The sequence below is a fragment of the Micromonospora sp. NPDC092111 genome (genome assembly GCF_044755745.1).
Classification (GTDB): domain Bacteria; phylum Actinomycetota; class Actinomycetes; order Mycobacteriales; family Micromonosporaceae; genus Micromonospora.
Genome location: NZ_JBIVRQ010000026.1, coordinates 1 through 46,768, shown reverse-complemented (window position 1 = coordinate 46,768; position 46,768 = coordinate 1). Strand labels below are relative to the sequence as shown.

Annotated in this window: 42 protein-coding genes; 14 read left to right on the top strand and 28 right to left on the bottom strand. The window is 74.1% G+C overall.

All coding sequences use genetic code 11. The features are described from left to right. Positions 1–360 precede the first annotated feature (360 nt). From ACIQG9_RS28465 to ftsY, 9 genes are all read right to left on the bottom strand, one after another. Positions 361–1,440: an amidohydrolase family protein gene (locus tag ACIQG9_RS28465; RefSeq protein WP_400408174.1), complete on the bottom strand. Its 1,080-nt coding sequence runs from the start codon at positions 1,438–1,440 to the stop codon at positions 361–363. Between the two features lie 48 nt (positions 1,441–1,488). Then, on the bottom strand, positions 1,489–3,042 hold the full coding sequence (gene ffh, locus ACIQG9_RS28460) for a signal recognition particle protein (RefSeq protein WP_400408172.1): 1,554 nt from the start codon (positions 3,040–3,042) through the stop codon (positions 1,489–1,491). A gap of 136 nt (positions 3,043–3,178) precedes the next feature. Then, positions 3,179–3,832, bottom strand: a complete 654-nt coding sequence (locus ACIQG9_RS28455) for a response regulator (protein ID WP_400408170.1) — start codon at positions 3,830–3,832, stop codon at positions 3,179–3,181. Beyond that, positions 3,829–4,959, bottom strand: coding sequence for a sensor histidine kinase (locus tag ACIQG9_RS28450; protein WP_400408169.1), 1,131 nt, complete (start codon positions 4,957–4,959; stop codon positions 3,829–3,831). The genes ACIQG9_RS28455 and ACIQG9_RS28450 overlap by 4 nt, the downstream gene beginning before the upstream one ends. Positions 4,960–5,040: 81 nt before the next feature. Continuing rightward, positions 5,041–7,398: a [protein-PII] uridylyltransferase gene (locus ACIQG9_RS28445; protein ID WP_400408177.1), complete on the bottom strand. Its 2,358-nt coding sequence runs from the start codon at positions 7,396–7,398 to the stop codon at positions 5,041–5,043. Between the two features lie 73 nt (positions 7,399–7,471). Continuing rightward, on the bottom strand, positions 7,472–7,810 hold the full coding sequence (locus ACIQG9_RS28440) for a P-II family nitrogen regulator (RefSeq protein WP_400408176.1): 339 nt from the start codon (positions 7,808–7,810) through the stop codon (positions 7,472–7,474). A gap of 25 nt (positions 7,811–7,835) precedes the next feature. Next, complete coding sequence (locus ACIQG9_RS28435) at positions 7,836–9,248, bottom strand: ammonium transporter (RefSeq protein WP_400408167.1); 1,413 nt, start codon at positions 9,246–9,248, stop codon at positions 7,836–7,838. Between the two features lie 228 nt (positions 9,249–9,476). Next, on the bottom strand, positions 9,477–10,340 hold the full coding sequence (locus tag ACIQG9_RS28430; RefSeq protein ID WP_400408166.1) for an aminoglycoside phosphotransferase family protein: 864 nt from the start codon (positions 10,338–10,340) through the stop codon (positions 9,477–9,479). 7 nt (positions 10,341–10,347) lie between these two features. Continuing rightward, complete coding sequence (gene ftsY / locus ACIQG9_RS28425) at positions 10,348–11,529, bottom strand: signal recognition particle-docking protein FtsY (RefSeq protein WP_400408164.1); 1,182 nt, start codon at positions 11,527–11,529, stop codon at positions 10,348–10,350. Between the two features lie 147 nt (positions 11,530–11,676). Between ftsY and ACIQG9_RS28420 the strand changes: the two genes are divergently transcribed. The 5 genes from ACIQG9_RS28420 to ACIQG9_RS28400 all read left to right on the top strand — a co-directional run bounded on the left by ACIQG9_RS28420 (position 11,677) and on the right by ACIQG9_RS28400 (position 16,687). Then, positions 11,677–13,389, top strand: a complete 1,713-nt coding sequence (locus ACIQG9_RS28420; protein ID WP_400408162.1) for an alkaline phosphatase D family protein — start codon at positions 11,677–11,679, stop codon at positions 13,387–13,389. A gap of 18 nt (positions 13,390–13,407) precedes the next feature. Further along, positions 13,408–13,848 (top strand): MarR family winged helix-turn-helix transcriptional regulator, encoded by a 441-nt coding sequence (locus ACIQG9_RS28415; RefSeq protein WP_400408160.1) that lies wholly within the window; start codon positions 13,408–13,410, stop codon positions 13,846–13,848. Between the two features lie 130 nt (positions 13,849–13,978). Next, entirely contained in the window at positions 13,979–15,598 is a 1,620-nt protein-coding gene (locus ACIQG9_RS28410; protein ID WP_400408158.1) for an MDR family MFS transporter, read from the top strand. Positions 15,599–15,602: 4 nt separating this feature from the next. Continuing rightward, complete coding sequence (locus ACIQG9_RS28405; RefSeq protein ID WP_400408156.1) at positions 15,603–16,094, top strand: universal stress protein; 492 nt, start codon at positions 15,603–15,605, stop codon at positions 16,092–16,094. 71 nt (positions 16,095–16,165) lie between these two features. Further along, the gene (locus ACIQG9_RS28400; protein WP_400408154.1) at positions 16,166–16,687 is read left to right on the top strand and encodes a DinB family protein; all 522 of its coding nucleotides are present in this window, start codon (positions 16,166–16,168) and stop codon (positions 16,685–16,687) included. A 15-nt stretch (positions 16,688–16,702) separates the two neighbouring features. On the opposite strand, the gene ACIQG9_RS28395 is transcribed toward ACIQG9_RS28400, so the two are convergent. The 3 genes from ACIQG9_RS28395 to ACIQG9_RS28385 all read right to left on the bottom strand — a co-directional run bounded on the left by ACIQG9_RS28395 (position 16,703) and on the right by ACIQG9_RS28385 (position 21,427). Then, positions 16,703–17,320 (bottom strand): HAD family hydrolase, encoded by a 618-nt coding sequence (locus ACIQG9_RS28395; RefSeq protein WP_400408152.1) that lies wholly within the window; start codon positions 17,318–17,320, stop codon positions 16,703–16,705. Further along, positions 17,320–20,928, bottom strand: a complete 3,609-nt coding sequence (smc, locus tag ACIQG9_RS28390) for a chromosome segregation protein SMC (protein ID WP_400408150.1) — start codon at positions 20,926–20,928, stop codon at positions 17,320–17,322. The genes ACIQG9_RS28395 and smc overlap by 1 nt, the downstream gene beginning before the upstream one ends. Before the next feature lie 304 nt (positions 20,929–21,232). Continuing rightward, the gene (locus ACIQG9_RS28385) at positions 21,233–21,427 is read right to left on the bottom strand and encodes a hypothetical protein (protein ID WP_007456482.1); all 195 of its coding nucleotides are present in this window, start codon (positions 21,425–21,427) and stop codon (positions 21,233–21,235) included. 373 nt (positions 21,428–21,800) lie between these two features. Here ACIQG9_RS28385 and ACIQG9_RS28380 point away from each other — a divergent pair, with 373 nt between their 5' ends. Together ACIQG9_RS28380 and ACIQG9_RS28375 are read left to right on the top strand one after the other, a co-directional pair. Next, complete coding sequence (locus ACIQG9_RS28380; RefSeq protein ID WP_400408148.1) at positions 21,801–23,243, top strand: CAP domain-containing protein; 1,443 nt, start codon at positions 21,801–21,803, stop codon at positions 23,241–23,243. A 113-nt stretch (positions 23,244–23,356) separates the two neighbouring features. Then, positions 23,357–24,283 (top strand): endo alpha-1,4 polygalactosaminidase, encoded by a 927-nt coding sequence (locus ACIQG9_RS28375; protein ID WP_400408146.1) that lies wholly within the window; start codon positions 23,357–23,359, stop codon positions 24,281–24,283. Positions 24,284–24,436: 153 nt separating this feature from the next. Here ACIQG9_RS28375 and ACIQG9_RS28370 read toward each other — a convergent pair whose 3' ends face one another. The 9 genes from ACIQG9_RS28370 to rsmD form a co-directional block, all read right to left on the bottom strand. Further along, positions 24,437–26,662: an MMPL family transporter gene (locus ACIQG9_RS28370; protein ID WP_400408144.1), complete on the bottom strand. Its 2,226-nt coding sequence runs from the start codon at positions 26,660–26,662 to the stop codon at positions 24,437–24,439. A gap of 219 nt (positions 26,663–26,881) precedes the next feature. Next, positions 26,882–27,739, bottom strand: a complete 858-nt coding sequence (gene mutM / locus ACIQG9_RS28365; protein WP_400408142.1) for a bifunctional DNA-formamidopyrimidine glycosylase/DNA-(apurinic or apyrimidinic site) lyase — start codon at positions 27,737–27,739, stop codon at positions 26,882–26,884. Further along, positions 27,732–28,556: a ribonuclease III gene (gene rnc / locus ACIQG9_RS28360; protein WP_400408141.1), complete on the bottom strand. Its 825-nt coding sequence runs from the start codon at positions 28,554–28,556 to the stop codon at positions 27,732–27,734. The genes mutM and rnc overlap by 8 nt, the downstream gene beginning before the upstream one ends. Before the next feature lie 73 nt (positions 28,557–28,629). After that, positions 28,630–29,607 carry a phosphate acyltransferase PlsX gene (locus ACIQG9_RS28355; protein ID WP_400408140.1) on the bottom strand — a complete coding sequence of 326 codons (978 nt, stop codon included), beginning with the start codon at positions 29,605–29,607 and terminating at the stop codon, positions 28,630–28,632. Between the two features lie 114 nt (positions 29,608–29,721). After that, on the bottom strand, positions 29,722–29,895 hold the full coding sequence (gene rpmF / locus ACIQG9_RS28350) for a 50S ribosomal protein L32 (RefSeq protein WP_088963525.1): 174 nt from the start codon (positions 29,893–29,895) through the stop codon (positions 29,722–29,724). 5 nt (positions 29,896–29,900) lie between these two features. Then, positions 29,901–30,464 carry a YceD family protein gene (locus ACIQG9_RS28345; protein ID WP_400408139.1) on the bottom strand — a complete coding sequence of 188 codons (564 nt, stop codon included), beginning with the start codon at positions 30,462–30,464 and terminating at the stop codon, positions 29,901–29,903. Positions 30,465–30,574: 110 nt separating this feature from the next. Then, complete coding sequence (locus ACIQG9_RS28340) at positions 30,575–31,072, bottom strand: hypothetical protein (protein ID WP_400408138.1); 498 nt, start codon at positions 31,070–31,072, stop codon at positions 30,575–30,577. Between the two features lie 147 nt (positions 31,073–31,219). Continuing rightward, complete coding sequence (coaD, locus tag ACIQG9_RS28335) at positions 31,220–31,708, bottom strand: pantetheine-phosphate adenylyltransferase (protein WP_400408137.1); 489 nt, start codon at positions 31,706–31,708, stop codon at positions 31,220–31,222. After that, entirely contained in the window at positions 31,705–32,268 is a 564-nt protein-coding gene (gene rsmD, locus ACIQG9_RS28330) for a 16S rRNA (guanine(966)-N(2))-methyltransferase RsmD (RefSeq protein WP_400408136.1), read from the bottom strand. The genes coaD and rsmD overlap by 4 nt, the downstream gene beginning before the upstream one ends. Positions 32,269–32,573: 305 nt before the next feature. On the opposite strand from rsmD, the gene ACIQG9_RS28325 reads away from it, so the two are divergent. Both ACIQG9_RS28325 and ACIQG9_RS28320 read left to right on the top strand, forming a co-directional pair. Beyond that, positions 32,574–33,863, top strand: coding sequence for a cell wall anchor protein (locus ACIQG9_RS28325; RefSeq protein ID WP_400408135.1), 1,290 nt, complete (start codon positions 32,574–32,576; stop codon positions 33,861–33,863). A gap of 705 nt (positions 33,864–34,568) precedes the next feature. After that, positions 34,569–35,516, top strand: a complete 948-nt coding sequence (locus tag ACIQG9_RS28320; protein WP_400408134.1) for an LPXTG cell wall anchor domain-containing protein — start codon at positions 34,569–34,571, stop codon at positions 35,514–35,516. 400 nt (positions 35,517–35,916) lie between these two features. On the opposite strand, the gene recG is transcribed toward ACIQG9_RS28320, so the two are convergent. Both recG and ACIQG9_RS28310 read right to left on the bottom strand, forming a co-directional pair. Further along, positions 35,917–38,190, bottom strand: a complete 2,274-nt coding sequence (gene recG / locus ACIQG9_RS28315) for an ATP-dependent DNA helicase RecG (RefSeq protein WP_400408132.1) — start codon at positions 38,188–38,190, stop codon at positions 35,917–35,919. Further along, complete coding sequence (locus ACIQG9_RS28310; RefSeq protein ID WP_400408131.1) at positions 38,187–39,821, bottom strand: DAK2 domain-containing protein; 1,635 nt, start codon at positions 39,819–39,821, stop codon at positions 38,187–38,189. The genes recG and ACIQG9_RS28310 overlap by 4 nt, the downstream gene beginning before the upstream one ends. Before the next feature lie 215 nt (positions 39,822–40,036). Between ACIQG9_RS28310 and rpmB the strand changes: the two genes are divergently transcribed. Together rpmB and ACIQG9_RS28300 are read left to right on the top strand one after the other, a co-directional pair. Continuing rightward, positions 40,037–40,228 (top strand): 50S ribosomal protein L28, encoded by a 192-nt coding sequence (gene rpmB / locus ACIQG9_RS28305; RefSeq protein WP_088963534.1) that lies wholly within the window; start codon positions 40,037–40,039, stop codon positions 40,226–40,228. Positions 40,229–40,509: 281 nt separating this feature from the next. Then, a complete protein-coding gene (locus tag ACIQG9_RS28300) occupies positions 40,510–41,763 on the top strand; it encodes an ATP-grasp domain-containing protein (protein WP_400408129.1) in 1,254 nt (417 codons plus the stop codon). A gap of 17 nt (positions 41,764–41,780) precedes the next feature. Here the strand turns inward: ACIQG9_RS28300 and ACIQG9_RS28295 are convergent, their stop codons facing one another. Together ACIQG9_RS28295 and ACIQG9_RS28290 are read right to left on the bottom strand one after the other, a co-directional pair. Then, positions 41,781–42,242, bottom strand: coding sequence for a GNAT family N-acetyltransferase (locus ACIQG9_RS28295; RefSeq protein ID WP_400408127.1), 462 nt, complete (start codon positions 42,240–42,242; stop codon positions 41,781–41,783). 23 nt (positions 42,243–42,265) lie between these two features. After that, positions 42,266–43,204, bottom strand: a complete 939-nt coding sequence (locus ACIQG9_RS28290) for a thiamine-phosphate kinase (protein ID WP_400408126.1) — start codon at positions 43,202–43,204, stop codon at positions 42,266–42,268. A 122-nt stretch (positions 43,205–43,326) separates the two neighbouring features. Here ACIQG9_RS28290 and ACIQG9_RS28285 point away from each other — a divergent pair, with 122 nt between their 5' ends. From ACIQG9_RS28285 to ACIQG9_RS28275, 3 genes are read left to right on the top strand one after another with little or no spacing between them, the layout of a single operon-like run. Then, positions 43,327–43,560, top strand: a complete 234-nt coding sequence (locus ACIQG9_RS28285; protein WP_161687828.1) for an Lrp/AsnC ligand binding domain-containing protein — start codon at positions 43,327–43,329, stop codon at positions 43,558–43,560. Then, a complete protein-coding gene (locus tag ACIQG9_RS28280) occupies positions 43,561–44,247 on the top strand; it encodes a DUF3515 family protein (protein ID WP_400408124.1) in 687 nt (228 codons plus the stop codon). A 41-nt stretch (positions 44,248–44,288) separates the two neighbouring features. Further along, on the top strand, positions 44,289–45,086 hold the full coding sequence (locus tag ACIQG9_RS28275) for a hypothetical protein (protein WP_400408123.1): 798 nt from the start codon (positions 44,289–44,291) through the stop codon (positions 45,084–45,086). Between the two features lie 933 nt (positions 45,087–46,019). On the opposite strand, the gene ACIQG9_RS28270 is transcribed toward ACIQG9_RS28275, so the two are convergent. The 3 genes from ACIQG9_RS28270 to ACIQG9_RS28260 all read right to left on the bottom strand — a co-directional run. Further along, entirely contained in the window at positions 46,020–46,226 is a 207-nt protein-coding gene (locus ACIQG9_RS28270; protein WP_400408121.1) for a DUF397 domain-containing protein, read from the bottom strand. A 111-nt stretch (positions 46,227–46,337) separates the two neighbouring features. Further along, the gene (locus tag ACIQG9_RS28265) at positions 46,338–46,529 is read right to left on the bottom strand and encodes a DUF397 domain-containing protein (protein ID WP_400408120.1); all 192 of its coding nucleotides are present in this window, start codon (positions 46,527–46,529) and stop codon (positions 46,338–46,340) included. Beyond that, positions 46,480–46,768 (bottom strand): Scr1 family TA system antitoxin-like transcriptional regulator (locus ACIQG9_RS28260; protein WP_400408118.1); only part of this gene is annotated, 289 nt, incomplete at its 5' end. The genes ACIQG9_RS28265 and ACIQG9_RS28260, both read right to left, overlap by 50 nt.

Sequence of the window (46,768 nt, the reverse complement as noted above, 5' to 3'; positions counted from 1 at the left end):
GCGCCCCGCGCCCCGCGCCCCGCGCCCCGCGCCCCGCGCCCCGCGCCCCGCGCCCCGCGCCCCGCGCCCCGCGCCCCGCGCCAAGATCGTGCTACTTCCAAGAAGTAGTGGCATCCGACACACCGCGAGGCCACTACTTCCACGATCGAGCGCGATCTTGCGACCGACCGACCGGCGAACCCACCGCCGCGCGGGCGGACACCGCGCCGGGCAGGCACCGCGCGGGGCAGGCACCGCGCGGGGCAGGCCACCCCGCCGGGCGGGCCACCCCGCAGACAGGCCCCCGCGCAGCCCAGGCCACCCGCAGACGGGCCCACACGCAGGCAGGCCACCGCGCAGGCAGGCGGCGCGGGCGGGGAGTCAGCGGACGACGCGGCCACGGAGGATGATGCGGGTGGGGGCGCGGACCACCCGGAGGTCGCGTCGGGGGTCCTCGGGGTAGACCACCAGGTCGGCCAGGCCACCCTCGACCAGGCCGGGGAAGCCGAGCCACTGGCGGGCGCGCCAGGAGGCGGCGGCGAGGACGTCCACGGCGGGCATGCCGGCCTGTTCGTGCAGCAGCAGCATCTCCTCGGCGGCCAGCCCGTGGTCGATGCCGCCGCCCGCGTCGGTGCCCACGTAGATCGGCACCCCGGCCTCGTGCGCGGCGCGGACCACCTCGGGGAAGCCGTCGCGCAGGGCGAGCATGTGGTCGGCGTACCCGGGGAACCTCGCGCGGGCCTGGGCGGCGATGCCACCGAAGGTCCGGATGTTGATCATTGTGGGGACCAGTGCGGTGCCCTGCCGGGCCATCAGGTCGATCAGGTCGAGGCTCAGGCCGGTGCCGTGCTCCACCGAGTCGACCCCGGCCCGCACCATGATGTCCACGGCCGACTCGCTGAAGGTGTGTACCGCCGCGCGTGCCCCGACGGCGTGCGCGGCGGCGACGGCGGCGGTCATCGTGTCGGCGTCCCAGGCCGGCGCGAGGTCGCCGACGCCCCGGTCGATCCAGTCGCCGACCAGTTTGACCCAGCCGTTGCCGGCGGCGGCCTGCGCGGCGACCGTGGCGGCGACCTCGGCCGCGTCGACCTCCACGCCGATGTCGCGCAGGTAGCGCTTCGGCGGGGCCACGTGCCGGCCCGCGCGGGCCAGTCGCGGCAGCTCGGCCTCGTCGTCCAACTCCGGGTACGGGTACGGCGAGCCGGCGTCGCGGATGGCGAGCACCCCGGCGTCCCGGTCGGTACGGGCCAGTTCGCGGGCCTGGTCCAGCGAGGTGATCGGGGCGCCGCCCCGGGCGATGCCGAGGTGGCAGTGGGCGTCGACCAGGCCGGGCAGCACGAAGCCGCCGTCGGCCACGGTCTGCGCGCCGGGCACCGGGGCGAAGGTCACCCGGTCACCGTCGAGCCAGAAGTCCCGGACCTCGTCGTCGGGCAGGAGCACACCGCGCACATGCAGAGCCATGTGCACAGTCCTACCGGATCACCACCGGGCGTGGACGGGCAGGTGTGGTCAGCGGGGCCGGTTGTCGCCCTTGCCGAGCTTGTTGAAATCGATCTTGGGGAGCTTGAAGCCCGGCGGCAGCCCCTGACCGCCGGCCAGGTCAGCCGGGTCCATCCCCGGCGGGAGCTGCGGCATGCCGCCCGGGAAGCCGCCCGGCAGCCCGGCGCCCGCACCGCCGCGTGGCCGGTTGCCGCCCTTGGTGCCCTTGCGCTTGTTCTTCGGCGACTTGGTCGCCTTGCGCCGGCCGCCGGGCAGGCCCATCATGCCGCCCATCTGCTTCATCATCTTCTGCGCGTCGGCGAAGCGGTTGAGGAGCTGGTTGACGTCCATGACGGTGACGCCGGAGCCGGTGGCGATACGGGCCCGGCGGGACCCGTTGATGATCTTCGGATTGGTCCGCTCGGCCGGGGTCATCGACCGGATGATCGCGGTGACCCGGTCGAAGTGCTTGTCGTCCAGCTCGCCGAGCTGGTCCTTCATCTGCCCCATGCCGGGCATCATGGCCAGCACGTTGGCGATCGGGCCCATCCGCCGGACCGCGATGAGCTGGTCGAGGAAGTCCTCCAGGGTGAACCGCTCACCGCCCATCAGCTTGGCGGTCATCTTCTCCTTCTGATCGGTGTCGAAGGCCGCCTCGGCCTGCTCGATCAGAGTGAGGACGTCGCCCATGCCGAGGATCCGGCTGGCCATCCGGTCGGGGTGGAAGACGTCGAAGTCCTCCAGCTTCTCGCCGGTGGAGGCGAAGAGGATCGGCTGCCCGGTGACCTCCCGGACCGACAGCGCGGCACCGCCACGGGCGTCGCCGTCGAGCTTGGACAGCACCACACCGGTGATGCCGACCCCGTCGCGGAACGCCTCGGCGGTGCGGACGGCGTCCTGACCCACCATGGCGTCGATGACGAAGATGACCTCGTCCGGGTCGACCGCGTCGCGGATGTCGGCGGCCTGCCGCATCATTTCGGCGTCGATGCCGAGCCGGCCGGCGGTGTCGACGATGACGATGTCCCGGGCGGCCCGCTTCGCGTGCTCGATCGAGGCGCGGGCGACCTGCACCGGGTCGCCGGTGCCGTTGCCGGGCTCCGGGGCGTACACCTCGACGCCGGCGCGCCCGCCGAGCACCTGGAGCTGCCCGACGGCGTTGGGACGCTGGAGGTCGGCGGCGACCAGCAGCGGCTGGTGGCCCTGGGCCTTGAGCCAGCGGGCGAGCTTGCCGGCCAGCGTGGTCTTGCCGGAGCCCTGGAGGCCGGCCAGCATGATCACGGTGGGCGGCTGCTTGGCGAACTGGAGCCGCCGGCCCTCGCCACCGAGGACGTTGACCAGCTCCTCGTTGACGATCTTGACGATCTGCTGGGCCGGGTTGAGCGCCTGGGAGACCTCCGCGCTGCGGGCCCGCTCCTTGACGTTCGCGATGAAGCCCTTGACCACCGGCAGCGCGACGTCCGCCTCCAGCAGCGCCATGCGGATCTCGCGCGCGGTGGCGTCGATGTCGGCGTCGGTGAGCCGTCCCTTGCCGCGGAGCTTGGTGAAGATCCCGGACAGGCGGTCACTCAAGGTGTCAAACACGCGAACATCCCGTTTGTCGTTTTCCGGCGGGCACAACGCGGCCGGGCAGGAGTCCAGCCACCGCTAGGGTAGCCCGCCACCCGCCACCGCGCTCCGGCCCGGCCACCCCGGGGCGAACCCCCGTTCCACGACGAGATCAGGCGACCAGGCCCGACTGGTACGCGAAGACCACGAGCTGGGCCCGGTCCCGCGCGCCCAGCTTCACCATCGCCCGGCTGACGTGGGTACGCGCGGTGGCCGGGCTGACCACCAGCCGGCCGGCGATCTCGGTGTTGCTCAGCCCCTCGCCGACCAGCCCCAGCACCTCCCGCTCCCGCTCGGTGAGCGCGGCGAGCCGGGGATGCGGGCGGGCCACCCGGGCCGGGCGGGCCGCGAACTCCCGGACCACCCGGCGGGTCACCGACGGCGACAGCAGCGCCTCCCCCTCGGCGACGAGCCGGATCGCCCGTAGCAGCTCGGCCGGCGGGGTGTCCTTGGTCAGGAAGCCGCTGGCCCCGTGCCGCAGCGCGTCGAAGACGTACTCGTCCAGCTCGAAGGTGGTCAGCACGACGACCCGGGTGCCGGCCAGCACCGGGTCGGCGACGATCCTGCGGGTCGCCTCGATCCCGTCCACCCCGGGCATCCGGACGTCCATCAGCACCACGTCCGGGCGGACGGCGCGGGCCAGCTCCACCGCCCGCAGCCCGTCGGCGGCCTCCCCCGCCACGGTCAGGTCGTCCTCGCTCTCGACCAGGGCGCGCAGCCCGATCCGGATCAGGTCCTGGTCGTCGGCGAGCAGCACCGAGATCATGTGGCCTCCTCGACCGGCAGCGTGACGGACACCCGGAACCCGCCGCCGTCCCCCGGGCCGGCCCGGAAGGACCCGCCGAGCACGGCCACCCGCTCCCGCATGCCGGCCAGGCCGTGCCCGCCCGGCCCCGGGGGCGGGTGCGGTGCCGGGCCCCGCCCGGTGTCGGTCACCTCGACGGTGACCGCGTCCGGACGGTAGTCGACCCGGACGGTCGCGGCGGCCCGCCCGGCGTGCCGCAGCACGTTGGTCAACGACTCCTGCACCGCCCGGTAGGCGGTGAGGTCGACCGCCACCGGCAGCGTCCGCACCTCGCCGGTGACCTCGACGGCGACCGGCAGCCCGGCGCCGGCCATCCGGTCGCGCAGCGCGGGAAGCTGGTCCAGGCCGGGCACCGGCGTCCGCCCCGCCCCCGCCTCGCCCCGCCGGACGACGGTCAGGGTGACCCGCAGCTCGTCCAGGGCCTCCTTGCTGGTGCGGCTGATCGCGGCCAACGCCGCCCCGGCCTGCTCCGGCCGCTTCGCCAGCAGGTGCAGCGCGATCTCCGCCTGCATGTGGATCGCGGCCAGGCCGTGCCCCACCACGTCGTGCACCTCCCGGGCGACGCGCAGCCGCTCGGCGTCGGCGAGCTGACGGGCCTCGTCGGCGCGGGTGCGGGTGGCGCTCTCGCGGAGCAGCCGGACGGTGGTGCCGACCGCGAAGGGCACCACCACCCAGGCCGCCACCGGCATCACCCCGAGCAGGCCCCACTGCCGGGCCCCGACGAGGCCGCTGAGCAGCAGTAGGGCCAGCGCGCCGCCGCAGGCCGCCGTGGCGGGCCGCGACGGCCGGTAGGCGGCGACCGTGTAGACCGCGACGGAGAGCGCGACCAGGATCGGCCCGTACGGGTAGCCGAGCAGCAGGTAGGCGGTGTTGGCCGAGGTGGTGGCGGCGAGCGTCGCCAGCGGCCACCGGCGACGTACCGCCAGCGCCAGCGCGGCCACCGCCACCAGGGCGTACGTCCCGCCGGTGGCGGTGACGCCGGCGTTGCCCGCGGCGCCCCTGGTGCCGACCAGCCCGAACGCGAGCAGCCCGAGGGCGAGCAGGGCGTCACCCGCCCCGTCGCGCCACTGCCGGTCGCCCGCCTCCATGCCGTCATTCTGCGCCCGTTCCGGCCGGCGGTCGTGCCACCGCAGGCGACGACGTGGCTACGCCCGTCGACGTACGACGGCTCAGACGGCGGCCAGCACCGCCGCCTCCAGCCGGGCCCGTTCGGCGTCGTCGGGCCAGCCGCCGACCAGGTAGAACGCGTCCACCACGTCACCGCCCAGGGTGGAGATGCGGGCCGCCCGGACCTGGGCACCGGCCTCGTCCAGGGCGCAGGTGACCCGGTAGAGCAGCCCGGCCGCGTCGGCGGCGCGCAGCTCCAGCAGGACCGCGTCGGTGGCCGCCTCCCGGTGCCACACCACCCGGGGTGCGGCCCCCTCGCTCCGGGCCGCGAGGGCCCGGCCGCGCAGCCGCTGGGTGACCGAGACGTCGCCGTTGACCGCGCGACGCAGGTCGGCGCTGAGCGCGATCGGGTCGGGGGCGAGCCCGTAGCGGGGCTGGACCCGGCACTCGACCAGGGCCCGGCCGTCGACTGTCGAGGCGTCCGCGGCGAGCACCTCCAGCCGGTGCAGGGCGAGGCAGCCGGCCACGGTGGCGAGCAGGCCACGCCGGTCCGCGGCGGCCACCGAGACGGTGTCCTCGGTCAGGTGGACGACCGGCAGCGGCCCGGCCACCAGCGCCGGATCGGGGGCGGGCGGGGCGGGCAGCGCGCCGGTGTCCAGCGCGGTACGTACCCGGGACACCAACTCGGCGACGAGCCGCCCCTTCCAGTCCGACCAGGCGGCCGGGCCGGTGGCGGCGGCGTCGGCGCGGACCAGGGCGTGCAGCAGGTCCAGTGTGCCGGTGTCGCCGACCTTCTCGGCCACCCCGGCGATGGTCTTCGGGTCGGACAGGTCCCGGCGGGTGGCCACGTCGGGCAGGAGCAGGTGCAGCCGGACCAGCGTGCCGATCAGCGCAGCCTCCGGTGCGGGCAGCCCGATCCGGCCGGCCACCGCCGCGGCCAGCGGGGCGCCGACGATGCTGTGGTCGGCGGCGGGCTCGTGCCGACCGGCCCGGCCGGTGGCGCCCGCGCCGGGCAGCCCCTTGCCGATGTCGTGCAGGAACGCGCCGAGCAGCAGCAGGTCGGGTCGGTCCACCTCGCGGGTGTGCCGGCTCGCCTCGTACGCGGTCTGCACCAGGTGCCGGTCGAGGGTGAACCGGTGCACCGGGTTGTGCTGGGGCAGGCTGCGCAGCCGGGTCCACTCGGGCAGCCAGCCGTCGATCAGGCCGTACCGGTCGCAGGTCTCCCAGGCGGGCACCAGGCCGGGACCGGCGCCGAGCAGGGTGATCAGCGCGGACCGGGCGGCCGGTGGCCAGGGCGCGGGCAGCGGCGGGCAGTAGGCGGCCAGCCACTCGCAGGTGGCCCGGGCGATCGGCAGCCGGGTGGTGGCCGCGGCGGCGGCGATCCGCACCGACAGGCTCGGGTCGGGTCGGGCGCCGATGGCGGTACGGGCCAGCACCAGCTCACCGTCGTGCTCGACGACGTCCCGGGCGACCGGGCGGCGCAGTGGCCGGCCGTCGGCGCCCCGGCGGCGGCCGGAGCGGAGCCGGTCGGCGGCCCGCCAGGCGTCGTCGAGGGCGTGGCTGACGGTCCGGGCGTCGCCGGCCACCCGGCGCAGCAGGGCGTCGCCGTCGCCGTCGTCGGCGGGGCCGCCCGCTCGCGGCGCGGCCTCGGACCGGTCGGAAGGTAGCTGCCGCAGCGGCGCGGCGGCGGATCCGCCGGGCGGGAGCTGCCGCAGGCCGAGCAGGGCGGCGACGCCGTCGCGTTCCTGGGCGACCAGCCGGTCGACCCGGCGGCCCACCTGCTGGTGCAGGGCGTCCCGGGTGTCCAGCAGGCGCAGGTGGGCGGCCCGGACGGCGGGGCGCAGCGCGTCGGTGATCCCGGCGGTGGCGATGGCCCGCAGGATGCCCACGTCGCGCAGCCCGCCGGCCGCCTCCTTGAGGTCGCCTTCGAGCAGGAAGGCCAGCTCACCGTGGGTGTGCCAGCGGGCCTCGGTGATCTCCCGCAGCGCGGGGAGCTGGCGGACGGCGGTACGCCGCCAGTGGTCGGTGGCGGTACGGGTGAGGGTGTCGGCGAGCCCCCGGTCACCGGCGACGAACCGGGCGTCGAGCAGGGCGAGGGCGACCTTGACGTCGTCCTGGGCGACCGACAGCGCCTCGGCGAGGGTACGCACCGAGTGGTCGAGCCGGACCCCGGCGTCCCAGATCGGGTACCACAGCGAGGCGGCCAGTTCGTCCACCCCCGCCACCCCGGCGTGCAGCAGGACGAGATCGAGGTCGCCGTACGGCGCGCACTGCCGACGCCCGAGCCCGCCCACGGCGACCAGCGCGATGCCCTCCCGCCCCGGCAGCAGCGCGGAGAGCCACCCGTCGAACGCCGCCGCCCGCCCCCGCCGAGCCCCCTCGCCGATTCCCCCGGGAACCCCGACGACCTCGTTGATCAAGAGGTTTGCGTCACCGTGGTCGGCGCTGTCCGACGCATTCCTCTTGATCAACGAGGTCATCTGGGCGTTCCTCCTACAGGGCGTCGAGACCACGCTCGCCGGTGCGGACCCGGACGACCTCTTCGACGGCGGTCACCCAGACCTTTCCGTCGCCGATCTTCCCGGTCCGGGCGGCGGCCACGATGGCGTCGACGACCTTGTCGACGTCCATCTCGTCGGTGAGCACCTCGACCCGGATCTTGGGCAGGAACTCGACCGTGTACTCGGCACCCCGGTAGACCTCGGTGTGCCCCTTCTGCCGACCGTACCCCTGGACCTCGCTGACGGTCAGGCCAGCCACGCCGAGGGCGTGCAGGGCCTCCTTCACCGCGTCCAGTTGGTACGGCTTGATGACCGCGGTCACCAGCTTCATGTCCAAGCCCTCCATTCTCCGAACGTTAACCGGCGACCTTCTCGTCCACCGGCGCGGCGGCCGGTTCGGTGGCCTCCGGGGAGGCCGGCTTCGTGCCGCCCGGGGTGATCCCGGCCAGCGCGAACGCCCCACCACCGGCGCCGCCGGTGCTCGGGGACAGGTCGTAGCCGCTCTCCGCGTGCTCGGTGATGTCGATGCCCTCGACCTCGTCCTCGGCCTTGACCCGGAAGCCGATGGTCTTCTCGATGGCGAAGGCGAGCACCCAGGCGACCCCGAACGACCACACGGTGACGATCAGGCCGGCGAGGGCCTGGCGGCCGAGCTGGGTCACCCCGCCACCGTAGAACAGGCCGTCGGAGGCGCCGACCACGTCGCTGATCGCGGCGTTGACCGAGTTGGTGGCGAACAGGCCGAGCCAGAGCGAGCCGATCCAGCCGCCGACGAAGTGCACGCCGACCACGTCGAGCGAGTCGTCGTAGCCGAGCTTGTACTTGAGGCTGATGGCGAGCGCGCAGGCCACCCCGGCGACGATGCCGAGCAGGACCGCCGCCCAGGGGGCGATGAAGCCGCAGGCCGGGGTGATGGCGACCAGACCCGCGACGGCGCCGGACGAGGCACCGACCATGGTCGGCTTCTTGTCCTTGACCCACTCGACCGCGATCCAGCCGAGCACCGCCGCGGCCGTGGCGAGCTGGGTGTTGATGAAGGCGAGGCCGGCGACCGAGTCGACCGTCAGCTCCGAGCCGGCGTTGAACCCGAACCAGCCGAACCAGAGCAGGCCGGCGCCGAGGGCGACCAGCGGGATGCTGTGCGGCTTCATGCCCTCCCGGGGCCAGCCGAGCCGCTTGCCGAGCACCAGGGCGAGGGCGAGGGCCGCCGCCCCGGCGTTGATGTGCACCGCGGTGCCACCGGCGAAGTCGAGCGCGTGGATCTTGCCGCCGATGATGCCGCCGCCCCACACCCAGTGGGCGACCGGGAAGTAGACCAGGGTGGCCCAGCCGAAGGCGAAGAGCAGCCAGCCGGCGAACTTGGCCCGGTCGGAGACGGCGCCGCTGATCAGCGCGACGGTGATCACCGCGAAGACCATCTGGAACGCCATGAAGACGTACAGCGGGACGCCGATGCCGCTGGGGTTGTCCGCCGTGGCCCCCCACAGGTCGGTCTCGGCCAGGAAGGTCTTGGTGCCCAGGTACGCACCGGGGTCGCCCCAGAAACCGTTGACGTCGGTTCCGAAGGCGATGCTGAATCCGTAGAACCACCACAGAACAGAGATGAGCCCGATGGCGGAGAAGCTCATCATCATCATGTTGAGCACGCCCTTGGCCCGGTTGAGGCCGCCGTAGAACAGCGCCAGTCCCGGGGTCATGAGCAGCACGAGAGCGGTCGAAACCAGCAGCCAAACGGTATTGCCGCCGTCGATCGTCGGTGCTTCAGGCACGCTGGCCTCCTAAAGGTGAAGTTCCCTCCTTCGCGGCTTCCGGGGCAGCGTCGCCCGTACGCCGGTTGCGCGGAAGCTTGGTCGGCGGCTGTTTCCTGTACCGACACCGCTCGATTTCCGACGCGTGACGGGTTGTTTCCGGCGTGTGAAGAACGCCGATCTTGAGAATCGGAAATGGAAAGAGTGGCCGATCCTCTCCGAACGGCCACTCTTTCGCCCGATGCGCGCTCAGCGCAGGGCGTGCTCCAGGGCGTGCCGCTCGTAGTCGAGCAGGCGCAGGTCGCGCATCGGACGCCGGAGGTGGCCCTTGTGCACGATCCGGACGAACGCCGGCTCACCCGCGGCGGCCATCCGGCGGATGCCCTCCACGTGGTCGACGATCCGCTTGCGGATGGTCCGGATCAGCCGGTGCCGGTCCCGGGGGATCAGCCCGTACGCGTCGGCGAAGAGCCGCAGCCGGCGGGGCCGGTCCGGACGTCGCCAGCCCAGCGTGATCGAGTCCCGGTCGGCGAAGACCGGCACCCAGGTCCAGGCCGCGTACGCCACGTCGTAGATCCGGGCACCGGGCGAGGCGAGGTCGAAGTCGATCAGCCCGAGGGTGCCGTCCGGCCGCCAGATGACGTTGTGCGGGGCGGCGTCGTGGTGGCAGATCACCTCGGTGTCCGGCGGTGGCGGCCCGAACGAGCGCCAGACCGCGCCGGGCGACGGGGCGAAGCCGTACTGGGCGTCGTGGAACATCCGCAGCATGGTGGCCACGGTCACCAGCGCCTCGTCGGTGACCCAGTGCGGGGCCAGCGGGTACTCCCCGCACTCCCCCTCCAGGTACGACAGCACCTCCCGGTTGCGCTCGTCCATGCCCAGCGCCCGGGGCGCGCCGGTGAACCCGACGTACTCCAGATGGCGCAGGAGGGCGTGCACCGAGGGGGTCCACGGGCCGGCGTTGCGCCGGACGGTGTCGCCGACCCGTACCACGGTGCTCACGTTCCCGCCGTGCAGCGGGATCTCCTGCGAAGTCACGTACGGTCTCCCGAGGCCCGGTGCCGCGTGGCGGGGATCACGCCACCCGACGTACCCGCGATCGTCGTTCGTCACTGCGAGGTTACGCGTCCTTCGCGAGCGGCTCGGTGCCGAGCAGCGCGTCGACGAACTGCGCCGGGTCGAACGGGGCCAGGTCGTCCGCGCCCTCGCCGAGGCCGACCAGCTTGACCGGGATGCCGAGCTTGCGCTGGACGGCGATCACGATGCCGCCCTTGGCCGTCCCGTCGAGCTTGGTCAGCACCACCCCGGTGACGTTGACCACCTCGGTGAAGACCCGGGCCTGCTCCAGCCCGTTCTGGCCGGTGGTGGCGTCGAGGATCAGCAGTGTCTCGTCGATCGGGCCGTGCTTCTCCACCACCCGCTTGACCTTGCCCAGCTCGTCCATCAGGCCGATCTTGTTCTGCAACCGGCCGGCGGTGTCGATGAGCACGGTGTCGGTGCCGGCGTCGATGCCCCGGCGGACCGCGTCGAAGGCGACGCTGGCCGGGTCGGCGCCCTCGGGGCCACGGACCGTCTCGGCGCCCACCCGGCCGCCCCAGGTTTCGAGCTGGTCGGCGGCGGCGGCCCGGAAGGTGTCGGCCGCGCCGAGGGTGACCGAGCGCCCGTCGGCCACCAGCACCCGGGCGATCTTGCCGCAGGTGGTGGTCTTGCCGGCGCCGTTGACGCCGACCACCAGCAGCACCGCCGGCACGCCGTCCTTTCCGGCGGTACGCAGCGACCGGTCCAGGCTCGGGTCGAGGGCGTTGACCAGCTCGGCGGCGAGCAGGTCGCGCAGCTCGCCGGCGGAGCGGGTGCCCAGCACCCGGGTCCGCTCGCGGAGCCGGTCGACGATCTCCCGGGTGGCGTCGACGCCGACGTCGGCGGTGATCAGGCTGTCCTCGATCTCCTCCCAGGCGTCCTCGTCGAGGTGGTCCCGGCTGAGCAGGCCGAGCAGGCCCTTGCCGAAGGCGTTCTGCGAACGGGACAGCCGGGAGCGCAGCCGCACCAGCCGGCCGGCGGTCGGTTCGGGGACCTCCAGCGCGGGGGCCTCGACCACCGGCGGCTCGACCAGGACACCGGTGGACAACTCCGACTCCGGCGCCTCGACGGGCGGCCCGGCGAGGTCCTCCTCGGTCCTGGTGTCGACCTCGGTCTCCGGCAGCGGCGGCTGGGGACGCCGGCGCAGCCGGGGCACCAGCAGGCCGAGGCCGCCGAGGATCAGCACACCGAGCAGGGCCAGTGCGACGAGGAGGTAATCCGTCATGCCGAAATCCTGTCAGATGCCGGCGGCGGCGTCCCACTCACCGCCTCCGCACCGTGGCGAGCTGCGGGTACGCTCGCCGCTGCCAGGGGTGGCTCCCCCGCCCACGGGGTAGCAAAGGTGAATCGTTCTCTCCTCGGAGGTGCCACCATGACGGACCCGCGCCTGCTCATCGGCCCGCTGCTGCGCCGGGTCGTCGGCACGCGGGCCACGGTGTGGGTGGAGACCAGCGGGCCCGCCGTGGTCACCGTCCGCACGGCCGACGGGGCGTCCGGCACCGCGCCGACCTTCGCCGCGTACGACCACCACTACGCGCTGGTGGTGGTCGAGGGGCTCACCCCGGACCACGCCGCCAGCTACGAGGTGCTGGTCGACGACGAGGTCGTCTGGCCGGTGGCGGGCAGCGGCTTCCCGCCCAGCGTGATCCGTACCCGGGCCGACGACGACCGGGACCAGCCGGTGAAGCTGATCTTCGGGTCGTGCCGGGAGACCACCCAGCATGCCACCACCCGGAAGCTGCCCCCGGACGCGCTGGACGCGTACGCCCGGCGGCTGATGGCCACGCCCGACCCGGACGACCTGCCCGACCTGCTGGTGCTGCTCGGCGACCAGGTCTACGCCGACGTCACCTCGCCCACCGTGCGGCGGCTGCTCAAGCGCCGCCGGCGGCGACCGAAGGACGCCCCGGCCGACCAGGTGGTCAGCTTCGACGAGTACACCAAGCTCTACCTGGAGTCGTGGCGCGACCCGGAGATCCGCTGGCTGCTCTCCACCGTGCCGAGCGTGATGATCTTCGACGACCACGAGGTGATCGACGACTGGAACACCTCGAAGGCGTGGCGGGCCGATATGCGCGGGCAGCCCTGGTGGTCCGAGCGGATCCGCAGCGGCCTGGCCTCCTACTGGGTCTACCAGCACCTGGGCAACCTGGCTCCGGCCGAGATCGCCGACGACCCGCTCTACGCCAAGGTGGTCGCCGCCGAGGACGCCACCGACGTGCTGCGCGAGTTCGGCGAGCGGGTCGACAAGGAGGCCGACGAGGCGCACGACACCGAGCGCTGGCGGGCGGTGCAGTACCAGTGGAGCTACGCGCTGGACCTGGGCCGGACCCGGCTGGTGATGCTGGACAACCGGTGCAGCCGGGTGCTCGAACCGGGCAGCCGGGCGATGCTCCCCGCCGGCGAGTGGTCCTGGTTCCTGGACCGGGCGCACGGCGTCTACGACCACCTGGTGGTCGGTGCCTCGCTGCCCTGGCTGTTGCCGCCGGGAATCCACCACGTGGAGGCGTGGAACGAGCGGCTGGCCGACTCCCGCCGGCCGTGGGTGGCCGGGTTCGCCGAGCGGCTGCGCCGGGCGCTGGACCTGGAGCACTGGGCCTCGTTCCGCCGTTCCTTCGACGCCCTCGGCGCGCTCTTCGCCCGGCTGGGCAGCGGCGATCCGGGCAACCCCGGGGACCGGGTCGGGGCCGGGCCGGCGTACCCGGCGCCGGCCTCGATCAGCGTGCTCTCCGGGGACGTGCACCACTCGTACGTGGCCCGGGCCCGGTTCGACGATCCGGGGGTACGCACCCCGGTCCACCAGCTCACCTGTTCGCCGATCCACAACCAGGTGCCGGCGGCGATGCGCCCGCTGATGCGGCTGGGCTGGAATCCGGGACCGGCCGCCGCCACCCGGGCGCTGGCCCGCTCCGCCGGGGTACGCCGTCCCACGGTGCGCTGGAAGAAGCTGGCCGGCCCGTACTTCGGCAACGCGGTGAGCACCCTGCGGCACACCGGCCGGGACGCCGAGGTGTTGATCGAGGGCACCACCAGCGACGGTCACCTGCGCGAGGTGGCCCGTCAGCGACTCTCCTCTGCGGACTGAGGCCGTACCCTCGGTGCCGTGGACGACGATCACCGACCGGAGACGCTGCGCGCGTTGGAGCACGAACTGACCGCGCTGCTGCGCCGTGGCCGGGCACTGTCCATGGAGATCGCCCGCGAGGTGCACCCGAACCTGGAGCCGAACGCGTACGGCCTGCTGCTCTGGGTGCGCCGGTCCGGTCCGATCCGGCTCACCGACCTGGCCACCCTGCTGGGCATCGGCAAGGGCACGTTGAGCCGGCAGATCCAGGGCCTGGAGGTGCTGGGCCTGGTCCGCCGCGATCCGGATCCGGCCGACCGGCGGGCCGCCCAGCTCTGCCTGACCGAGGAGGGCACCCGGCGCTTCGACGCGGCCCGGACGGCCCGGATGGAACAGATGCGGCGTTCGATGGAGAACTGGCCGAAACGGGACGTCGAGGACTTCGCCCGGCTGATGCACCGGTTCAACGAGACGTTCTGAGCACCCCGCGGGAACCGGTCCGGCCCGGGTCGGAATAGAGCCGCGTCACGTCAGGTTGTTGCTTGAGGCAACAAACGCTTACGGTTGCCCGAGGCAACCCTTTCCCGACTCCCACCCGGAGGCAGCCACGATGACCCAGGCGACAGCGCCCACCAGGGCGACCGCCGTCGAGATGACCCACCGGCAGATCCTGGAGGCCCTCTCCGGACTGCTGCTGGGCATGTTCGTCGCGATCCTCTCCTCCACGGTCGTCTCCAACGCGCTGCCGCGGATCATCACCGAGTTGAAGGGCGGCCAGTCCGCCTACACCTGGGTGGTCACCTCGACGCTGCTGGCGACCACCGCGACCACCCCGATCTGGGGCAAGCTCGCCGACCTGACCAGCAAGAAGATCCTGGTCCAACTCTCCCTCACGATCTTCGTGCTGGGCTCGGTGCTGGCCGGCCTGTCCCAGTCCACCGGGCAGCTCATCGCCTGCCGGGTGCTCCAGGGCGTCGGCGCCGGCGGTCTCACCGCCCTGGCCCAGGTGATCATGGCCACGATGATCGCGCCGCGCGAACGCGGTCGCTACAGCGGCTACCTCGGCGCGGTGATGGCCGTCGGCACCATCGGCGGCCCGCTCATCGGCGGCGTGATCGTCGACACCTCCTGGCTCGGCTGGCGCTGGTGCTTCTACGTCGGCGTGCCGTTCGCCATCGCCGCCCTGGTGGTGCTCCAGAAGACCCTGCGACTGCCGGTGGTCACGCGCCCGGCGAAGATCGACTGGTGGGGCGCCACCCTGATCACCGCCGCCGTCTCGCTGCTGCTGATCTGGGTCACCCTGGCCGGCGACAAGTACGACTGGATCTCCTGGCAGTCCGCCGTCATGGTGGCCGGCGCGGTCCTGCTCGGCCTGCTCGCCGTCCGGGTGGAGAACCGGGCCAGCGAGCCGATGATCCCGCCCCGGCTGTTCCGCAACCGCACCATCACCCTCGCCGTGGTCGCCAGCATCGCGGTCGGCGTGGGCATGTTCGGCGCCTCGGTCTTCCTCGGCCAGTACTTCCAGATCAGCCGGGGCGAGAGCCCGACCATGTCCGGCCTGATGACCCTGCCGATGATCCTCGGCCTGCTGGTCTCCTCCACCGTCGTCGGCCGGATCATCACCAACACCGGCCGGTGGAAGCGGTACCTGGTCGCCGGCTCGGCCCTGCTCACCGTCGGCTTCGCGCTGATGGGCACGCTCCGCTACGACACCCCGTACTGGCAGCTCAGCGTCTACATGGCACTGATCGGCGTCGGGGTGGGCATGACCATGCAGAACCTCGTCCTCGCCGTGCAGAACACCGTCGGCGTGCACGAGCTGGGCGCGGCCAGCTCGGTGGTCGCCTTCTTCCGCAGCCTCGGCGGCGCGATCGGCGTCTCCGCGCTCGGCGCGGTCCTCGGCCACCGGGTCAAGGACTACATCGCCGACGGCCTGACCGGGCTGGGCCTCCCGAGCGCCGGCTCGGGCAGCGGCGGCGCCCTGCCCAACGTGCACACCCTGCCGGGGCCGATCCGCACCGTGGTGGAGAGCGCCTACGGACACGGCGCCGGGGACATCTTCCTGGCCGCCGCCCCGTTCGGGCTGATCGCCCTGATCGCGGTCATCTTCATCAAGGAGGTGCCACTGCGCCGGCACAACGGGGACGCCCTGACCGACGCCGTCGAGCAGGAGTCCACCGTCGCGGCCGGCGGCGGGGCGGCGGTGGTCCGTACCGGGACCCGGGACTGACCCGATGGACACCCCGGTCGACCGCGAGGAGTACGGCCCGCGGGCCCGCCCGCTGACGTTCGAGCGGGGCACCGACGGACCCCGGGTCGTGCTGGTCGGCGTCGACGGCACCCGGACCTCGCTGCGCGCCGCCTCGTACGCGGCGGGGTTGGCCCGCCGGCAGGGCGCCGGGCTGGTGGTGGTCTTCGTCAGCTCACCGGCCGCCTACGCCACGCTGATGTCCGGTGTGGTGGCCGGCGCGGTCCAGCAGACCCACGACGAGCTCGCCGCCGAGCTGCGCCGGGAGTGCCGGCGTGGGGCCGAGGAGCTGGGCCTGCCGGTGACGTTCCTGTGCCGGCGCGGCGACGCGTACACCGAACTCCGCGCGGCGGCCGACGAGTGCCGCGCGGACCTGGTCGTGGTGGGGTCGTCCGAGCAGGCCGGGCACCGCCTGGTCGGCTCGGTCGCCAGCCGGCTGGTCCGCACCGGCCGCTGGCCGGTCGTCGTCGTCCCCTGACCGGCCCCACCCGGCCCCTCGTCGCCCGATAACCGCTCGCCGGTGTCGGACCCGACCGCGAGGATGTCCGGATGACGTGGACAGCCCCGGAGATCACCCGGACCCGAGAACTCACCGTCGGCGACGAGCGGGCCATGCTGGAGAGCTGGCTCGACTTCCACCGGCAGACCCTGCTGCGCAAGTGCGCCGGGCTGACCGCCGGGCAGTTGCGCACGCCGAGCGTCGAGCCGTCCGGGCTGACCCTGCTCGGCCTGGTACGTCACCTCGCCGAGGTGGAGGCCTGGTGGTTCCGGGAGAACTTCGCCGGTGAGCAGGTCGACTACCCGTACTTCACCCCGCAGACGCCCGACGCCGACCACGACGTCAGCGCCGCCGACGCCGAGGCCGACTTCGCCACCTGGCACCGGGAGGTCGCGCTGGCCCGCCGGGCCGTGGCCGGTCGCTCCCTCGACGAGACGTTCACCGAGGTCGGGCCGAAGAAGCGCACCTTCAACCTGCGCTGGGTGTACGTCCACCTGATCGAGGAGTACGCCCGGCACAACGGCCACGCCGACCTGATCCGGGAACGCATCGACGGCGTCACCGGCTTGTGACCGTCCCGCCGGGCGTCAGTACGCCAGCGCCGCCCGCAGGTAGCGCAGCCCCTCCGGCCCGCTCCACCGGTACGCGGACAGCCCGGCCACCCGGGCGCCCCGGACAGCCCAGTCCTCGTCGTCGACGAAGAGCACCCGCGCGGGCGGGGTCTCCAGCGCCGAGCAGGCCGCCTGGAAGTACTCCTTCGCCGGCTTGTGCACCCCGACGACCGAGGAGTTGACCACCACGTCCAGCTCGCCGACCAGGCCCAGCGCGGTGAGGTCGGTGTCGAGCAGGTCGGTCGCGTTGGTGCCGAGCCCGACCCGCACCCCACCGGCCCGCGCCTCGCGGACGAACGCCAGCACCTCGGGGTCGACCTCGCCCCGGTAGCGCTGCCACTGCTGCACCGCCGCCCGGGCCCGATCCGGGCCGACCGACTCGGTCAGCGCGTCGGCCACGCTGGACACCCAGTCGGCGTGGCTGATCCGGCCGGTCAGCACCGGCTGGAGCCGCCCCCACTGCATGGCGATCTCGCCGAGCACGCCCTCGGCGAGGCCGTACTCCCGCTCCACCCCGGCGGCCACCGCCGGGTCCCAGCGGCGCAGCACGCCGTCGAAGTCGAGCAGGAGCGCCGTCGCGCGTTCCCGAGCCACTACTGATTCTCCTCGCCGCGGCCAGGCCGCTCGTCGTCGGCCCGGTTGAGCCGTTGGCTGATCACCTGGGTGACCCCGCTGCGCATGGTCACGCCGTAGAGCGCGTCGGCGATCTCCATGGTCCGCTTCTGGTGGGTGATGACGATCAACTGGCTCTTCTCCCGCAGTTGTGCCAGCAGGGTGATCAACCGGCCCAGGTTGACGTCGTCGAGGGCCGCCTCCACCTCGTCCATGATGTAGAACGGGCTGGGGCGGGCCCGGAAGATCGCCACCAGCATCGCCACCGCGGTCAGCGACCGCTCCCCGCCGGAGAGCAGCGACAGCCGCTTGATCTTCTTGCCCGGCGGCCGGGCCTCCACCTCCACGCCGGTGGTGAGCAGGTCCGCCGGATCGGTGAGGATGAGCCGGCCCTCGCCGCCGGGGAAGAGCACGGTGAAGACCTGCTCGAACTCCCGGGCGGTGTCGGCGAACGCGCTGGCGAAGACCTCCAGGATCCGCTCGTCGACGTCCTTGACCACGGTGAGCAGGTCCCGCCGGGTCGCCTTGAGGTCCTCAAGCTGCTCGGAGAGGAACTTGTAGCGCTCCTCCAGCGCGGCGAACTCCTCCAGCGCCAGCGGGTTGACCTTGCCGAGCAGGGCCAGTTCCCGTTCCGCCTTGGCCGCCCGCTTCTCCTGCACCGGCCGCTCGTAACGGACCGGCTCGGGCACCGGCAGGCCGTCGCGTTCGGCCGCCGCGACGTCCACCTGGGTGGGCGGGACGGGCTGGTCCGGGCCGTACTCGGCGACCAGGGTCACCACGTCCAGGCCGAAGTCCTCGGCGGCCTTCGCCTCCAACTGCTCGATGCGCAGCCGCTGCTCGGCGCGGGCCACCTCGTCCCGGTGCACCTGGCCGGTCAGCCGCTCCAGCTCGGCGCCGAGCCGCTTCGCCGCGCCGCGTACCTCCTGGAGTTCGGCCTCCCGGGCGGCGCGCTGGCGGGCCACCGCGTCGCGGTGCTCCTCGGCCGCCGCGATCGACGCGGTGAGCCGGCTCAGCGCCTCCCGCGCGCCGCCGACCACGGCCCGGGCGATCCCCGCGCCCCGGGTCCGGGCCGCCCGCCGGGCGGCGGCCCGCTCGCGGGCGGCCCGCTCGGCACCGGCCTGCCGGGCCAGCGAGTCGGCCCGGCCGGCGATCGAGGAGACCCGCTCCTCGGCGGTACGCACCGCCAGCCGGACCTCCATCTCGTTCTGCCGGGCCCGGGGCACCGTCGCGGCGAGCTGGTCCCGCTCCTCGGTGGAGGGTTCCGCGTCGATCGGGGTGTCCTCGGCCAGCCGCAGCCGCTCTGCCAGCTCGGCGAGGGCGGTCAGGTCCCGTTCCCGGGCCGCCTCGGCGCGGGACCGGCTCTCGCCCAGCCGGTCGGTCTCCGCCTTCGCCGACCGGGCCGCCGCGCCCAGCTCGGCGAGCCGGCGGGCGGCGGCGTTGCGGTGGCTCTCCGCCTCCCGCCTGGCGGCGGCGGCGTGCTGCACGGCCTCCTTGGCGGCGGCCACCTCGGCGCGCGCGTCGACGAGCTGTTCGCGCAGCTCGGCACCGGTCCGCTCGGCGGTGAGCCGGTTCGCCCGCGCCTCCTCGACGGCCGCCTGCACCTCGATGAAGCTGGGTGCCTTGGCCGACCCGCCGGCCGCCGCGTACGCCCCGACCACGTCCCCGTCCGGGGTGACCGCCCGCAGCTCCGGGTTCCCGGCGACCAGCTCGGACGCGGCGGCGAGGTCGTCGACCAGCACCACGTCGCGCAGCGCCCGGTGCACCGCCGGCCGGATCTCGGCGGCGCACTCCACCAGGTCCGGGGCCCACCGGGCGGTGTCCGGCAGCTTGGGGCGCAGCGCCTCGGCGGGACCGGTCATGCCGGGGCCGGCGGGGCTGCCGACCAGCAGGCCGGCCCGGCCGGCGTCGGAGATCTTCAACAGTCGCATCGCCTCGACGGCCTCGTCCACCCCGCTGACCGCGACGGCGTCGGCGAGCCCGCCGAGCGCCGCGGCGAGTGCCGCCTCGTGGCCGCCGGCGACGGTGAGCAGCCCGGCCAGGCTGCCCAGCAGTCCGGGCACCTCGCCGGCGCGGGCGAGCAGGGCACCCGCGCCGTCCTTGCGGCGCAGGCCGATGGCGAGCGCCTCCTCGCGGGCCTTCCAGGTCGCGGCGTCCTTCTCGGCGGCCCGCTCGGCGTCGGCGAGGGTCCGGACGGCGGCCTGCGCCTGCTCCTGGACGGCGACCGCCTCGGCGTGCCGGGCGTCGAGTTCGGCGTTGTCCCGGTCGGCCTCGGTGGACTGTTCGGCCACCGCGTCCAGCTCGGCCTGGGCCTGCTCGGCCCGGCCCAGGGCGTCGGTGTGCGCGGCGGCGAGCCGTTCGATCTCCTCGCCGGCGCTGGTGGTCCGGGCCCGGGCCGAGTTGACCTGCCCGGTCAGCTTGGCCAGCCCCTCCCGCCGGTCGGCGATCGCCTTGGCGGCGGCGACCAGCTCCCGCTCGGCGGCGGCGAGCTGGCGTTCCAGCTCCTGCCGGTACTCGACCGCCTCGGCGAGCCGGATCTGGTCGTCGGTGAGCGCCGCGCGCAGCTCCTCCTCCTGCTCGCGGACCTGCTGCGACTCGGCGTCGAGCTGGTCGGGGTCCCGACCGGGACGCTCGTCCTCCGGGGTGGCGCTGAGGTGGCGCAACCGCTCGCGGGCAAGCTGCTCGATGGAGCGGAACCGCTCGGCGAGGGCGGAGAGCTTGTACCAGGTGTCCTGGGCGGCGGCGAGCAGGGGCGCGTCCTCGGCCAGGGCCGCCTCCAGCTCGCCGAGGCGGCCCTGGACCTCGGTGTGCTCCGCCTCCACCTGCTCGCGCCGGTCGCGCAGCGCGGTCTCGTCGGCGATCTCCCGGTCCAGGGTGGCGCGCAGGGTGTGCAGGTCGTCGGCGAGCAGCCGCAGCCGGGCGTCACGCAGGTTGGCCTGGATGGCGGCGGCCCGGCGGGCCACCTCGGCCTGCCGGCCCAGCGGCTTGAGCTGGCGGCGCAACTCGGCGGTGAGGTCGGTGAGCCGGTTCAGGTTGGTCTGCATCGCGTCGAGCTTCCGCAGCGCCTTCTCCTTGCGCTTGCGGTGCTTGAGGACGCCGGCGGCCTCCTCGATGAACGCCCGCCGGTCCTCCGGCTTGGCGTGCAGCATGCCGTCGAGTCGGCCCTGGCCGACGATGATGTGCATCTCCCGGCCGATGCCGGAGTCCGACAGCAGTTCCTGGATGTCGAGCAGCCGGCAGGAGTCGCCGTTGATCTCGTACTCGCTCTCGCCGGACCGGAACATCCGGCGGGTGATGGAGACCTCGGTGTACTCGATCGGCAGCGCGCCGTCGGTGTTGTCGATGGTGAGGGTGACCTCGGCCCGGCCCAGCGGCGCCCGCCCGGCGGTGCCGGCGAAGATGACGTCCTCCATCTTGCCGCCCCGCAGCGCCTTCGCGCCCTGCTCGCCCAGCACCCAGGCGATGGCGTCGACGACGTTGGACTTGCCGGAGCCGTTCGGGCCGACCACGCAGGTGATCCCGGGCTCCAGCTTGAGCGTCGTGGCGGAGGCGAAGGACTTGAACCCCTTCACCGTCAGGCTCTTGAGATGCACCTTCTCGATCCTCGTCCGGTGGCCGCCGTACCGTCGCGGGCTGCGCGGACCTGGTCAACCCGCAGACTAACCCGTCGGTGGCGGCCGGCCGGCACGCGACCCGCCCCGCACCGGGGCCGGAGCGGCGACGGAGCGGGCGCAATGGTGCCGGTACCCCGACCGGGTCGGGTACGGACGGCGGCACCCAAGATCGTTAAATTGCGGTGCCGAATTGCGCGGGAGACAGAGCTGCGCGCCGGCACGAAAGTGTCGGCGCGCTTTTTCGCGGTGGTGCTGTTCAGTTATTTCTTTGTGTACCCGGAGATCAGGTGAGCGCCGGCTCGGCCAGTCGGAGGAGATCGTCCGCCTCCGCCGCAGCCGCCGCGAGCCGATCGTTGTCGGCACGCAGACGCGTGATCTCGAACTCCAGTGCCTGAACCCTGGCACGAAGTCGGGTGACCTCGTCGAGCAGACGCCGGTCGGGCGCTGCACCTACGTGGCCGTAGAGGGCCTTCGCCATGCTGACTCCTTGATATGCGCTGCCGGAAAAGCCGGCCAACGCGCGCCCATTCGTGTTCGCGACTACTACCACACCACCGAAATCCGGGCATGGCTGGGCGCGACTGGCGACACCTATATATTGAGCGAAAACCCCTCGTTCGTCAAGTTCTCGCAGGCCGTAGATCATCTTCACGTCTGCCCAGTCACTTGCCGAGGGGGCCGCAAGGCTCGGACACGCTCTGTCCGGACTCCTTGACTCTACGCCGGGTTTTACGGGTATGGTCAGCCTGGAGACCCGTCTCGCCTTAACTCTTCCTTAGCCACATTGCCGCTGGTCCCGGCCCCGCCGTAGCGTCACCCCGGCCCGCAACCGACCCGTGGAGGGGACAGGCGTGTACGGCTGGACCGACCCGAACGACCCGGACGGCGCATACCGGCGGCCGGAACCGCCGGCGGACGAGCCGGGCTGGCTGACCGACCGCCCCGAGCCCCGCTCCGCCTACCTCTTCGGCGACGAGCCGGCGCAGCCGGGCGACGCGTGGACCGACGCCCCGACCGGGCGCATCGCGGCCACGCCGGACGACCGTTGGACCGACACCCCGACCGGGCACCTCCAGGCCACGCCGCACGACGACCGCTGGACCGACACCCCGACCGACCACGGGGCCGGGCCGCACGACCAGCGGACCGAACCGGGCGGGCAGTGGGCCGGGCCGCACGACCAGTGGGCCGACGCTGGTGGTCAGTGGGCCGACACCCCGACCCGGCACCGGGCCGCCGACCCGACCGGGCACTGGCAGCACGAACCAACCGGGCGGTGGCAGGGCGAACAGGCCGGCGGATGGGTCGCCGAGCCGGCCGGGCAGTGGAGCGACGAACCCGCCGCGCAGTGGACCGACGAGCCGGCCGGGCAATGGAGCAACGAACCCGCCGGGCAGTGGACCGACGAGCCGGCCGGGTACCGGCCGTACCCGGCCGCCGCCGCGCCGGTCGACCAGCCGGCCGACCGGGACGTCACCGCCCTCGCCCCGGCGATCGCGTACCCCGGCGCCGCGCACCGGGGTACGGACCGGGCCGGGTCGCGCCGGCCCCGCCGCCGGCTGCCGCGCCCGCTGCTCGTCGGCGGAGCCGCCGCGGCGGCCACCCTGGTGGTCAGCCTCGGTGCCGGAGCCCTGCTGTTCCCGGGTGACGACGGGCGGGCCGACCAGGCATCCTTCGACGACACCGTGGCCGCCGCCCCGGCGGTGCCGGGCACCACGACGAGCACGGACGGCCTGGCCTCCCCCACCGCCGCCCCGAGCCCGTCGGTGTCCCCGAGCCCGTCGCCGAGCCGGACCGCCACGCCGAGCCCCACCCCGAAGCGGACCCAGGCGGCGTCCCGGCAGAGCACCCGGGCCAGCAGCGCCCCCACCCCCGGTGCGACCAGCACCAAGTCCTCGGTGAATCCCGGCGCGGGCAGCCAGGCCCAGCAGGTCGTCGACCTGGTCAACGCGGAGCGGGCGAAGGCCGGCTGCGGCGCCCTGGCGGTCGACGACAAGCTGATGCTCGCCGCCCAGCGGCACAGCCAGGACCAGGCCGACCACCAGACCATGACGCACACCGGCAGCGACGGCAGCGACGCCGGCGCGCGGCTGGACCGGGTCGGCTACTCCTGGCGTACCTATGGCGAGAACGTCGCCTGGAACCAGCAGACCCCGGCCGCGGTGATGGACGCCTGGATGAACAGCCCCGGCCACCGGGCCAACATCCTCAACTGCGCGTTCACCGAGATCGGCGTCGGCGTGGCGAGCAGCAACGGGCCGTACTGGACGCAGGACTTCGCCGCCCCCCGCTGAGCGGGGACGGGTCCGCCCCCGGTGACGACGTGGCCGCGTCGTCACCGGGGGGTGTTCGTTTGACCGGGTGAGGCGTGCGGCGGCGGGCACCGCACGGAACCCGGGAGCTGCCGATGCGGATCCGGCCCACCCCGCCGGCCCGGTCCTGGCCGGACCAGCGGTCCCCCGGGACGCTGCCGGCCGCCGCGACCCGCGATGCGCCGGCCGCCGTCCCCGCCCGCCCGCGCCGGCACCCGGCCCGCCGGGCCCTGCCGGCCGCCGTGGCACTCGCCCTGCTGGCCCCCGCGTACGCCTGCCGTCCCGACCTCGGCCCGCCGGGCGCCCCGACCCCCTGGCCCACCGGGTCCGCCCACCGGTGGCGGTGGCAGTGGCAGCTCACCGACCCGGTCGACACCACCGTCGACGCCGACGTCTTCCTCCTCGACCCGGTACGGGTGACCGCCGCCGAGACCGGCGCGTTGCGGCGGAAGGACCGGCGGCTGGTCTGTCACGTGCCGGTCGGGACGTACGCGGAGACCGATCCGGACGCCACCCGCTTCCCGGCGGTGGTCCGGGGCGACCCGGCCAGCCGGCCCGGCACCCGCTGGCTGGACGTCCGGCGCTGGGACCTGCTGCGCCCCGTGCTGGCCGACCGGTTCCGGCTGTGCCGGGGCAAGGGCTTCGGCGCGGTCGCCCTCGCCGACGCCGACGGCTACGACCACCGTTCCGGCTTCCCGCTCGGCTTCGACGACCAACTGCTGTTCAACCGGCGGGTGGCCGACCTGGGCCGGTCCCTGGACCTCTCCCCCGGCCTGCTGAACGACGTCGGTCAGGTGGCGGCGCTGGCACCGGACTTCGACTTCGCGGTCAACGAGGAGTGCGTCCGGCTACGCCACTGCGCCCGGCTGCTGCCCTTCGCCGACGCGCGGAAGCCGGTGTTCCACGTCGAGTACGCCGGGGACCCGGCGGGCTTCTGCGTGACCACCCTCGGGTACGGCTTCGCCTCGATCCGCAAGAAACGCGCGCTGGATGCCTGGCTCGACCCCTGCCGGCTGCCCTGACCCCGGCCACTCCGACCGGGGACGAGGCCAGGAACGAGGCCGAGGGCCGGAGACGAGGCCGAGGGGCCGAGGCCGGAGCCGGGGAGGCCCACGAACCGGGCGGCGGCCTGGGCCGGGTTGTCCGGTCCGGGCCGCCGTCGGTCGGTCGGCGGGTCAGCGGGCGCCGACCAGTTCCGGGGTCGGGGCGGGCGGGTCGGTCGGCGAGGTGGCGGCCCGGGTCCGCCCCCGCAGGAAGCGCGGGGCCCACCAGTTGGCGTCGCCGAGCAGCGTCATCAGCGCCGGCAGCACCACCGCCCGGATGATCGTGGCGTCCAGCAGGATGGCGGCGGCCAGGCCGACGCCGAGCTGCTTCATGTCGATCGTGCTCAGCGAGGCGAAGATCGCGAAGACACCGACCATCACGATCGCCGCGCTGGTCACCACGCCCGCCGAGGAGGTGATCCCGTACGCCACCGCGTCCCGGTTCGACATGCCGCCCCGGATCCCCTCGCGGATCCGGCTGACCACGAAGACGTGGTAGTCCATGGAGAGTCCGAAGAGCACCACGAAGAGGAAGAGCGGCAGCCAGGACACGATCGCCCCCATCGAGGTGAAGCCGAGCGGCCCCTCAGCCCAACTGCCCTGGAAGACCAGCACCAGCAGGCCGTACGCGGCCCCGGCGGAGAGCAGGTTGAGCAGGATCGAGGTGAGCGCCACCACCACCGAGCGGAACGTCCAGGTCATCACCAGGAAGGTCAGCGCCAGGACGAAGGCCATCACCAGCGGCAGCTTCTCCCGGATGTGCTGCGCGTAGTCCTCGCTGGCGGCCACCCCGCCGCCGACGGCGTACTCGACGCCCGGGATGCCGCGCAGCGCGGCCGGCAGCAGGTCGGTGCGGAGCTTACGCAGCGAGTCCACCGCCGCGTCGTCCCGGCTGGCGTACGGGGTGGCCAGCTCCAGCACCGACACCCGGCGGTCCGCCGACACCTCGATCTTCGGGCCGTCCGCCTCGACCGGGGCGAAGAGCGGGTCGGCCCCGGCCCGGCCGGCCAGCCCGGTCAGCGCGGCGTGCACCCGGTCGGCCTGCCCGGCCGGCGCCCGCACGGCCACCGTGTGGCTGGTGCCGGTGCTGGGGAAGGCGGCGGTGAGCCGGTCGTACGCCTGCATGGCCGGCGTGGTCCGGGGCAGGTCCTCCATGCCGGGGAACTTCAGCTTCATGGCGAGCGCCGGGGCGGCCAGGGCGAGCAGCAGCCCCACCGACACGATCAGGGTGACCCGGGGCGCGCGCAGGGCCGGCCGCAGCACCGCCGGCCAGAACCGGGGCCGGGCCGGCTGCCCGGCCCGCCCGACGCGGGGCGCGGTGAGTCGCCAGAGCAGCGGCACCCGGGGCCGGTCCACCCACCGGCCGAGCTTGGCCAGCAGCGCCGGCAGCACGGTCAGCGAACCGGTCACCGCGACCGCGACGACCAGGATCGAGCCGACGGCGAGCGAGGAGAAGACCGCGTCGTTGGCCAGCAGCAGCCCGGCCATCGAGATGATCACCGCGAAGCCCGAGACGACCACGGCGTGCCCGGAGGTCTCGGCGGCGATCTCCACGGCGTCCAGACCGGACCGGCCCTTCGCCCGTTCCTCACGTTCCCGGCGGACGTAGAACAGCGAGTAGTCCACCCCGACGGCCATCCCGATCAGCAGGATCACGCTGGCCGTGGTGTCCGTCGCCGGCACCAGGTGCGAGGCGAGGGTGGAGAGCCCCATCGCGGCGGCGACCGAGGAGAGCGCCAGCAGCACCGGCACCCCGGCGGCGATCAGCGCGCCGAACGCGACGATCAGGATGGCCAGGGTGACCGGCAGGCTGAGCAGCTCGGCCCGCGTGAAGTCCCGGCCCAGGGTGTCGTCCAACGCCTGGTTGATCGACGGGCCGCCGACCTGTTCGACCCGGAGCTGCGGGTATGCCTGCTGCACCTGGGCGGTGGTGTCGCGCAGCGGCTGCACCCGCTCCGAGGCGGTCTGCCGGTCGCCGGACATGGTGATCGGCAGCAGCAGCGCGTCGCCGTCCCGGGACGACACCGGCGTGCCGACCGAGGCGACGCCGGTGAGCTGCCGGAGCCGGTCGGCCGCGTCGGCCGCCGCCGCCCTCGCCGCCGCCTGGTCCAGCGCCCCGGTACGCGGCGTGATGAGGACGTTCTCCACCGCCGGGTCGGCGAACTTCCCGTCGGTGACGATCACGTCCGCGTGGCCCGACTCCCCGATCGCCTGGTCCGCCTCGGTGGCCTCGTTCATTCCGGCGGCGTTGCCCCCGACGAAGCACACCGCCACGAAGACCACCCAGAGCGCGATCGCGCGCCACGGGTGCTCGGCGCTCCACCGCGCCAACCGCACCGTCACCGGTCTGCCGCCCATGTCCGGGCCCCCTCCCGTCGGCACCATGCCCACCGTGCTGACGCTAGGGACGGCGGTGGCGGGAGACATCGGGGTACGGCCCCGGCCTGTCCCGGACGGCCGGAACCCGTCGGGTCGGGTCGGCCGGGGCGGGCCGACCGGGTGGATCGGGCGAATTCCGGCGGCGGTCGGGGGTGGCGTCGGCGTGGCACACCCCGGCGACCCCGAACCGGCTCGGGGTCATCCCCTCAGGGCGCCCCGGGGTCGTGGCTGACAGCGCGGGCAACTGTACGACGACCGGTTCATGAACGCCTCCCGGCGGATCGGGGCGCCGCAGCCCCGGCAGGGCGCCCCCTCCCGGCCGTAGACGTTCAGCGACCGGTCGAAGTAGCCGCTCTCGCCGTTGACGTTGACGTACAGGTCGTCGAAGCTGGTGCCGCCCTGCCCGATCGCCTCGGCCAGGACGTCCCGGACGTGTCCGAGCAGCCGGCCGGCGGCCGGGGCGGTCAGCGCGTCGGTGGGTCGGGCGCCGTGCAGCCTCGCCCGCCACAGCGCCTCGTCGGCGTAGATGTTGCCCACCCCGGAGATCAGTGTCTGGTCCAGCAGGGCCCGCTTCACCTCCGTGCGGCGGCGACGCAGCGCGGCGACGAACCCGGCGTCGGAGAACTCGGCGTCCATCGGGTCCCGGGCGATGTGCGCGATCTCCGCCGGCAGCTCCGCGCCGCCCTCGCTGACCGAGAGCCCGCCGAAGGTGCGCTGGTCGACGAAGCGCAGTTGCGGGCCGTCGTCGGCGAACCGGAACCGGACCCGCAGGTGCAGCTCGTCGGCCGCCTCGGCCGGCTGGAGCAGTAGCTGCCCCGACATGCCCAGGTGGCCGACGAGCGCGTCACCGCTGTCCAACGGCAGCCAGAGGTACTTGCCCCGCCGCCGGACGTCGGTGACCGTCCGGCCGGCCAGCACGTCCGCGAAGTGCGCCGAGCCGGGTACGTGCCGGCGTACCGCCCGGGGGTGGCGGACCTCCACCGCCGCGATCTGCCGGCCGGTGACCCACTGGGCCAGGCCCTGCCGGACCGTCTCGACCTCGGGCAGCTCAGGCACGGCCCAGGCCCGCCTCGGCGGTCTGGTCCGCGCCGGCCCGTTCCGCCCCGGCGGCCCCGTCCAGCCCGGCGGCCCCGTCCGGTGCCGCCTCGGCCCGGTCCCGCTCGGCCTGCTCGGTCAGCTCCCGCCAGGCCGCCTCGGCGGCCCGCTGCTCGGCCTCCTTCTTGCTGCGCCCCTCGGCCCCGCCGTAGCGGTTGCCGGCCACCACCACCCACGCGGTGAAGGTCTTCAGGTGGTCCGGGCCGGTGCCCTCGATCCGGTACTCGGGCACACCCAGCCCCAACGCGGCGGTCAACTCCTGGAGGCTGGTCTTCCAGTCCAGCGCGGCGCCCCGGCCCGCCGACTCGGCCATCAGCGGGTCGAAGAGCCGGTGGATGACCAGCGCGGCGGTGTCCAGCCCGTACTGGAGGTAGATCGCGCCGAGCAGCGCCTCCAGGGTGTCGGCGAGGATGCTCGCCTTGTCCCGTCCGCCGGTGCTCTCCTCGCCCTTGCCGAGCAGCAGGTAGGCACCGAGCCCGTCCGGGCCGAGCCCCCGGGCCACCTCGGCCAGCGCGCGCATGTTCACCACGCTGGCCCGCAGCTTCGCCAACTGCCCCTCGGGGAGGTCCGGGTGGTTGCGGAAGAGCGCCGTGGTGATCACCACACCGAGCACCGAGTCGCCGAGGAACTCCAACCGTTCGTTGGTCGGCAGCCCGCCGTTCTCGTACGCGTACGAGCGGTGGGTGAGCGCCCGCTCCAGCAACTCGGAGTCGAGCGTCACACCGAACGCCGCCTCCAGGTGACCGACGGGCGCGCGCCGCCGCTTGTCGTTCGTCATGCTCTTACCTCTGCTTCGTTCGCGACTGCGGGGCTCACACGTTCACTCCTCGCGCACCTGACGACCGCCGGCGTCATCCGCACACCGCTGCGCCGGCCTCGTCACCGGGCGGGACGGGGTCCCGGGCCGGGGCGAGCAGTTCCCGGACCCGGTCGGTGGCCCGGCGACGCCACAGGTGGGCGGCCAGGGCGATCCCGGAGGCGACGTCGGCCGGGGCCGCCGCGCCGTGACAGACCACCACGGTGCCGGCCACCCCGAGCAGGGCCGCCGCCCGGGGGGCACCGCCGCTCGCGGGCGGGCCGCCGGCCATCGCGTACGCGCCCTCGATGGCCTTGAGCAGCACGTTACCGGTGAAGCCGTCGGTGACCACCACGTCGGCGCGCACGCCGAGCGCCACGTCGTACCCCTCGACCAGCCCGACGTAGCGGGCGTCGCAGGGCAGTGGCGTGGTGGCGAGCAGCGGGTCGGCGGCGCGGCGCGGGCGGTCCCCCTTGCCGGCCTCGGTGCCGACCGAGAGCAGGCCGACGCGGGGCGCGGCGACGGCGTGCGCGACGGCGGCGTAGGCCGCGCCGAGCACGGCGTGCTGGGCCAGGGTGGCGGGGCGGGGTTCCAGCGAGCCGCCGACGTCGAGCAGGACGACCGGGCCGGACACGGCCGGCAGGGTGGCCACCAGCGCGGGGTGGCGGACGTCGTCCCACCGGCCGAAGCCGAGGGCGGCGGCGGAGACGGTGGCGCCGGTGGAACCGGCGGAGACGAGCGCGTCGGCGGCGCCGTCGCGGACCGCCGAGACGGCCGCCCGGACGGTGCTGTCGGCGCGCGGCGCGTGGTCGGTGGACCCGGCGGCGGTCCGGGTCGGGCGGACCGTGATCCGGGTGCGCTGCACCGGCGTCAGGGCGTCGAGCACCCCGGCCGCGACCTCGGTCGGGCCGATGAGCAGCAGGTGCAGGTCAGGGTCGGCACGCACGGCACGCAGAGCGCCGTCAACCACGACGGCGGGAGCATCGTCCCCGCCGAGGAGGTCAACGGCGATCCGCGCGGTGCCCGGCTCCATCGGTACGCCGGCCGGAGCGGGCCGGCCGGCGTCGGAGGGAGCCGGGGCACCGGGCGATCGCCTGGGTGCGCGCGCCACCCGACCGCTGGTCGGGGGCGTCACTCGGCGTCCAGGTCAGACCTCGAGGACCTGGCGGCCGTTGTACGTGCCGCAGACGGAGCACGCGGCGTGCGGCAGCTTCGCCGACTTGCACTGCGGGCAGGCCACGGTCGCGACCACGGCCGCCTTCCAGTTCGCCCGGCGGGACCGGGTGTTGCTGCGCGACATCTTGCGCTTCGGGACGGCCACGGTTCCTACTCCTCTGTACGGTTCAGTTGCGACAGGCCCGCCCAACGCGGGTCGATCTGCTGGTGGCTGTGGTCGGCCGGCAGATCGTCCCAGTGCACCCCGCACTCGGGGCACAAGCCTGGGCAGTCCTCCCGGCAGAGCGGGTTGGTCGGCAGTGTGAGCACCACCGCGTCCCGCAGCGCCGGCTCCAGGTCGATCAGATCGTCCTGCATCCGGCCCACCTCGTCCTCGTCGGTCGTGATGTCCGTGGTGCTGTTCTCGTACGCGTACAGCTCCTGGACGTTCACGACCACCGAGTCGTTGATCTCGCGTAGGCAGCGCCCGCACTCGCCCCGGACGGAACCGGTGATGGTCCCGGAGACGAGCACACCCTCGGACACCGACTGCAACCTCAGGTCGAGGTCGAGGTCCGCGCCCTCCGGCACGCCGATCAACTCCACGCCGAGGTCCGCCGGTGCCGGCACGACCCGCTTGACCGTACGCAACGCACCAGGCCGGCGCGGCAGGTCCCTCGTGTCGAGGACCAGCGGCGACCTGGGGTTGAGTGATGAAGGCGAGCGTTTGGGCATAGTCAGACTCCGGCCGGTGAGAGGCCGACAAAAAAGGGTACCTGGGCGACCGCCGGGCCGTCGAACCGGGGGCGACGCCCGACCCGTCCGTCGGTGGGATGAGGTGCCGCTCAGAAGGGTAGCGGGCGTTCCGCCTCGTCCCCACCGAAGGTGCCGATCTCCCGCAGCGCGTGCATCTTGTCCCGGCCACGCTCTATCGAGGCCAGCGCCCGGGTGAGGAACTGCTCGAAGTTCGCCAGCGCGGTGTCGACGTAGTCGTCGACCTCCTCCCGCAGCCGCTGCGCCTCGGCCCGGGCCTCGGCGATGATCCGCGCCCCCTCGTGCTCGGCGGACACCGTGATCTCGTTCACCGACACCAGGCGGGCGTGTTCCGCCTCACCCTCGCTGATGATCCGGTCGGCCTCCCGCTTGCCGGCCTCCATGATCTTGTCCCGCTCGCCGAGGAGCGCGGCGGCCCGACGCAGGTCGGCCGGGAGCTCGGCGCGCAACTCGTCGAGGGCGCCGATCATCTCGCCCCGGTCGAACATGCAGTTGTTGCGCGACATCGGGACGGAGCGCGCCTGCTCCACCATGGCGATCAGTTCGTCGATGCGATCGAGCGGGTCCACCGGTACCTCACTCCTGTCGTTCGTCGGCCGACCTACATGATGCGGCCTGCGCCCGGGTTCGGCGCTGCAACACATGATGTCGTGCGCGAGCCACCCTCGCCCCATCCACCCACCCCGGCGCGTCGCCCACCGGCCGGCGGGGTGGGGTCAGGGGCGGGAACCGGGGGCCAGGCGGGTGATCAACTGCTGACGGACCACGTCGGGGACGTGGGAGGAGATGTCGCCACCCCACTTGGCCACGTCCTTGACCAGGCTGGAGGAGAGGAAGGAGTACAGCGGGTTGGTCGGCATGAAGAGCGTCTCCACCCCGGCCAGGCCGATGTTCATCTGGGCCATCTGCAACTCGTAGTCGAAGTCGCTGACCGCCCGCAGGCCCTTGATCAGCACGCTCGCCTCCTGCGCCCGGCAGAAGTCGACCAGCAGCCCACGGAAGGACTCGACCCGGACGTTCTCGTACGAGGCGGTCACCTCGCGGAGCATGTCGATCCGCTCCTCGACGGTGAACAGGCCACTCTTCGACTGGTTCACCAGCACGCCGACGATCACCTCGTCGAAGAGCCGGCTGGCCCGTCCGATGATGTCGAGGTGTCCGTTGGTGACCGGGTCGAACGAGCCGGGACACACCGCACGTCTCATGATCGGCGACCGTACCAAAGGGTGGTCTCGCCGTAACGCCGACTGCGCCCGGCGGTGATGCCCTGCACCCAGTCGACCGGCCCGCTGCGGGTGGACCGCTCCACCACCACCAGGGCGTCCGGGGCGAGCCAGCCGTGGTCGACCAGCGCGGCCAGCATCGCGGTGATCTCGGCGTCCGGCACCGCGTACGGCGGGTCGGCGAAGACCACGTCGTACGGCTCGTCGCCGGGGCCGGCCGCGAGCACGCCGGCCACCTTGCCGGTGACCAGCCGGGCGGCCGGGGCGGCCCGGAGCGCGGCGACGTTCTCCCGGACCACCCGGGCGGCCCGGGAGTCCGCCTCGACCAGCAGTACGTGCTCGGCCCCCCGGGACAGCGCCTCCAACCCGACCGCGCCGGAGCCGGCGTAGAGGTCGGCGAAGCGCGCGCCGCCGAGGTCCACCTCGGCCTGCACCGCGCTGAACAGCGCCTCGCGTACCCGGTCGGAGGTGGGTCGGGTGCCGGCGCCGGGCGGCGCGGCGATCCGCCGCCCGCCGTGCGTCCCGGCCACGATCCGGGTCACGGTCTCCCCCTGCTCATGGGAGTGACGCTACGCGACGGCCGGAGCGGACCGGGCGACCCGGTGTGTGCCGGCCCGGTGCCGAGTTGATCACTTCCCGTCCACCGAACATCTCGGGTACATAACAACGTCCTTAGCGGAACCTGTGCGCTGTGCCTCGGGTGGCGGGCCCACTATGGTCGGCCCGACGCCGGTGCCGCTCCACCGGTCACGCGCCGGGGAGGCGCCGTCGCGGCGCCGCGCACCCGCCCGCGACCCGGCAGCGCCGCACCCGCCGCGCCCTGACGCCTCTTCACCCGGGAGTACGCGTGATCCGCCCCCCGCTGTCGCACCGGCGACCGCTCGCCGTGGCAGCCGCCGCGCTGGCCGGCCTGGCCACCGCATTCACCTTCACCGCGCCGGCCAGCGCCACCAACGCCCCGCCGACCCCGACGGCCTCACCGAGCGTGACGGCCGCACCCGGCGCGACCGCCACACCGGGCGCGACAGCGAGCACCCCGGCCGGCCAGCCGGCCGCGCCGACCTGTGTGACCGCCGCCGACGCGCGCTACACGCACACCTTCGACGGGCCGGCGGGCCGGGCCTCGATCACCCTCAGCAACGGCCCGCTCTGCCGGGGCGAGGAGCAGGAACTGGCCCTGGTGTCGTACGTGACGCCGTCGGCGCAGTTCGCCGTGCCGCAGTACGTGCTGGACACCTCGGTCAAGAAGTTCACCGGGGTGGCCCCGGGCGAGCTGGGCCTGGCCACCCTCGACTTCGCCGTCACGGTGCCCCACTGCTACACCCAGGTCGACTTCGTCTTCGGCAGCAAGGTGATCGACCCGCTCACCGACACCAGCGACCGGTACGGCGACCGCAAGGTCGGCAGCCCCGCCGGCATCGGCTCCCGGTCCACCGGCCCGCGCGCCTGGTACAACGGCGGGTCCGGTAGCTGCGTCGCGGCTCCGGAGGTGATCGCCGGGTCGGACTGCGACGGCAACGTCGAGCTGACCCTGGTCAACCGCAGCGGCAACGCCGCGGCGACCTTCACCATCACCGGCAGCGGCGGCTTCACCGAGAAGGTGGCCGTCCCGATGCGCAAGATCGTGACGCGGAAGCTCGCCCCCGGGGAGGCGCAGGAGATCACCGTGGTCGCCCCCGGCATGAAGGACTTCACCGGCGGCTGGGAGAAGCCCGACGACTGCCAGCAGCCGTCGATCGGCACCCCCGACGCCAGCCACGAGTCCACCTGCGACCAGATGATCTTCCGGATCAGCAACCCGGAGGACGGCACCCCGCTGACCTCCACCTTCACCCCGAACAAGGGTGAGCCGAAGAAGCTCACCGTCGAGCCCGGACGGACCGGCACGGTCAGCTTCGCGGCCAGCAAGAACCTCACCGTCACCGTCACCGGCGCCCTCGACTCCGGCGGCCCGCTGGCCTGGGAGAAGCCCGAGGACTGCGGGTCCGGCGGCACCGGGGGCGGCGACCAGGACGGCGGCCTGCCGGTGACCGGCGCGGCGGCCAGCGCCATCGCGGCCGGCGCGGCCGTGCTGCTGGCCGCCGGCGCGGTGCTCTTCGTCGTCGCCCGACGCCGGCGGATCCGCTTCACCGCCTGACCCGTACGACCCCGGAGGCGGGGGGGGGGGGGGGGGGGGGGGGCGCGGGGCGGGCCCGGGGGGGGGGGGGGGGCGCGGGGGGGGGGCGGGCGGGGGGGGGGGCGGGGCGGGGGGGGGGGGGGTGGGGGGGGGCGGGGGGGGGTGGCTGTTGTTGGCGCCCCGCCGGGGGGGGGGGGCGCCCCCCGCCCCCCCCCCCCCCCCGGCGCCGGCGGGGGCCGGGGGGGGGGCCCCGCCTCCGTCGTTCCCGGGCCGCTCCTCGCGGGCCGCGCGGGCCGCCCCGTCCGCGAGCCGCCCGCCCGCGAGCCGCCCGCCCGTGAGCCGCCCGTCCGTGAGCCGCCCGTCTGTGGGCCGCCCGTCCGTGGGCCGCCCGTCCGTGGGCCGCCCGTCCGTGGGCCGCCCGTCTGTGGGCCGCCCGTCCGTGAGCCGCCCGTCCGTGAGCCGCCCGTCTGTGGGCCGCGGCACCGTCCACGGTGGTGCTGCGCGACCGTCCGCTGACTCTACGTCCATCGATGATCACGAAATGGTCACAACGGCTGACGGTCGCCGGGCCACCTGCCACCCCTCGGTACATTCACCCGGCACGCCCGCACCCGCGCGGACGCCCGACGGCGTCCCAGGGGCGCACCGGGCGGAGCCCACGACCGGTCGCCGCGCCTGCTCCCACCGCCCGGCGCGCGCACCCCACCCCCCTCGTCAGGAGTACACGTGAACCGCCTGAAGTTCCGGCGCGTCGCCGCGGTCACCGCCGGCGCGCTGATCGGCCTCGCCGGCGTCGCGACCGTGGCCAGCCCGGCCCTGGCCCACCACCCCGAGCCCTCGGGCACCTACTGCGCCCAGAAGGACGGCCGGGTCACCGTCAACTGGTCCGTCGGCAACAGCGAGGGCGACCTCAACGCCACCATCACCAAGCTCGAGTCGAGCGTGCCGGGCGAGTTCTCCGGCGCGCTGGCGGTCGGCGCGGCGCTGCCCAAGAAGGGCGACGGCCCGCTGGCCGGCAGCCAGACGCACACCTTCACCGGCAAGCTGCCCGAGCTGAAGCTCACCGTCGAGGCCCGCTGGGAGCGGCGGGACCGCATCATCACCGAGGAGCGCACGGTGATCGCCCAGCCGGCGGCCGTCTGCGCGCCGACCGAGTCGCCCTCGCCGAGCCCGACCAGCCCCGCGCCGACCGAGACCCCGGAGACCCCGGGGTCGCCGTCGCCCAGCCCGTCGACCACCTCGGCCAGCCCGTCGCCGTCCAGCCCCGCCGCCACCCCGCCGGCCGAGCCGGCGGAGCCGGTGTTCCGGCTGGAGGAGACCTGCGACACGATGACCTTCATCGTGGAGAACCCGGCCAAGGGCGTCCCCTTCACCGCCACCCTCACCACCGAGAAGGGCGTCACCAAGAAGCTGGAGTCGACCCCGGGCAAAACCGGCACGGTCAGCTTCGACGCGTACCCGGGCCTGAAGGTCACCGTCTCCTACGACGTGGTCGAGGGCTCGGAGACCATCGAGTACACCCAGCCCGAGGACTGTGGCGACGGTGAGGGGGGCGGCCTGCCGTTGACCGGTTCCGCCACCACCACCATCGCCGCCGGTGCCGCGCTGCTGCTGGCCGCCGGCGCGGTCATGTACGTGGTGGCCCGCCGCCGCCGGGTGCGCTTCACCGCCTGAGCCCGGCAGGGCTGGCCCACCGCCTGAGTATGGGAGGACTGGCTTCCCGCCTGAGCGCGGCGCGGCGAACCTCTCCGCTTGGCACCTGAGGACTGATCCGAGGGCGCGTCGACCGACCGGTCGGCGCGCCCTCGCCGTCCCCGAGGGCCGCCGCCCGGACGACCACCGTGGACGAGCAGCGACGGTGCCGGCTGCCGCTCGCCTGGGCGACGGATCCGGCAGGGGATCACGCTGATCTCGTCGTTACCGACTACCGCCGACCGACTGCGGTGGCCGGCTGCGCAGCGGAGCCCACGACGCAGGACTGGCGCGGAAGCGCGGAGAGCACGGAAGCGCGGAGAGCACGGAAGCGCGGAGAGCACGGAAGCGCGGAGGGCGCGGGAGCACGGAGGGCGCGGGGTCAGCCCTTTTCCAGGTACTCCGCGCGTTCCTCGTCGACCAGGGCGGCGACCGAGGCGGCCAGCGCCGGCTGGCGCTCCAGCTCCGGATCCTCCTCGACCAGGGTGATCGCCTCGGCGCGGGCGTCCCGGATCAGGTCGGTGTCCCGCAGCAGCGACAGCAGCCGCAGGTGCGAGCGGCGGCCGGACTGGGTCGCGCCCAGCACGTCGCCCTCCCGGCGCTGTTCGAGGTCCAGCTCGGCCAACTTGAACCCGTCGGTGGTGGAGGCGACCGCGTCCAGCCGCTCCCGGGCCGAGGAGCCCTCCGCCGCCTCGGTCACCAGCAGGCACAGCCCGGCCGCCGAGCCCCGGCCGACCCGGCCGCGTAGCTGGTGCAGTTGGGAGACGCCGAACCGGTCGGCGTCCAGCACGATCATCACGGTGGCGTTGGGCACGTTGACGCCCACCTCGACGACCGTGGTGGCGACCAGCACGTCCAGCGCGCCGTCGGCGAAGGACCGCATCACCGCGTCCTTCTCGTCGGCGGGCAGCCTGCCGTGCAGGACGCCGATCCGCAGCCCGTGCAGCGGCCCCTCGGCGAGCAGCGGTGCCACCTCGGTCACCGCCAGGGGTGGCCGCCGCCCGTTGTCGTCCTCCCGGGGCGGCTCCTCCTCGCCCTGCGGGCCTGACACGAACTCGCCCTGTGGGCCGAAGCCCGGCTCGTCGGCGTTGGCCGCGCCGGCCCCGGGCCTCGCCTCCCCGATCCGTGGGCAGACCACGTACGCCTGGTGGCCGGCGGTGACCTCCTCGCGCAGCCGGCGCCAGGCCCGGTCCAGGAAGGCCGGCTTCTCCGCCGCCGGCACCACGTGCGAGGCGATCGGCGAGCGGCCCTGCGGCAACTGGGACAGGGTGGACGTCTCCAGGTCGCCGTAGACGGTCATCGCCACCGTGCGGGGGATCGGGGTGGCCGTCATCACCAGCACGTGCGGCGGCTGGTCGGCCTTGGACCGCAGCGCGTCGCGCTGCTCCACCCCGAACCGGTGCTGCTCGTCGACCACCACCAGGCCGAGGTCGGCGAAGTCGACCCCCTCGTAGAGCAGGGCGTGGGTGCCCAGCACGATGCCGGCCCGCCCCTCGGCGACCTCCGCCAGGGCCCGCCGCCGGGCCGCCGCGCCGAGCGAGCCGGTGACCAGTTCCACCCGGGTGGCGTCGTCGGCCGCGCCCAGCTCACCGGCCTGCGCGAGCGGGCCGAGCAGGTCGAGCATGCCCCGGTGGTGCTGGGCGGCGAGCACCTCGGTCGGGGCCAGCAGCGCCGCCTGGCCCCCCGCGTCGACCACCTGGAGCATCGCCCGCAGTGCCACCACCGTCTTGCCGGAGCCGACCTCCCCCTGGAGCAGCCGGTGCATCGGGTGCGGGGCGGCCAGGTCGGTGGCGATCTCGACGCCGACGTCCCGCTGGCCGGCGGTCAACTCGTAGGGCAGCCGGGCGTCGAACGCGTCGAGCAGGCCACCCGGCTTCGGTGGGCGCGGGCGGGCCGGCCAGGATGCCGCGCGCAGCTTGCGCTGTACCAGGGTGAGCTGCACGGCGAACGCCTCGTCCCACTTGAGCCGGCGGCGGGCCCGGTACAGCTCCTCCTTGCTGGACGGCCGATGGATCTCACGCAGCGCGGTGCCCAGCCCGACCAGCTTCCGGCCGGCCCGCACGTCGGCCGGCAGCGGGTCGTCCGGCGGGGCGACGGTGTCCAGCACCACCCGGACGCAGCGGGCGATCACCCAGGTCGGCACGGCCGCGGCGGCCGGGTAGACCGGGATCAGCGCGCCGGCGAACTCCTCGACCTCCTCGGAGGCCGCGACCTCACCCTCGCCGCCCTCGCCGAGCAGCACGTACTCCGGGCCGTTGAGCTGCCGTTTGCCCCGGAACTCGGTGACCTTGCCGGCGAACAGCCCCCACCGGCCGGGCCGCAGCTCCCGTTCCCGCCATGCCTGGTTGCCGAAGAAGGTCAGCGTCAGGGTCCCGCCGGAGCCGTCGCCGACGGTCACCTCCAGCAGGTTGCCCCGGCGCTGCCGCATCGGGCGTACGGCGGTGCGCTGCACCTGGGCCAGCACGGTGACCTGCTCGCCCACGTCCAGCGAGCGGATGTCGGTGTGCTCGCCGCGCTCGTCGTAGCGGCGCGGGAAGTGGTACATCAGGTCGCCCGCGGTGTGCAGGTCGAGGTGCCCGGCGAGCGCCTTGGCCGTCTTGTCCCCGACCAGCTTCTTCAGCGGCGTGCCCACCGTGGCCGGCTCGGACGTCGTCATTCGACCCCCACCAGGAGCGGATAGTACGGCTGGCCACCCGGGTAGGCGTGGACCTCGACGAAGGGCCAGCGCCGGGCCACGTGCGCCCGGACCGACTCGGCGAGACCGTCCGGGGCGTCCGCGCCGGAGAGCAGGGTGACCAGTTCGCCCCCGCCGCCGAGCATCCGGTCGACCACGGCGGCGCAGGTGTCGACCAGGTCGGTGCCGATCAGGTGGACCTCCCCCTCGACCAGGGCCAGCACGTCACCCGGCCGGCACGGGCCGGCGACGGTCAACGCCTCCCGGCTGGCGTGGCACACCTCGGCGTAGCGGCACGCCCCGGCGGCCTCGGCCATCGCGATGACGTCGTCGGAGAACCGGCGCTGCGGGTCCCGCACGGCGAGCGCGGCCAGCGCCTGCACCGGTGAGCGGGTCGGCACCACGCTCACCTTGACGCCCAGCCGGTGCGCCTCCTTCGCGGCGGCGTTCGCCACCGCCTGGGTGTTCGGGTCGTTGGGGAGCACCACCACCCGGGCGGCGGCGGTGGCCCGGATCGCGTCCAGCAGCTCGCCGGTGGACGGGTTGCCCGGCACCACGGTCGCCCCCTCGCCGGCGAACAGCTCGGCGATGCCGGCGCCGGCCGCGACCACCACGGCGGCCCGGCCGTCGACGGCGGGACCGTCGGGGTCGGGCCGGGCGGCCGGCGCGGCCTGGTCGGCGAACCGGGTCACCGCGATCCGGTACGGCCGGCCGGCGGCCACCCCCGCCTCGACCGCCGCGCCGACGTCGTTGACGTGCACGTGGACGTTCCAGGTGGTGGACGCCTCGGGCGAGGCCCCGTCGCCGACCACCACCAGCGAGTCACCCAGGGTGGCCAGCTCGGCGCGCATCCGGGCCACCGCCCCGTACGGGGCGTCGAGCAGGAACTGCACCTCGTAGGCGTACTCGGTGGAGCCGGACTCCCGGACGGCGGTGAGCGGCGGACGGGCCGTGCGGGTCACCGGCGCCGGCCGGGGTGGGCGCTCCCCGGTGACCACCTCGACCAGCGCGTCGAGCAGCAGGCAGAGCCCCCGGCCGCCGGCGTCGACCACGCCGGCGCGGGCCAGCGCGGGCAACTGCTCCGGGGTACGGGCCAGCGCGCGGGCGGCCTCCCCGGCGGCGGCCCGGACCACCGTGCGCAGGTCGTCGGTGTCGGCCTGCTCGGCCGCCGTCGCGGCGGCGGCGACGACGCTGAGCACCGTCCCCTCGACCGGGCGGGCCACCGCGGCGTAGGCGGCGGCGGTGGCGTCGCGCAGCGCGGCGGCCAGCGCCCGGCCGGCGACCGTGGGTACGGCGCCGAGCGCGTCGGCGAGGCCGCGCAGGATCTGCGACAGGATCACCCCGGAGTTGCCCCGGGCGCCGAGCAGCGCGCCCCGGGCCATCAGGCGCAATGCCTGCCCGTGCGGGGTGGCGCCGTCCTCCGGCAGGGTGCCGAGGTCCATCGCCAGCGCCTGCTGGGCCGAGGTGAGGGTGAGCACCAGGTTGGTGCCGGTGTCGCCGTCCGGGACGGGGTAGACGTTCAGCTCGTCGATCTCGCCCTGGTGCCGCCGCAGCGCGGTGAGCCCGCTCGCGCACCAGCGGCGTACCGCGGCGGCGTCGAGGGTGTCCAGCACGGCCAGAAGCCTACTGGCGCGCACCGACACGCGTCGGGCTCGGCCGGCCGTGTCCACCGGTCCGGCGCGGCGTCCACGACGGTGACCGGCCGCGTTCCCGGGCGGGCCCGACCGGGCCGGTTGGTCCGGCACTCGGTTCATCGGGTAGCCTGACCAGGTTGCCCGGGCAGCACCTGCCGGCGACCCCATGAACGTTTCAATCCCAGGAGTATCCCGTGGCTAGCGTGTGCGACGTCTGTGGCAAGGGACCGGGCTTCGGCCACAACGTGTCCCACTCGCACCGGCGGACCAACCGCCGCTGGAACCCGAACATCCAGTCGGTGCGTACCCCGGCCGGTGGCGGCAACACCAAGAAGATGCAGGTCTGCACCTCGTGCATCAAGGCCGGCAAGGTCACCCGCGCCTGACGCGGTAACGCCTCCACCTGCATAGATCCACCAGTACCGGCGGGCCGTCGCGGTCCGCCGGTACTGTCGTGTCCGGCTACGGCCGACCGGGCGGTGCCGACTGGCCGACCGGAGGGTACGGCGGCTGGCCGACCGGCGTACGAGGGGTGGCCGACCGGGCCGTCACGGGTGGCCGACGGCGGCGTCGACGGCGGACGGGTGTCCGGTTAAGGTCGGCCTGCGCCGGGTGACCGCCATGGTCATCATCCTCCCGGCACCTGACGCCGTACGGAGGACGACCGGTGGACCTCGACCTGGGCCGGGACGAGATGATCGTCGTGGGGGCCTCCCTCGGCATGCTGCACTGGTTCGCCGAGGAGTTTCCGCCCGGCAGCGTGGTGCTGATCGAGGAGCCCGAGATCATCCGCCGTCGGGGCGTCGACACAGCGGTGGCCGCCCTCCCGGTGGTCTCCCGGCTGGTGGCCGCCGACTACCAGACCGGTCTGGACGTGGACGCGCTGCTGGCCCGCGAGCCGGGGCTGGCCACCGCCCGGCTGGTGATGCCCGGCCTGGAGTACGCCGTGCGCTCCGCCGCCCGGCTCGCCGTCCGGCTGGGCCTGCCCGGGGCCGGCCCGGAGGCCGCCGACGTCTTCTCCGACAAGCACCGGATGCGCCAGCTCGCCGACCGGGCCGGGCTGGCGAACCCGGCGTACGAGCTGGTCGACTGCCCCGAGCGGGCGGTGGCGTTCGCGGACCGCTTCGGCGGCCGGTGCGTGCTGAAGCCGACCCGCCGCTCCGGCAGCCTGGGTGTGCAGCTCATCACCGACTCCGACGACATCGGGCCGGCCTGGGCGGCGACCGCCGACCCGGAGAAGCCGGTGGAGGCCGCCGACCAGCTACCCACCGAGGTGCTGGTCGAGCAGACCCTGGTCGGCCCCGAGTACAGCGTCGAGTTGCTGGTCACCGACGGCGAGGTGTGCTTCGGCAACGTGACCGACAAGCGGGTGCTGCCGGGTCGCCGTCCGGTGGAGACGGGCCACACCGTGCCCTCGGCGCTGCCGCCGGCCGCCCGCGCGGAGCTGGTGGCGGTGGCCACCCGGCTGGCGGCGGCGGCCGGTTTCCGTACCGGCGTGCTGCACAGCGAGTGGATCGTCGCCGACGGGGTGCCGACGCTGGTCGAGTGCGCGGCCCGGCTGCCCGGGGACATGATCGCCGCGCTGCTCTCGGTGGCGTACGAGTGCAGTTTCATCGAGGCGTACCTGCGGACGCTGCGCGGTGAGCGGCCCCGGCTGCCGGCCCGGCCGTCCGGGGCGGCGGCGGTGGAGTTCCTGCTCCCGCCGCCCGGGACGGTCGCCGCCGTGGACGGGCTGCGCGACGCCCGCCGGGTCCCCGGCGTCCTCGACGTGCAGCTCGACGTTGCGGTCGGCGACCGGGTGGGCGAGGTGACCTCGTCGGTGCGCCGCAGCGGCCACGTGCTGGCCTGGGGCGCCGACCCGGCCGGGGCGACCGACGCCGCCGGGGCCGCCGCCGGCAAGCTCCGGTTCAGCGTCGGCTGACGCCGCCGGGCCGAGGCTCAGAGGGTACGGCCGAACGAGAGGCACCCCGGCGCGTCGGCGTAGAAGCCGAAGTTGGGGATCCGCTCGTAGCCGGCCGAGGTGTACATGGCGATCGCCTCGGGCTGCTTGTCGCCGCACTCCAGGACGATCCGCTTGCGCCCGTGCCGGCGGGCGGACTCCTCGACGGCGGCGAGCACGGCCCGAGCCACCCCGCGTCCCCGGGCCGCCGGGGCGGTGTACATCCGCTTCAGCTCGGCGGTGTCGTCGCCGTGGCTGCGCCAGCCCCCGCAGCCGACCGGCTCGCCGGCCAGGTGGGCGACGAGGAAGTCGCCGTCCGGTGGCACGAACTCGGTCGGGTCGACGGGGGTCTCGTCGCCGCTGCCGCCGTACCGGACGCCCAGGTCGGCCAGGGCCGCCCGGATCAGCGTCCGCGCCACCGGCGAGTCGAAGCCCAGCGGCCGGATCTCGATCTCACTCACGGGGTGAAGGGTACGACCGCCCCTTATCGGAAGTGGTCCCAGCCGGCCGGACCGTCGTGCTTCTCACCGTCGACGGTCACCCCGGCCCCCGCCACCACCCGGCCCACCGGCCGCCACGGCTCGGGCAGGGCCACCGCGCGGGGGAAGGTGGCGACCAGGGCGTGGTCGTCGCCACCGGTCAGGATCCAGGTGTACGGGTCGACGCCGAGCGCCTGCGCGGCGTCGCGCATCTGCCGGGGCACCTCGAAGGCGTCCCGGCGCAGGTCCACACCGACGCCGCTGGCCTTCGCCACGTGCCCCAGGTCGGCCAGCAGCCCGTCCGAGACGTCGATCATGGCGGTGGCGCCGAGCCGGGCGGCGTGCGGCCCGGCCGGGTAGGGCACCTCCGGCCGCCGGTACGCCTCGACCAGCAGGCGCGGCGTGCGGAAGCCCCGGGAGAGCACGGTCAGCCCGGCGGCGGCCCAGCCGGTCCGCCCGGCGAGCGCCACCACGTCCCCCGGCCGGGCACCGGAGCGGACCACCGGCGGCCGGCCGGCCAGGTCACCGAGGGCGGTGACCGCGATGGTCAGGGTCGGGCTGGCCGACATGTCCCCGCCGACCACCCCCGCGCCGACCAGCGCCGCCTCGGCGGCCAGCCCCTCGGCCAACTCCTCCGCCCAGCCGGTGTCCAGGTCGGTGGGCATGCACAGGGCCACCAGCAGCGCGGTGGGGGTGGCCCCCATCGCCGCGATGTCGGCCAGGTTGGCCGCCGCCGCCCGATGCCCGACGTCCTTCGCGCTCGACCAGTCCCGCCGGAAGTGCCGCCCCTCCACCAGCACGTCAGTGGAGGCGACCACCCGACGGTCCGGGGCGGCCACCACGGCGGCGTCGTCACCCGGCCCGAGCAGGCACGCCGATCCGTACGTCAACCGGGCGGTCACCCGGTCGATGAGACCGAACTCGCCCACACCCGCCACGCTCATGTCTTCCTTCCGACGCGCTCGCTCACTGCTTCCCCTCGACCACCGATAGGGATCACGCCTGCTCCGTAAGGTAGTTTCACCCTTCGGGCCGCCCCTGGGCGGCGACGGACGGAGGTCGAGTCGTGGTACAGGCGTACATCCTCATCCAGACCGAGGTGGGCCGGGCACGTGACGTGGCCGATCTGATCGCGGACCTTGCCGGCGTGGTACGGGTCGACGCCGTCACCGGGCCGTACGACGTGGTTGTCCTCACCGAGGCGAACACCGTCGACGAACTCGGTAAACTCATCGTCAGCAACGTGCAGATGGTGCCCGGCATCACCCGCACTCTCACGTGTTCGGTGGTGCGCCTGTAAGTGGACGAGCAGACTTCCTCCCCCGCCGCGTCGGCCGGTGCCGCCGACGCACCCGACGCCGCCGCGCCGACGGCGGCCGGTAAGCCCGACCCCGCCGCGACGACCGCCGCCGGTAAGCCCGGCTGGGACCGATCGACCCGCCGGGCCGCGTTGTTCGCCACCCTGGTCGCCGTTCCGGTGACCGTGGCCGTGGCGGGCTTCACCTTCGCCAAGCTGACCCCGGACACCCCGGCCGCCGCGCCGAGCCCGACGCCGACCAGCGCCCGCCCGCAGTCCACCGCGCCGATCGAGATGGCCGCCCCGGCGCTGGCCGAGCGGCCCACCGTGGTCTGCCGGGCGCTGGTGTCGCAGCTCCCGGACACCGTGCGGGACCTCGCCCAGCGGCCGGTGACCGCCGGAGCCGAGCAGAACGCCGCGTACGGTGACCCGGCGCTGACCGTCGCCTGCGGCGGCACCGAGCCGTCCGTCGACGCCACCGCCGACGTCTGGACCGTCAACAACGTCTGCTGGTTCGCCTCGGAACAGCCGGAGGCGACCGTGCTCACCACGCTCGACCGGGAGACCCCGGTCACGGTGACCGTGCCCCGGGCGTACCCGGGTCCGTTGCAGTGGCTCACCCCGATCTCGGACGCCGTGGTCCGCGCCGTGCCGTCCGGGGGCGACAGCCCCGCCGGCTGTCACGGCTGACCGGTTCGCCGCAGCCGCCACGCCCGACCATGCGGGTGACGATGACGAGCGCCACGGCAGGTACCGGCCGGGTGAACGAGGACTTCACCGGTGCCGTACCGACGGCAGCGGTGCTGGTCGACGGGGCCGGCATCGCCGGCACCGAATCGATCTGCCGGCACGGCGTGGCCTGGTACGCCAGCCGCCTGGGCGGCAGTCTCCTCGGCCTCCTGTCGGTCGTACGGGACCGCAGCCTGACGGCACTGCTCGCCGAGGCCATCGCGCGGGTGACGGACGATCACCGGCGCACCTGCGACGTCACCAACCCCATCAGCCCGTCGGCGGCCGTGGCCATCCTGCGCCTGTCCGACGGCCGCGCCGAGCATCTGGTGCTCGGCGACGCGTTCCTCGTGCTCGACCGGACGGGCGGTACGCCGTCCGTCGTCTCCGATCCCCGAGAGGTCATCATCAGCCGGTCCTACCAGTCCGCGTTCGAGGCCGCCGCCGAGGGTAGCGACGAGTACCACCGGATCCTGCGGGACCTGCGCGCCAACCGAAACCAGCCGGGCGGCTTCTGGGTGGCCAAGGACGACCCCCGGGCGGCAGACGAGGCGATCACCGGAAGCTGTCCGATCTCCGAGCTGACCAGCGCGGTCCTGCTCAGCAACGGTGCCAGCCGCGTCGTGGACCGGTTCCGGCTCGCCGACTGGCCAGAGGTCCTGGCTGTCCTGGCGTCGAGCGGACCCGCCGAGATCATCCATCAGGTCCGGCAGGCGGAGGCACGCCACGCGGTGCCGGCGGACGATGCGACGATCGCACACTGCACCGACCTGACCGGCGCGGCCGGCAACTGCGGGTGATGCCGACCGCACCGTTCCCGGCCGGAGAGCCCTGCCCGCCGCGATCCTGCTGGCTCAGCTCACCTGCCGGCACGTACCGGCGCAACCCTTCCTTGGACGTGCTCGCCGCCCGGGTCCGCAGGCTTGCCGGTGTTCGATGGCCGGATGTTATGTGCGGAGAGCGGTATGCCGCTCTGGCATAAATATGCCGGACCGGCATATCCGCGTCGGTCGACATACCCGCCCGGCGGGTCGATCCGCTTCGATCGGATCGAAAGCTCGGCGGCACCGCGTGCTTCACCACCCGTCGGCCGAGGCGGGGCACCCGGGGCCGCGAGCTTGTCGGGGGCAACTGGTTACATTCTGGTCAGTCCAGCTAGGCAACCGACCGGTTGCAGATTGCCACCAGAGAGGTTGCGATGAAGCAGTTGGTACGCGTGCACAACTTCAACGTGTCCAGCGACGGCTACGGCGCTGGCGAGGGGCAGAGCTGCTTCTGGCGACGATGACCAACGGGTCCGGCTCCCGTGCCGCGCCACCCGGGGCGGGGGAAGATCGTGCAGCCGCAGAATCATGCTGGAACGGGGCGGAGAAGATTGTGCAGCCGCAGAATCATGCTGGAACGGGGCGGAGAAGATCGTGCAGCCGCAGAATCGTGCTGGAACGGGGCGGGGAAGGTCGTGCAGCCGCAAGATCGTGCTGGAACATGGATGTAGTGGCCTCCTGGTGCTCGGGAGACCACTACATCCATGTTCCAGCACGATCTTGACCGGCGGAACCCGCAGAGACCGACGAAACCAGCGGGACCGCCGCGTGAGCGGGGTGCGCGGGAGCGCGGGGTGCGCGGGAGTGCGCGGGAGTGCGCGGGTGGTAAGGGGCGGCAAGCGTGGCGGGAAAGAGGCAGCGGCGGCCGTGGGGACGGCGACGGTGCGTTGGCCCGCTGAGCAGAGCCGATCAGTAGGCCGGGTGCAGGGTGTCGGCCTGGACGGACCGGGTGAAGGAGCGCCACTGCTGGCGGGGAAAGGTGAGGATCGGGCCGGCGACGTCCTTGCTGTCCCGAACGCCCACCACCGCAGGCATGTTGTCGGCGATCTCCACGCAGTTGCCCTGAGGGCTGCTGCGGCTACTCTTGCGCCAGACGGCGCTATCGATTGCAGTCATGGTGCTCCCTCCTTGGATGCCCGTATGAGCCGGCGAAATGTCATCGACCAGCCCCGTTTTGTTATCGCGCCCGTGAGGCACACGAGAGCTTGCGCCCTCGCCCTTAAGAGCTTAGCGGGTCTGGGGGATGCCCGTAAGGAAGCTCCGCCACGCCTTTGATGGGAAGACCAGGACCGGGCCGCCGACATCCTTGCTGTCGCGAACTCCGATCACGGCGGGCAGATTGTCAGCAACCTCCACGCAGTTACCCTGGTCACTGCTGCGGCTGCTCTTCCGCCAGATCCCGCCGGTGAATTCGGTCATGGTGCCTCTCCTTGATTTCCTGCATGAGCGCGCGTGATTCCTGCACGCTCAACGCCTGGGCGGTGAGCGTGCTCCACACACCGGCGTAGGCCCTGACCTCTTCGACACGATCGAGGTAGAGGGCTCCGGACAATCCCTCGTTGTAAACCGTCGTCGGCTCGGCGGACCGGGCACCCTTGGTGGGAAAGTCAAGAATGACGAAGCTCCCCGCTATGGCTGCCCGACTCAGCCCACCACCG

Bases quoted from the DNA above. Each gene is read 5' to 3' on its own strand.
- ACIQG9_RS28465 (WP_400408174.1), bottom strand. From the start codon at position 1,440: ATGGCTCTGCATGTGCGCGGTGTGCTCCTGCCCGACGACGAGGTCCGG.
- ACIQG9_RS28455 (WP_400408170.1), bottom strand. From the start codon at position 3,832: ATGATCTCGGTGCTGCTCGCCGACGACCAGGACCTGATCCGGATCGGG.
- ACIQG9_RS28450 (WP_400408169.1), bottom strand. From the start codon at position 4,959: ATGGAGGCGGGCGACCGGCAGTGGCGCGACGGGGCGGGTGACGCCCTG.
- ACIQG9_RS28440 (WP_400408176.1), bottom strand. From the start codon at position 7,810: ATGAAGCTGGTGACCGCGGTCATCAAGCCGTACCAACTGGACGCGGTG.
- ftsY (WP_400408164.1), bottom strand. From the start codon at position 11,529: ATGACGGATTACCTCCTCGTCGCACTGGCCCTGCTCGGTGTGCTGATC.
- ACIQG9_RS28420 (WP_400408162.1), top strand. From the start codon at position 11,677: ATGACGGACCCGCGCCTGCTCATCGGCCCGCTGCTGCGCCGGGTCGTC.
- ACIQG9_RS28410 (WP_400408158.1), top strand. From the start codon at position 13,979: ATGACCCAGGCGACAGCGCCCACCAGGGCGACCGCCGTCGAGATGACC.
- ACIQG9_RS28405 (WP_400408156.1), top strand. From the start codon at position 15,603: ATGGACACCCCGGTCGACCGCGAGGAGTACGGCCCGCGGGCCCGCCCG.
- ACIQG9_RS28400 (WP_400408154.1), top strand. From the start codon at position 16,166: ATGACGTGGACAGCCCCGGAGATCACCCGGACCCGAGAACTCACCGTC.
- ACIQG9_RS28385 (WP_007456482.1), bottom strand. From the start codon at position 21,427: ATGGCGAAGGCCCTCTACGGCCACGTAGGTGCAGCGCCCGACCGGCGT.
- ACIQG9_RS28375 (WP_400408146.1), top strand. From the start codon at position 23,357: ATGCGGATCCGGCCCACCCCGCCGGCCCGGTCCTGGCCGGACCAGCGG.
- ACIQG9_RS28370 (WP_400408144.1), bottom strand. From the start codon at position 26,662: ATGGGCGGCAGACCGGTGACGGTGCGGTTGGCGCGGTGGAGCGCCGAG.
- rnc (WP_400408141.1), bottom strand. From the start codon at position 28,556: ATGACGAACGACAAGCGGCGGCGCGCGCCCGTCGGTCACCTGGAGGCG.
- ACIQG9_RS28355 (WP_400408140.1), bottom strand. From the start codon at position 29,607: ATGGAGCCGGGCACCGCGCGGATCGCCGTTGACCTCCTCGGCGGGGAC.
- ACIQG9_RS28345 (WP_400408139.1), bottom strand. From the start codon at position 30,464: ATGCCCAAACGCTCGCCTTCATCACTCAACCCCAGGTCGCCGCTGGTC.
- coaD (WP_400408137.1), bottom strand. From the start codon at position 31,708: ATGAGACGTGCGGTGTGTCCCGGCTCGTTCGACCCGGTCACCAACGGA.
- recG (WP_400408132.1), bottom strand. From the start codon at position 38,190: ATGACGACGTCCGAGCCGGCCACGGTGGGCACGCCGCTGAAGAAGCTG.
- ACIQG9_RS28290 (WP_400408126.1), bottom strand. From the start codon at position 43,204: ATGAGCGTGGCGGGTGTGGGCGAGTTCGGTCTCATCGACCGGGTGACC.
- ACIQG9_RS28275 (WP_400408123.1), top strand. From the start codon at position 44,289: ATGACGAGCGCCACGGCAGGTACCGGCCGGGTGAACGAGGACTTCACC.
- ACIQG9_RS28270 (WP_400408121.1), bottom strand. From the start codon at position 46,226: ATGACTGCAATCGATAGCGCCGTCTGGCGCAAGAGTAGCCGCAGCAGC.
- ACIQG9_RS28265 (WP_400408120.1), bottom strand. From the start codon at position 46,529: ATGACCGAATTCACCGGCGGGATCTGGCGGAAGAGCAGCCGCAGCAGT.